This window comes from Nonomuraea sp. NPDC049269 (assembly GCF_043197155.1).
In the GTDB taxonomy this organism is placed as follows: domain Bacteria; phylum Actinomycetota; class Actinomycetes; order Streptosporangiales; family Streptosporangiaceae; genus Nonomuraea.
The window spans coordinates 228000-284950 of record NZ_JBICSO010000004.1 but is presented as its reverse complement, the minus strand read 5'-3'; the positions used below and the strand labels follow the sequence as shown (position 1 = coordinate 284950).

Annotated in this window: 52 protein-coding genes and 1 pseudogene (2 of these 53 cut by a window edge); 26 read left to right on the top strand and 27 right to left on the bottom strand. The window is 68.6% G+C overall.

The window, feature by feature from the left end; translation table 11 throughout:
- The 8 genes from ACGFNP_RS23865 to ACGFNP_RS23830 all read left to right on the top strand — a co-directional run.
- A protein-coding gene (locus ACGFNP_RS23865; RefSeq protein WP_393322094.1) for a polynucleotide kinase-phosphatase crosses the window boundary here: on the top strand, nt 1–1182 show its 3' portion. 1308 nt of this gene lie to the left of the window's left edge; the window shows 1182 of its 2490 coding nt (coding positions 1309–2490); its start codon lies beyond the left edge, outside the window; its stop codon occupies nt 1180–1182.
- A gap of 69 nt (nt 1183–1251) precedes the next feature.
- Entirely contained in the window at nt 1252–2640 is a 1389-nt protein-coding gene (locus tag ACGFNP_RS23860; RefSeq protein WP_358314643.1) for a sugar porter family MFS transporter, read from the top strand.
- Between the two features lie 10 nt (nt 2641–2650).
- Complete coding sequence (mug, locus tag ACGFNP_RS23855; RefSeq protein ID WP_358314640.1) at nt 2651–3157, top strand: G/U mismatch-specific DNA glycosylase; 507 nt, start codon at nt 2651–2653, stop codon at nt 3155–3157.
- Nucleotides 3158–3292: 135 nt separating this feature from the next.
- On the top strand, nt 3293–4537 hold the full coding sequence (locus tag ACGFNP_RS23850) for an FAD-dependent oxidoreductase (RefSeq protein ID WP_393322090.1): 1245 nt from the start codon (nt 3293–3295) through the stop codon (nt 4535–4537).
- 20 nt (nt 4538–4557) lie between these two features.
- Complete coding sequence (locus ACGFNP_RS23845; protein ID WP_393322087.1) at nt 4558–10425, top strand: SDR family NAD(P)-dependent oxidoreductase; 5868 nt, start codon at nt 4558–4560, stop codon at nt 10423–10425.
- Nucleotides 10422–10865 (top strand): acyl-CoA thioesterase, encoded by a 444-nt coding sequence (locus ACGFNP_RS23840; protein WP_393322084.1) that lies wholly within the window; start codon nt 10422–10424, stop codon nt 10863–10865. Before ACGFNP_RS23845 ends, ACGFNP_RS23840 begins: the two co-directional genes overlap by 4 nt.
- A gap of 18 nt (nt 10866–10883) precedes the next feature.
- On the top strand, nt 10884–11696 hold the full coding sequence (locus ACGFNP_RS23835) for a class I SAM-dependent methyltransferase (protein WP_393322081.1): 813 nt from the start codon (nt 10884–10886) through the stop codon (nt 11694–11696).
- Nucleotides 11697–11851: 155 nt separating this feature from the next.
- Entirely contained in the window at nt 11852–12670 is an 819-nt protein-coding gene (locus ACGFNP_RS23830) for a S1 family peptidase (RefSeq protein ID WP_393322078.1), read from the top strand.
- 12 nt (nt 12671–12682) lie between these two features.
- Here the strand turns inward: ACGFNP_RS23830 and ACGFNP_RS23825 are convergent, their stop codons facing one another.
- The 6 genes from ACGFNP_RS23825 to ACGFNP_RS23800 form a co-directional block, all read right to left on the bottom strand.
- Nucleotides 12683–13003: a hypothetical protein gene (locus tag ACGFNP_RS23825; RefSeq protein ID WP_393322075.1), complete on the bottom strand. Its 321-nt coding sequence runs from the start codon at nt 13001–13003 to the stop codon at nt 12683–12685.
- Nucleotides 12970–13200: a GntR family transcriptional regulator gene (locus ACGFNP_RS23820; protein WP_393323643.1), complete on the bottom strand. Its 231-nt coding sequence runs from the start codon at nt 13198–13200 to the stop codon at nt 12970–12972. Before ACGFNP_RS23820 ends, ACGFNP_RS23825 begins: the two co-directional genes overlap by 34 nt.
- 176 nt (nt 13201–13376) lie before the next feature.
- The gene (locus tag ACGFNP_RS23815) at nt 13377–13880 is read right to left on the bottom strand and encodes a GNAT family N-acetyltransferase (protein ID WP_393322072.1); all 504 of its coding nucleotides are present in this window, start codon (nt 13878–13880) and stop codon (nt 13377–13379) included.
- A complete protein-coding gene (locus ACGFNP_RS23810) occupies nt 13877–14299 on the bottom strand; it encodes an arsenate reductase ArsC (RefSeq protein ID WP_358314618.1) in 423 nt (140 codons plus the stop codon). Before ACGFNP_RS23810 ends, ACGFNP_RS23815 begins: the two co-directional genes overlap by 4 nt.
- A gap of 8 nt (nt 14300–14307) precedes the next feature.
- The gene (locus ACGFNP_RS23805) at nt 14308–15099 is read right to left on the bottom strand and encodes an aquaporin (RefSeq protein WP_393322068.1); all 792 of its coding nucleotides are present in this window, start codon (nt 15097–15099) and stop codon (nt 14308–14310) included.
- The gene (locus ACGFNP_RS23800; RefSeq protein ID WP_393322065.1) at nt 15096–15479 is read right to left on the bottom strand and encodes an ArsR/SmtB family transcription factor; all 384 of its coding nucleotides are present in this window, start codon (nt 15477–15479) and stop codon (nt 15096–15098) included. The genes ACGFNP_RS23805 and ACGFNP_RS23800 overlap by 4 nt, the downstream gene beginning before the upstream one ends.
- An 83-nt stretch (nt 15480–15562) precedes the next feature.
- On the opposite strand from ACGFNP_RS23800, the gene ACGFNP_RS23795 reads away from it, so the two are divergent.
- A complete protein-coding gene (locus tag ACGFNP_RS23795) occupies nt 15563–16069 on the top strand; it encodes an ArsI/CadI family heavy metal resistance metalloenzyme (protein ID WP_393322062.1) in 507 nt (168 codons plus the stop codon).
- Between the two features lie 187 nt (nt 16070–16256).
- On the opposite strand, the gene ACGFNP_RS23790 is transcribed toward ACGFNP_RS23795, so the two are convergent.
- The 4 genes from ACGFNP_RS23790 to ACGFNP_RS23775 all read right to left on the bottom strand — a co-directional run bounded on the left by ACGFNP_RS23790 (nt 16257) and on the right by ACGFNP_RS23775 (nt 17913).
- Entirely contained in the window at nt 16257–16589 is a 333-nt protein-coding gene (locus tag ACGFNP_RS23790; RefSeq protein WP_393322059.1) for a YnfA family protein, read from the bottom strand.
- Between the two features lie 122 nt (nt 16590–16711).
- Nucleotides 16712–17164 (bottom strand): MerR family transcriptional regulator, encoded by a 453-nt coding sequence (locus tag ACGFNP_RS23785; RefSeq protein WP_358314603.1) that lies wholly within the window; start codon nt 17162–17164, stop codon nt 16712–16714.
- A gap of 37 nt (nt 17165–17201) precedes the next feature.
- Nucleotides 17202–17546, bottom strand: coding sequence for a hypothetical protein (locus tag ACGFNP_RS23780; protein ID WP_393322056.1), 345 nt, complete (start codon nt 17544–17546; stop codon nt 17202–17204).
- A 163-nt stretch (nt 17547–17709) separates the two neighbouring features.
- On the bottom strand, nt 17710–17913 hold the full coding sequence (locus ACGFNP_RS23775) for a hypothetical protein (RefSeq protein ID WP_393322053.1): 204 nt from the start codon (nt 17911–17913) through the stop codon (nt 17710–17712).
- A 96-nt stretch (nt 17914–18009) separates the two neighbouring features.
- Between ACGFNP_RS23775 and ACGFNP_RS23770 the strand changes: the two genes are divergently transcribed.
- Nucleotides 18010–18246, top strand: a complete 237-nt coding sequence (locus ACGFNP_RS23770) for an Lrp/AsnC ligand binding domain-containing protein (RefSeq protein WP_393322050.1) — start codon at nt 18010–18012, stop codon at nt 18244–18246.
- A 31-nt stretch (nt 18247–18277) separates the two neighbouring features.
- Here ACGFNP_RS23770 and ACGFNP_RS23765 read toward each other — a convergent pair whose 3' ends face one another.
- Nucleotides 18278–18883, bottom strand: coding sequence for a TetR/AcrR family transcriptional regulator (locus ACGFNP_RS23765; RefSeq protein ID WP_393322047.1), 606 nt, complete (start codon nt 18881–18883; stop codon nt 18278–18280).
- 164 nt (nt 18884–19047) lie between these two features.
- On the opposite strand from ACGFNP_RS23765, the gene ACGFNP_RS23760 reads away from it, so the two are divergent.
- Nucleotides 19048–19500: a DUF1801 domain-containing protein gene (locus ACGFNP_RS23760; RefSeq protein WP_358314594.1), complete on the top strand. Its 453-nt coding sequence runs from the start codon at nt 19048–19050 to the stop codon at nt 19498–19500.
- 255 nt (nt 19501–19755) lie between these two features.
- Here ACGFNP_RS23760 and ACGFNP_RS23755 read toward each other — a convergent pair whose 3' ends face one another.
- Together ACGFNP_RS23755 and ACGFNP_RS23750 are read right to left on the bottom strand one after the other, a co-directional pair.
- Entirely contained in the window at nt 19756–20232 is a 477-nt protein-coding gene (locus ACGFNP_RS23755) for a cyclase (protein ID WP_393322044.1), read from the bottom strand.
- A gap of 127 nt (nt 20233–20359) precedes the next feature.
- A pseudogene (locus tag ACGFNP_RS23750) lies at nt 20360–20533 on the bottom strand (ATP-binding protein); the annotation flags it as partial.
- A gap of 476 nt (nt 20534–21009) precedes the next feature.
- Between ACGFNP_RS23750 and ACGFNP_RS23745 the strand changes: the two are divergent.
- Nucleotides 21010–26526 (top strand): LamG-like jellyroll fold domain-containing protein, encoded by a 5517-nt coding sequence (locus ACGFNP_RS23745; RefSeq protein ID WP_393322041.1) that lies wholly within the window; start codon nt 21010–21012, stop codon nt 26524–26526.
- 73 nt (nt 26527–26599) lie between these two features.
- Nucleotides 26600–27502, top strand: coding sequence for a hypothetical protein (locus ACGFNP_RS23740; protein WP_358314546.1), 903 nt, complete (start codon nt 26600–26602; stop codon nt 27500–27502).
- A gap of 52 nt (nt 27503–27554) precedes the next feature.
- On the opposite strand, the gene ACGFNP_RS23735 is transcribed toward ACGFNP_RS23740, so the two are convergent.
- Nucleotides 27555–27929, bottom strand: a complete 375-nt coding sequence (locus tag ACGFNP_RS23735) for a hypothetical protein (protein WP_358314543.1) — start codon at nt 27927–27929, stop codon at nt 27555–27557.
- A 133-nt stretch (nt 27930–28062) separates the two neighbouring features.
- Nucleotides 28063–29406: a multiprotein-bridging factor 1 family protein gene (locus ACGFNP_RS23730; protein ID WP_393322037.1), complete on the bottom strand. Its 1344-nt coding sequence runs from the start codon at nt 29404–29406 to the stop codon at nt 28063–28065.
- Nucleotides 29407–29628: 222 nt separating this feature from the next.
- Between ACGFNP_RS23730 and ACGFNP_RS23725 the strand changes: the two genes are divergently transcribed.
- Nucleotides 29629–30063 carry an ATP-binding protein gene (locus tag ACGFNP_RS23725; protein ID WP_393322034.1) on the top strand — a complete coding sequence of 145 codons (435 nt, stop codon included), beginning with the start codon at nt 29629–29631 and terminating at the stop codon, nt 30061–30063.
- 565 nt (nt 30064–30628) lie between these two features.
- On the opposite strand, the gene ACGFNP_RS23720 is transcribed toward ACGFNP_RS23725, so the two are convergent.
- A complete protein-coding gene (locus ACGFNP_RS23720) occupies nt 30629–31759 on the bottom strand; it encodes a hypothetical protein (protein ID WP_393322031.1) in 1131 nt (376 codons plus the stop codon).
- Nucleotides 31760–31868: 109 nt separating this feature from the next.
- Nucleotides 31869–33245 (bottom strand): alpha/beta fold hydrolase, encoded by a 1377-nt coding sequence (locus ACGFNP_RS23715; protein ID WP_393322028.1) that lies wholly within the window; start codon nt 33243–33245, stop codon nt 31869–31871.
- A gap of 101 nt (nt 33246–33346) precedes the next feature.
- On the opposite strand from ACGFNP_RS23715, the gene ACGFNP_RS23710 reads away from it, so the two are divergent.
- Nucleotides 33347–34438: a histidine kinase gene (locus tag ACGFNP_RS23710; protein ID WP_358314527.1), complete on the top strand. Its 1092-nt coding sequence runs from the start codon at nt 33347–33349 to the stop codon at nt 34436–34438.
- Between the two features lie 5 nt (nt 34439–34443).
- Entirely contained in the window at nt 34444–35073 is a 630-nt protein-coding gene (locus ACGFNP_RS23705; protein WP_358315690.1) for a response regulator transcription factor, read from the top strand.
- Nucleotides 35074–35092: 19 nt separating this feature from the next.
- Here ACGFNP_RS23705 and ACGFNP_RS23700 read toward each other — a convergent pair whose 3' ends face one another.
- From ACGFNP_RS23700 to ACGFNP_RS23685, 4 genes are all read right to left on the bottom strand, one after another.
- Entirely contained in the window at nt 35093–36457 is a 1365-nt protein-coding gene (locus ACGFNP_RS23700; RefSeq protein WP_393322024.1) for an MFS transporter, read from the bottom strand.
- On the bottom strand, nt 36454–37338 hold the full coding sequence (locus ACGFNP_RS23695; RefSeq protein WP_393322021.1) for an alpha/beta fold hydrolase: 885 nt from the start codon (nt 37336–37338) through the stop codon (nt 36454–36456). The genes ACGFNP_RS23700 and ACGFNP_RS23695 overlap by 4 nt, the downstream gene beginning before the upstream one ends.
- An 80-nt stretch (nt 37339–37418) precedes the next feature.
- Entirely contained in the window at nt 37419–37955 is a 537-nt protein-coding gene (locus tag ACGFNP_RS23690) for a DUF1707 domain-containing protein (RefSeq protein WP_358314494.1), read from the bottom strand.
- 3 nt (nt 37956–37958) lie between these two features.
- Nucleotides 37959–38684 carry a PadR family transcriptional regulator gene (locus ACGFNP_RS23685; protein ID WP_358314492.1) on the bottom strand — a complete coding sequence of 242 codons (726 nt, stop codon included), beginning with the start codon at nt 38682–38684 and terminating at the stop codon, nt 37959–37961.
- Nucleotides 38685–39014: 330 nt separating this feature from the next.
- Between ACGFNP_RS23685 and ACGFNP_RS23680 the strand changes: the two genes are divergently transcribed.
- Nucleotides 39015–39743 carry a metal-dependent hydrolase gene (locus ACGFNP_RS23680; RefSeq protein WP_393322017.1) on the top strand — a complete coding sequence of 243 codons (729 nt, stop codon included), beginning with the start codon at nt 39015–39017 and terminating at the stop codon, nt 39741–39743.
- A 146-nt stretch (nt 39744–39889) separates the two neighbouring features.
- Nucleotides 39890–42634: an aconitate hydratase AcnA gene (gene acnA, locus ACGFNP_RS23675; RefSeq protein ID WP_393322014.1), complete on the top strand. Its 2745-nt coding sequence runs from the start codon at nt 39890–39892 to the stop codon at nt 42632–42634.
- A gap of 199 nt (nt 42635–42833) precedes the next feature.
- Here the strand turns inward: acnA and ACGFNP_RS23670 are convergent, their stop codons facing one another.
- Entirely contained in the window at nt 42834–43670 is an 837-nt protein-coding gene (locus ACGFNP_RS23670) for an ABC transporter permease (protein WP_393322011.1), read from the bottom strand.
- A 29-nt stretch (nt 43671–43699) separates the two neighbouring features.
- Complete coding sequence (locus ACGFNP_RS23665; protein WP_358314482.1) at nt 43700–44629, bottom strand: ATP-binding cassette domain-containing protein; 930 nt, start codon at nt 44627–44629, stop codon at nt 43700–43702.
- Between the two features lie 70 nt (nt 44630–44699).
- Here ACGFNP_RS23665 and ACGFNP_RS23660 point away from each other — a divergent pair, with 70 nt between their 5' ends.
- A complete protein-coding gene (locus ACGFNP_RS23660) occupies nt 44700–45335 on the top strand; it encodes a TetR/AcrR family transcriptional regulator C-terminal domain-containing protein (protein ID WP_393322008.1) in 636 nt (211 codons plus the stop codon).
- Between the two features lie 116 nt (nt 45336–45451).
- Here the strand turns inward: ACGFNP_RS23660 and ACGFNP_RS23655 are convergent, their stop codons facing one another.
- On the bottom strand, nt 45452–45781 hold the full coding sequence (locus ACGFNP_RS23655) for a type II toxin-antitoxin system PemK/MazF family toxin (protein ID WP_358314476.1): 330 nt from the start codon (nt 45779–45781) through the stop codon (nt 45452–45454).
- Nucleotides 45747–46082, bottom strand: coding sequence for a ribbon-helix-helix protein, CopG family (locus ACGFNP_RS23650; RefSeq protein WP_358314473.1), 336 nt, complete (start codon nt 46080–46082; stop codon nt 45747–45749). The genes ACGFNP_RS23655 and ACGFNP_RS23650 overlap by 35 nt, the downstream gene beginning before the upstream one ends.
- A 136-nt stretch (nt 46083–46218) precedes the next feature.
- Between ACGFNP_RS23650 and ACGFNP_RS23645 the strand changes: the two genes are divergently transcribed.
- The 6 genes from ACGFNP_RS23645 (at nt 46219) to ACGFNP_RS23620 (ending at nt 54784) form a co-directional block, all read left to right on the top strand.
- Nucleotides 46219–46908, top strand: coding sequence for a sulfite exporter TauE/SafE family protein (locus ACGFNP_RS23645; RefSeq protein ID WP_393322003.1), 690 nt, complete (start codon nt 46219–46221; stop codon nt 46906–46908).
- 303 nt (nt 46909–47211) lie between these two features.
- Nucleotides 47212–50091, top strand: coding sequence for an ATP-binding protein (locus tag ACGFNP_RS23640; protein ID WP_393323639.1), 2880 nt, complete (start codon nt 47212–47214; stop codon nt 50089–50091).
- Between the two features lie 272 nt (nt 50092–50363).
- Nucleotides 50364–51470 (top strand): substrate-binding domain-containing protein, encoded by a 1107-nt coding sequence (locus ACGFNP_RS23635; protein WP_358314467.1) that lies wholly within the window; start codon nt 50364–50366, stop codon nt 51468–51470.
- A 61-nt stretch (nt 51471–51531) separates the two neighbouring features.
- Nucleotides 51532–52284 carry an ATP-binding cassette domain-containing protein gene (locus tag ACGFNP_RS23630; RefSeq protein WP_358314464.1) on the top strand — a complete coding sequence of 251 codons (753 nt, stop codon included), beginning with the start codon at nt 51532–51534 and terminating at the stop codon, nt 52282–52284.
- Nucleotides 52281–53543: an ABC transporter permease gene (locus ACGFNP_RS23625; RefSeq protein WP_358314461.1), complete on the top strand. Its 1263-nt coding sequence runs from the start codon at nt 52281–52283 to the stop codon at nt 53541–53543. Before ACGFNP_RS23630 ends, ACGFNP_RS23625 begins: the two co-directional genes overlap by 4 nt.
- A 35-nt stretch (nt 53544–53578) precedes the next feature.
- The gene (locus ACGFNP_RS23620; RefSeq protein WP_393321998.1) at nt 53579–54784 is read left to right on the top strand and encodes an ROK family protein; all 1206 of its coding nucleotides are present in this window, start codon (nt 53579–53581) and stop codon (nt 54782–54784) included.
- Here the strand turns inward: ACGFNP_RS23620 and ACGFNP_RS23615 are convergent.
- Together ACGFNP_RS23615 and ACGFNP_RS23610 are read right to left on the bottom strand one after the other, a co-directional pair.
- Nucleotides 54781–55551, bottom strand: coding sequence for a neutral zinc metallopeptidase (locus ACGFNP_RS23615; protein WP_358314456.1), 771 nt, complete (start codon nt 55549–55551; stop codon nt 54781–54783). The genes ACGFNP_RS23620 and ACGFNP_RS23615 overlap by 4 nt on opposite strands.
- Nucleotides 55552–55661: 110 nt before the next feature.
- Nucleotides 55662–56498, bottom strand: coding sequence for a neutral zinc metallopeptidase (locus tag ACGFNP_RS23610; protein WP_358314454.1), 837 nt, complete (start codon nt 56496–56498; stop codon nt 55662–55664).
- 147 nt (nt 56499–56645) lie between these two features.
- Here ACGFNP_RS23610 and dxs point away from each other — a divergent pair, with 147 nt between their 5' ends.
- On the top strand, nt 56646–56951 hold the beginning of the coding sequence (dxs, locus tag ACGFNP_RS23605) for a 1-deoxy-D-xylulose-5-phosphate synthase (protein ID WP_358315684.1). The gene runs 1575 nt beyond the window's last position; only the first 306 of its 1881 coding nucleotides appear in the window; the start codon lies at nt 56646–56648; its stop codon lies off the right edge, out of view.

The window sequence follows — 56951 nt, the reverse complement described above, 5'->3', positions numbered from 1 at the left end:
GACGTCCAGGGCACCAGGCACGTCGAGACCCGGTTCGGCACCCGCGTCAAGGTGATGGAGGAGAACGCGGCCGCCGCTCTGGAGATCATGAGCAGGTTCGCGGTGGACCCGCGCTGGCTGGTCTACCTCCCGCCGACCATGGCCCCGCCGGAGACGTCCAAGCTCGACGGCTACCTGGAGCACCCGCACGAGGCGTTCGAGGAGTTCGCCGCCGCCGGGGTGACCGAGGTCGTGTGCGAGGAGAAGCACATGGGGTCGCGGGCCGTCGCCGTGCTCGCCAGGACCCCCGAGGTGGCCGCGGCTCGCTTCGGCGTCACCGACGGCTCCGCGGGCGCGGTCTACACGCGTACCGGGCGCCCGTTCTTCGATGACATGGCGCCGCTGGTGGACCGGCTGCGGGAGGCGTGCGAGCCGCTCTGGGCCGAGCTCGGCTCCGACTGGGTGGCGCTCGACTGCGAGCTGCTGCCCTGGTCGGCCAAGGCGGGCGAGCTGATCAGGAGCCAGTACGCCTCCGTCGGCGCGGCGGCGCGGGCGGCGCTGCCCGAGGCGGTGTCGGTTCTGGAGGCGGCCGCCGGGCGCGGGCTGGATGTGGGCGGGCTGCTCGCCCGCACTCGACGCCGCACCGACAACGCTGCCCTGTTCCGCGACGCCTATGCGCGTTACTGCTGGCCGGTTGACGGCCTGGACGGGGTACGGGTGGCGCCGTTCCAGATCCTGGCCTGCGAAGGCCGGGCCACGGCGCTGGAGCCGCACGCCTGGCACCTGGCGAAGCTCGCCCTGCTCGACTCGCCGCTGATCACCCCCACCAGGCACGTCTTCGTCTCGCTCGACTCCCCGCAGGCGCGGGCCGAAGCGGTGGACTGGTGGTCCTCGCTGACGGCGGCCGGCGGCGAGGGCATGGTGGTCAAACCCGCCCAGTACGTGGCAGGCCGGGTCCAGCCCGGGGTCAAGGTACGCGGCCGCGAATACCTGCGCATCATCTACGGCCCCGACTACACCGAGTCGCTCGACGTGCTGCGCAGGCGCTTCCTGGGCAAGAAGCGGTCCATGGCGCTGCGCGAGTACGCGCTCGGCCTGGAGGCCCTGTCGCGCCTGGCCGAGGGCGACGCGGGCTGGCGGGTGCACGAGCCGGTCTTCGCGGTGCTCGCCCTGGAGTCCGAGCCGGTGGACCCACGGTTGTAGTTTTTGAGTAATCGTGGCCGTACGAGAAGTGACGGCGGGTAAATCCCCTTTCCGGGGAGGGAGTCCGCAATGGCTACTCAGTACGGCCGCCAGGAGAACCTTGGCCACGTCGTCTTCATCACGGCGGCGGCGGCCATCGGCGGGTTCCTGTTCGGATATGACAGCGCCGTGATCAACGGCGCCGTCGTCGGGATCCAGAAGTACTTCCGCGTCGGCCCGGTGGAGATCGGCGTCGTGGTGGCCATCGCGCTGCTCGGCTCCGCCGTCGGCGCCTGGATCGCGGGCCGGCTGGCCGACTGGTGGGGACGTACCAGGACGATGCAGGTGGCGGCCATTCTGTTCTCCGCCAGCTCGATCGGGCAGATGCTGCCGTTCGCCCTGTGGGACCTGGCCCTCTGGCGGGTGCTGGCGGGCATCGCGATCGGGATGGCCTCGGTGCTCGGCCCGGCCTACATCGCCGAGGTGTCGCCGCCCGCCTACCGGGGCCGGCTCGGCTCGTTCCAGCAGCTCGCGATCGTGCTGGGCATCGCGTTCTCGCAGCTGGTCAACTACGCCTTCGTCCGGCTGGCGGGGGGCGACGTCAACAACGGCCTGTGGGGCCTGCAGGCCTGGCAGTGGATGCTGGGCGCGTGCGTCGTGCCGGCCCTGCTCTACCTGCTGTTCGCCTCGACCATCCCCGAGTCGCCCCGGTACCTGATCGCGGTCGGCCGGATCAGGCAGGCCCGCACGGTGCTGACCGAGGTCGAGGGCGAGCATGTAGACCTGGACGCCCGGGTGGCGGAGATCCATCAGGTCCTCAGGACCGAGGAAAGGACCACGATCAAGGAGCTGCGCGGGCCCGCCTTCGGGCTGCTGCCGATCGTCTGGATCGGCATCGCGCTGTCGGCCTTCCAGCAGTTCGTCGGCATCAACGTGATTTTCTACTACTCCTCGGTGCTCTGGCAGTCGGTGGGCATCACCCAGAGCAACTCGCTGCTGATCAGCTTCTCCAGCTCGGTCATCAACATCATCGGCACGTTCATCGCGATCTCGCTGGTCGACAAGATCGGACGCAAGCCGCTGCTGCTCATCGGTTCGGCGGGCATGGCCATCTCGCTCGGCACGGCCGCGTGGGCGTTCTCCTACGCCCGCGGGCTCAGCCTGCCGCCTCCGCAGGGGCCCATCGCGCTGATCGCGGCCAACGTGTTCGTGCTGTTCTTCGCCCTGTCATGGGGTGTCGTGGTCTGGGTTCTGCTGGGGGAGATGTTCCCCAACCGCATCCGGGCCGCCGCACTGGGGGTGGCCGCCTCGGCGCAGTGGATCGCGAACTGGGCGATCACGGTGTCGTTCCCGGCCCTGTCGAAGTGGAACCTGCCGCTGACGTACGCCGGGTACGCGTTCTTCGCCGTGCTGTCATTCCTGTTCGTCGCCAAGTTCGTCAAGGAGACCAAAGGCCGCAAGCTTGAGGAGATGGGTTAGCGTCCGGTAGGTGATTGACGACGTACTCGGCCCCTCGCTCGACGTGTTGTTCTGCGGCATCAACCCCGGGCTCATGTCGGAGGCCACCGGCCATCACTTCGCCCGGCCGGGGAACCGGTTCTGGCCCGCGCTGCATCTGTCCGGGTTCACGCCTCGGCTGCTCGCTCCCGCCGAGCAGCACCTCCTGCCGTCGTACGGGCTGGGCATCACCAACGTGGTGGCCCGGCCCAGTGCCAAGGCGTCGGAGCTGTCGCGTGCGGAGCTGATCGAGGGCGGGGCGCGGCTGGCCGGGCTGGTGGCATCGGTGCGGCCTCGGGTGCTGGCCGTGCTGGGGGTGTCGGCGTACCGTACGGCCTTCGCCCGGCCCAAGGCGGCCGTCGGGCTCCAGGAGGAGGCGGTGGGCGGGGTGCCGGTGTGGGTGCTGCCGAACCCGAGCGGCCTGAACGCCCACTGGACCCTGGCCGGCATCGCCGGTGAGCTGAGGCTCGTTCGCGAGCATACCGAGCAGTCGGAATGAAGCCCCGCCGCGACTCTTGACGCGCTCAGATCTCGATCCCTACTATCGGGTAACCTCTAAAGGATCTACTCAATCCCCGTTTACGGTTCAACCACTTCAAGTTTTGCGGAGTGGCGCCTCGTAGGGAAATGCCGAATGACAGATGACTATGACGTCGTCATAGTGGGCGCGAGCATTGCCGGATGCGCCAGTGCAATACTCTTCGCGAATCTCGGCGCTCGCGTCGCCCTCCTGGAAAAGCATTCCGGCATGGCCGCGTACAAGGTGTTGTGCACCCATACGCTGCAACCGAGTTGCCTGCCGGTCATGAAGACGCTGGGCCTGCTGCCCCTGCTCGAGGAGGCCGGGGCGCACGGGCACGTCACCCACCTGTGGACGAAATGGGGCTGGATCGCGCCGCGGTCCGCGCCCGGCGAGGACCCGCTGCCGCACGGCGTCAATGTCCGGCGCCAGACCCTGGACCCCTTGCTCAGGCGGCTCGCCGCCGAGACCCCGGGAGTCGACCTCCGGCTCGGCCAGAACGTCAACGGCCTCCTGGAGGAGGACGGCCGCTGCACCGGAGTCCGCGTCACCGCGAACGGCGTGGAGACCCGGCTGACGGCGCGGCTGGTCGTCGGCGCGGACGGCCGCAACTCGACCGTGGGCGCCCTCAGCGGGCTCCCCGTGAGACTGAGCGCCAACAACCGGCTGGGCTTCTTCGCCCAGTACCGTGGCCTGCCGGAAGACGCGCCGAGCCGGGTGTGGTTCCTCGACCCCGACACCGCCTTCGCCTTCCCCAACGACGACGGCATCACCGTGGTCGCCTGCTCGCCGAACAAGGAACAGCACACCTCGGCCTTCCGCGGCGATCTCGAAGGCAGCTTCGAGCGGTTCGTCCGCGCACTGCCCGACGCTCCGCGCATCGACGAGGCCGAACGCGTCTCCAAGATCGTCGGGACGCTCGATCTGCCCAACGTCTACCGCAAGCCGTACGGTCCGGGACTCGCCCTGGTCGGCGACGCGGCGCTGGCCACCGATCCGCTGTGGGGAGTCGGCTGCGGCTGGGCGTTCCAGTCGGCGCAGTGGCTGGTGGACGCGGTCGGGGGCGCCGTGGCGAACCAGCATGATGTGCTGCCTGGTCTGGCGGAATACGGAAAAGCGCACCGTGCGGCACTGGACAGCCATCACAAGTTGATGGAGGACTATTCGGCCGTACGGCCGTTCAATGTCTTCGAGCGGCTGCTGCTTTCCGCGGCGGCCCGCGACGCCGGAGCGGCCAGGCATTATTACTCCTTCGCCTCCCGGCTCATCGACGTCAAGCAGTTCGCGTCACCGGGCTCGCTGCTGCGCGCGGCGCGGGTCAACGCATTCCACCGTCTCCGCAACGGGTCGGCCGGGTAAATCAAATCTGAAGGAAAATCGTGACTTCTCGTATCGCCGTGGTCGGTATGGCATGCCGTTTTCCCGACGCCTCGACGGCCGGTGAGCTCTGGGACAACGCGCTGGCCGGCCGCAGGTCCTTCCGCCGGCTGCCGCCCGAGCGCATCCGGCTGTCCGACTACTGGTCCGCGGACCGTTCGGCGCCCGACCACTTCTACACGACCGAGGCGGCGCTGTTACGCGACTGGGAGTTCGACCGGCTGCGCTTCAAGGTGGCGGGCACGACCTTCCGCAACACCGACATGGTGCACTGGCTCGCGCTGGAGGTGGCCGCCGAGGCGCTCGCCGACGCCGGCTTCCCCGACGGCAAGGGCGCGCCGCACGAGACCACCGGCGTGGTCATCGGCAACTCTCTCACCGGCGAGGGCCAGCGCGCGGCCGGGATCAGGCTGCGCTGGCCGTACGTACGCCGCATCGTCGCCAACGCCCTGGAGGGCACGCTCTACACCGAGCAGCTCACCGAGCTGCTCGGCCGGATGGAGCACGACTACAAGGCGCCGTTCCCGGTGCCGGACGGCGACTACCTGGCGGGCGGCCTGTCCAACACGATCGCCGGGCGCATCTGCAACCACTTCGACCTCAACGGCGGCGGCTACGCCGTCGACGGCGCCTGCGCCTCCTCGCTGCTGGCGCTCACCACCTCCTGCAACGCGCTGGTCTCCGGCGACCTCGACGTCGCGGTCGCCGGCGGGGTGGACATCAGCATCGACCCGAACGAGCTGATCGGCTTCTCCAGGGCCGGCGCGCTCGCCACCGACGAGATGCGCGTCTACGACCAGCGCTCCGCCGGGTTCTGGCCGGGTGAGGGCTCCGGGATGGTCGTGCTGATGCGCGAGGAGGACGCCGTCTCCCGTGGCCACCGCATCCACGCCCTCATCGCCGGCTGGGGAGTCTCCTCGGACGGCGCGGGCGGGATCACCCGGCCGGAGTCCGACGGTCAGCGGCTCTGCCTCGACCGTGCCTACGAGCGCGCCGGGTTCGGCATCGAGGAGGTGCCGTACTTCGAGGGGCACGGCACCGGCACCGCCGTGGGCGACGCCGCGGAGCTGGAGACGATCTCCGAGGCTCGACGGGCGGCCGCGCCGGCCGCGCCGCCCGCGGTCATCGGCTCGATCAAGGCCAACATCGGCCACACCAAGGCGGCCGCCGGGATGGCCGGCCTGATCAAGGCGATCATGGCGGTCAACAGCGGGGTCCTGCCGCCGACCACCGGCTGCGAACGGCCACACAAGATCATTTCCGGCGACGCCCCCGCCCTGCGCACCCTCCGCAAGGCCGAACCCTGGCCGCAGGACGCGCCGCTCCGCGCGGGCGTCAGCGCCATGGGCTTCGGCGGCATCAACACGCACGTGGTGATCGAGTCGCCACGCCGCAGACGCCCCCGCCTGGACGGGCGGACCCGGACGCTCATGAACTCCCCGCAGGACGTGGAACTGTTCTGCCTGGACGCCGACTCACTGGACGACCTCCGGCAGGAGGCCGAGCGCCTCGCCGGGGTCGCGGTGGGCATGTCCCGGTCCGAGCTGCCCGACCTCGCCGCGTACCTGGCCCGGAAGATCGGCCGCAGGCCGAGACGCGCCGCGGTGGTCGCCGGCACGCCCGCCGCGCTCGCCGAGCGGCTGCGGCAGGTCGCCGAACTGGCCGGGCAGGGTACGGAACGGCACCTCGACAGCGCGGCCGGGATCTTCCTCGGCGCGCTCGGCGAGCTGCCGCGCATCGTGCTGATGTTCCCCGGCCAGGGCTCCGGCACCCGCTCCGACGGTGGCGCGCTGCGCCGCCGCTTCGACTCGGTCGACGAACTGTACGAGACGGCGGCCCTGCCCACGGGCGGCGACCAGGTCGAGACCGCCGTCGCCCAGCCGCGCATCGTCACCGCCTCGGTGGCCGGGCTGCGGGTGCTCTCCGAGCTGGGCGTCGAAGCCGGCGCCGCGGTCGGGCACAGCCTCGGCGAACTCGTCGCGCTGCACTGGGCCGGATCGTTCGACGAGGCCGCTGCGCTGCGGATCGCCGCCGCCCGGGGCCGGGCGATGAGCGAGCTGTCGGAGAGCGGCGGCGCGATGGCGAGCATCACCGCCGACCACGACACCGTGGCCGCGCTGCTGGGCGACGACGATCCGGTGGTCGTCGCCGGCCTGAACTCGCCGCGCCAGACCGTGGTGTCGGGACCCGCCGAGGCGGTGACCCGGGTCGTCGAACGGGCGACCCGCCAGGGCCTGTCGGCGGTCAGGCTGCCCGTCTCGCACGCCTTCCACTCGCGGCTGGTCGCTCCGGCCGCCGACGTCTTCGCGAGCAGGCTGGCCGAAGAGCGGCCGGAGCCCGTCCGCCGGCACGTCATCTCGACCGTGACCGGCGCACCGGTCGTCGGCGAGCCCCTCGACCTGCTGCGCGAGCAGATCACCGCGCCGGTCCGCTTCATCGAGGCGCTCACGGCGGCGGCCAAGGACGCGGACCTGCTCATCGAGGTAGGGCCTGGGCAGGTGCTGACCCAGCTCGCGGGCGACATCGTCGCCGTCCCGGCCGTCGCCACGCGTACGGACGACGACTCGCTGGCCGGCATCCTGCAGACGCTGGGCGCCGCGTTCGCCGTCGGCGCCGGTGTCACGGTCGGCGAGCTGTTCGCCGATCGCTTCACCCGTCTGTTCGACCCGGCCGCCACCCCGACCTTCATCACCAACCTGTGCGAGGTCGTCCCGGAGATCGACTCCGCCCTGCTGGTCGGCGCCGCCGCCCCCACGACCGCGTCCTCGTCGGAGGGGTCCTCGTCCTCGTCCTCGGATGAGTCCGCCGGCGACCCGCTGCTCCTGCTGCGCCGGCTGGTCGCCGAGCACGCCGAGTTCCCGCTGGAGGCGGTGCAGGCGGACAGCAAGTTCCTGGACGACCTGCACCTCAGCTCGATCGTGGTGGGCGAGATCGTCGGCGAGTCGATGCGCCGTCTCGGGCTGTCCGAGCCCGCCGCGCCCACCGGGTACGCCACCGCGACCCTGGGCCAGGTCGCGGAGACGCTGGAGCAGCTCGTCGCGACGGGCGAGGCGCCGGCCGAGGACGCCGAGACGGCGGCGGCCCGCATCGTGCCGCCCGGCATCGCGCCCTGGGTGCACGGCTTCGCCGTCGAGCGGCGGGCGAGCGCCTCACCGAGCCGTACGGTGCCGCGGAGCTCGGGCACCTGGCAGGTCGTCGGCGACCATCCCGCCGCCGAAGCCGTACGAATCGCGCTGGAGGAGGCGGAAACCGGTACCGGCGTCCTGGTCGTCCTGCCCTCGCAGCCGCAGCCGCAGCCGCAGCCGCAGCCGCAGCCGCAGCCGCAGCCGCAGTCGCGGTCGGGGTCGCGGGCCGAGCGGCTGGCGGTGCTGCGTGCCGCCGCCGACGCGGTGCTCGCGGGCAAGGAGGTGACCCGGTGCGTGATCGTCCAGGAGGATCCCGGTGGGGCCGGCTTCGCCAAGAGCCTGCACCTGGAGGCGCCCTGGGTGGCCACCACCGTGGTGACCCTGCCGCTCGCCGCGGCCGAGGCGCCCGCCTGGATCACCGCGGAGGTCACCGCGACCGACCGCTTCAAGGAGGTCTGCTACGACGCCGATGGAGTCCGGACAGAGCCCGTGCTGGTGCCGGTGGAGCTCAACGGCGCCGCGCTCCCGCTCGGCCCGGACGATGTGCTGCTTGTCACCGGCGGCGGCAAGGGCATCACGGCCGAATGCGCCCTGAGCCTGGCCAAGGAGACCGGTACGCGCCTGGCCCTGCTGGGCCGGTCCGACCCGGCGGCGGACGGCGAACTGGCCGCCAACCTGGAGCGGATGGCGAGCGCCGGAGTGACCGCCCGCTACCTGCGCGCCGACGTCACCGACCGGGCGAAGATGGCCGAAGCGGTCGCCGCTCTCGAAGCGGACCTCGGCAAGGTCACCGGCGTCCTCCACGGAGCCGGCGGCAACGTGCCCAAGCTGCTCGGGGAGCTCACCGACGACGACTACGCCGCCACGATCGACCCCAAGGTCGCGGGGCTCGAAGCGGTACTGGCCGCCGTCGACACCGCCGCCCTGCGGCTGCTCGTCACGTTCGGCAGCATCACCGGACGGGCCGGGCTGCGGGGCGAGGCCCACTACGCCATCGCCAACGAATGGCAGAGCGACCTGGTCGAACGGCTCGCACACGAGCTGCCGCACTGCCGATGCCGGGCCGTGGAATGGTCGCTGTGGTCGGGCGTCGGCATGGGCGAGCGGCTCGGCTCGGTGGAGAACCTCGCCCGCGTGGGCGTCACCACCATCACCCCTGACCAGGGGGTGGCCATGCTCCGCGAGCTGATCGCCGACCTCGGCGCGCCCGTCGTCACCGTGGTCACCGGCCGGTTCGGCGACCTGCCGACGGTGACCTTCCGCGCCGGACGGGAGGACGGCGACGATCTGCCGCTGCTCCGCTTCCTTGAGCAGCCGCGCGTCTCCTACCCCGGCATCGAGCTCGTCGCCGACTCCGAGGTCAGCTGGGCCAGCGACCCTTACCTCGCCGAGCACGTCTTCGGCGGTGGGGAAGGGGCCGTCCTCCCGGGCACGGTGGGCATGGAGATCATGGCTCAGGCCGCGGCCGGGCTGCTCGGCACCGAGACCGTGCCGGTCCTGGAGGACGTGGAATTCCTCCGGGCCATCGTCGTTCCCGAGGACGCCCCGGTGACGGTACGGGTGGCGGCGCTGCGAACCGGGCCAGGCCGGGTCACCACCGCGGTCCGTACGAGTGCGACCAAATTCCAGATCGACCACTTCCGGGCGGTCTGCGATTACTCGGGCGCCAAGCTGGAAACGCTCGGGCTCACCCGGCCCGGCGACGTGGCGCTGCCGCCGCTGGCGTTTGACCCCGCGACGGACCTCTACGGGCCGATGCTCTTCCACGGCCCGAGGTTCAAACTCGTCGAGAGCATCCACCGAACCGGCGCCCAGCACGTCACAGGCCGCCTCCTGGCCGGCACGGGCTCCTCCTGGTTCGGGCGGTATCTCCCTTCCCGGCTGCTGCTCGGCGACCCGGCCGCCCGGGACGCCTACATGCAGCCGATGCAGACCTGCGGGCCGACCGTGCTGGCCATCCCCTCGGGAGTGGAACGCATCGTGCCGGGCCCGTCGACCGGCGAGCAGGCGACCGACGTCTACATCCGGCACCGCTTCGACGACAAGTGCTGGGACATCGAGGTCACCGACCGCGACGGCGCCGTCATCGAGACCTGGCAGGGCTTCCGTACACAACTGGTCAGCAAGTACGAGGTTCCCCGCGAATGGGTTCCCATGCTGCTGGGCTCCTACCTGGAACATGTCCTCATCGAGCAGAACCTGGCGGGCCGCGTCCTGTTCGACGCCGACGGCGACGGCCTGGAGCGGCGACAGGCCAGCCGGCTGGCGGTCCAGCGGCTGCTCGGCGCCGACGCCGAGGTCGTCTGGCGCCCGGACGGCAAGCCGGAGGTGGTGAGCGGCGACACCGTGTCGATCGCGCACGCGGCCGGCGTCACCATGGCCACGACCACCGCGGGGTGCGACCTGGAGACGGTCACGGCCCGGAGCAGGCAGACCTGGTCGACGCTGCTCGGCGCCGACCGGCTCGCGCTGGCCGAGGCCATCGCGGACGAGGCGGGGGAGGACTTCGACACCGCGGCCACGCGGGTATGGACGGCCGCCGAGTGCCTGGTGAAGGCGGGCCGGCCCGTCGACGCCGCCGTCACGTTCGACTCGGCGCGGGAAGGCGGCTGGGTGGGGCTCGTCGCCGGCGACCACCGGATCCTGACGATGTCCACCAGGCTGCGTGGCGTGGCCGCCCCGGTCGTCCTCGCGATCCTGGCCGCGACCGACCCGAACGCCGGCAAGGCCGGTGAGCTCCGGTGACCGGCGACGCGTACGAATACCGGCACGTCGTGGGCATCGAGGACACCGACCTGCTCGGCAACGTCAACTACGTCAACTACATCCGCTGGCAGGGCCGCGCCCGGGAGATGTTCCTGCGGGACTTCGTCCCCGACGTGGTGGCCGGTTTCGCCGACGGGGTGCGCCTGCTGACCGTGAGCTGCCACTGCGACTACCTGCGGGAACTCGCGGTCTTCGACGAGGTGATCATCAGGATGCGCCAGGGAGAGCTGGGCCAGACCCAGTCGGTGATGACATACGAGTACTGGCGTCAGCTCCCCGACGGCGGAGAGGAACTGGTCGCCACCGGCGAGCAGCGGATCGCCTGCGTACGTCCTGACGAGAAGGGCCACCTGGTCCCGGCACGGATCCCGGAACAGATGCGGCGCCTGCTCGAACAGGTGCGCGCCCCTCGCCGTTGACCATCGAAGGGAATGACCATGCACGCTGTTTCCGCCACCGCCCGCTGGACCGCGGCCGCCAGGGCGAAGGAGTCGCGGCGCGATGACGCGATCTTCACCGACGACCTGGCCGAGGAACTGGCCGGAGAGGAGGGCGCGACCCTCTTCGCCCGCTACGACAACCCGGGCGTGGGCGAGTTCATCGCCATCCGGACCCGCTACCTGGACGACGTGATCTCCGTACGCTCCGACCTCACGCAGGTCATCCTGCTGGCGGCCGGCCTGGACACCCGCTCCGTACGGCTGCCATGGCCGCCGGAGACCGTGCTCTACGAGATCGACCAGGCCGACCTGCTGGACGACAAGGACAAGAGGCTCGCCGAGCTCGGCGCCCGGCACGGCTGCGTTCGGCGGCCCGTCGGCGCCGACCTCACCGGCGCGTGGCCGGAGGCGCTGCGGGAGGCCGGCTGGGATCCGTCGGCGCCGACCCTGTGGGTGGTCGAGGGGCTGCTGTTCTATATCCCGGAGCCCGACGCCCGCGTGCTGCTGCGGCAGGTCGCGGAGATCTCCGCCCCGGGAAGCGTGCTCGCCGGGGATCTGCTCAGCCACCAGTCGATGATCAGCGAGTTCTCGCAGGAGGCACTGCGCAGGCTGACCGAGGACGGCTGCCCGTGGCTGTTCGGCACCGACGAGCCCGAGGAGTTCCTGTCCGGATGCGGCTGGCGGGTCACCGAGCTGAAGACCCCCGGCGAGGAGGGCGCCTCCTACGACCGGTGGCCGTGGAACCCGCCATTGCCCCGAGACGTCATGGGCTTCCCCCGGAACTTCCTCTTCATCGCCGACAACGGGTAGCCTTGCGGGTGCGGCTGGTGCCTCTGACCAGCCGCTTTCCACCCTCAGATCGTCTGGGTGCGGTTGCTATCGCGTTGAGTTCGCAGCGTTCAAGGTGTCTCCTCAGCCGCTCCCTTAGGAGACATGTGTTCCAGGCAACAGGCAGGCGATCAGTGATGCTGGCCACCCTCATGGCCTTCGCGATCGCACTGATCACCACCACCACGGCCGCTGCGAGCGTGAACCGTACCGCCATCATCGGGGGCAGAGCCGCGACGGCACCCTACTCGTTCATGGTGTCCTTCCGGCTGCGGGAAGAGCCCGACCACCACTGCGGCGGCGCCCTCATCGCCGCGGACTGGGTCGTCACCGCCGCCCACTGCAAGGGACTCATGAAACCCGGCGAGACCCGGGTACGGATCGGCTCCCTCAGCCGCGACAAGGGCGGAGTCCTCACCAGCGTCAAGCGGGTCATCACCCATCCCGACTGGGCCGGACTCCACACGCGCGGGCAGCGCGAGGGCGACCTCCTGCTGGTCCAGCTGGACCGGCGAGTAGACCTCCAGCCCATTCGCATCGCCGACGCCCCCGGCCGGGTCGGCGACCTGAGCCGCGTCATCGGCTGGGGCATGACCTGCGAGGACGAGACCAGATGCGGGAACGGTCCCCGGCAGTTGCAGGAGCTCGACACCGTCCGCGTACCCGACGACCGTTGCGAGGGTCTCGACCACGGCACCGAGCTGTGCACCGGTGACCGCGCCGGGCGCGCGGCCAGCGCCTGCCACGGCGACTCCGGTGGCCCGCAGATCCGCATGATCGCCGGCCGGTGGGAGCTGATCGGAGCCACCTCACGCGACGGCGACGACGTGGACAGCCGCATGGGTGGGGGAGCAGGCTGCTCCACCAACCCGAACGGCGGGCCGGGAGTCGGCATCTGGACCGACGTGACCCACTACCGCTCCTGGATCACCCGCACCATCGGGGAACAGGTCTGACCTGCGTCCCCGCTACCACAGCGCTGCGCTCCCCGACCAAGTCACGCGGTCACCTTGGGTGGTCGGGGCGCTGATGGCCAGGAACCGGAGGATTCCGCCCGAGTCGTTGGCGCGGGCGCCGCGGTGGTCGACGGGCAAGGGCAGAACGGTGGGACCGGCACAGCGGACGACGTCGCGGAAGAGGTTGTGGCCTGGGTCCTCGATGGCGACCGTATGGATTCCGGTTGCGGCGAGCACGCCGCTGAGCAGGCTCAACCCTTGGTAGTAGCCGGAGGTGATCACGATCTGGTCCGAGGTGGTCACCACGCCGCGGGTGCGGCCGAGGTAGTCCACGAGCGCGGGGCGCAGGTCGTGGTCGGTGTGGTGGGCCGGCCCGCGGACGCCGGGGCCGGCTTGGAGATGTGGGCGACGGTGGTGCCTGATCCGGGGCGGATCGTGAGGTAGCCCTCCTCGGCGAGTTGGTCGTAGGCGGCGGTGACGGTGCCCCGGGCCAGGCCGAGTTGCCGGCTCAGCCCTCTGGTCGAGGGCAGGCGCGTGCCGGGGGACAGCCGACCTTCGCGGATCGCCGTGCGCAGGGCGGATTCCAGTCCGGCCCGCCGCCCGCTCGGAGCGCCCGCGTCGAGGAGCTGAACGCCCTGAGCACGGCGTAGATGCCAAGCGACATGATGAGAACGTCAGGCGTCGCGACACGAAAACGAAAGTAGATTCAGGCGATGACCGGGCTGCGACGCTCGATGAGTACGACGTCGCGCCAGAGGCCGTGATGGCGGCCGACTCGCTCCCGGGTGCCGATCACCCGGAACCCGGCCTGAGTGTGCAAGGCGAGACTGGCGGTGTTCTGCGGGAAGATCCCGGATTGGATCGTCCAAATGCCGGCGGCCTCGGTGGAGGCGATCAGGGCGGCCAGCAAGATGGAGCCGACGCCGTGACGACGAGCGCCGGGATGGACATAGACCGAGTGCTCCACCACCCCGGCGTAGACGCACCGGTCGGAGACCGCGGTGGCCGCCACCCAGCCGAGCACCCGGCCGGTGTCGTCCAGGGCGACGTGGCGGTGCGCGGGCAGCCTGGCCTCGTCGAAGTGCGACCAGGTGGGGGCAGCAGTCTCGAAGGTCGCCTGTCCCTCGTCGATGCCGAGCTGGTAGATGGCCAGCACCTGGGCGGCATGCTCGGGTGTCATGGCGGCGACCTGCACGGTCGTGCTGTTCATCCCCGTCTCCCGGGGAGGAGGTCGTCGATCAGCACACGGACGCGGGCCTCGATCTGATCGCGGATGGGGCGCACGGCGTCGACACCCCGGCCTGCGGGGTCGTCGAGCTGCCAGTCCTCGTAGCGCTTGCCGGGGAAGATCGGGCAGGCATCGCCGCAGCCCATGGTGATGACCACGTCGCTGGCTTGAACGGTGTCGCCGGTGAGCACCTTGGGGATCTCGGCGGAAATGTCGATGCCGGTCTCGGCCATCGCCTCCACCACGGCAGGGTTCACCTGGTCGGCGGGCGCCGATCCGGCCGAGCGGACCAGGACGCGATCGCCTGCCAGGTGGGTGAGGAAGGCGGCGGCCATCTGGGAGCGGCCGGCGTTGTGCACGCAGACGAACAACACCTGCGGCTTGTCGGGCTGGTCGGACACCGTTTCTCCTATCGGGGCAGGTCGGCCGCGGCCGTTTGGCGAGCAGTGTCAAGGGCGGGCGCCGTGCCGGGCCGGGGCGCGTTCGGGTAGAGGGCGGTCAGCAGCAGGCCGCCGAGCCCGGCCCCGGCCAGCTGGGCGGCGATGAAGCCGGGCACCGAGGCGGGCGCGATCCCGGCGAAGGTGTCGGTGATGGCCCGGCCCAGGGTGACGGCGGGGTTGGCGAAGCTCGTGCTGCTGGTGAACCAGTAGGCGGCGCCGATGTAGGCGCCGACCGCCACCGGCGTCAGCGCCGGGCGGCCTTGCCGGGCCAGGGCGAAGATGACCACGATGAGCCCGGCGGTGGCCACTACTTCGCCCAGCAGCAGATGCGGCGCTGAGCGGTCCCGGGCCGAGATTTGGACGGCCTGCAGTGCGAACATCGCGTTCGCCAGCACGGCTCCGGCGAGCGCGCCGGCGATTTGAGCGGGCAGGTAGGCGGCCAGATCGCGGCCGCGTACGGCTGGGTCCGCCTCGCGGCGGGTGAGGAGCCAGGCCACCAGGGAGACGACCGGGTTGAAGTGCGCGCCGGAGATCGGCGCGAAGATCACGATGAGCACGGCCAGGCCCGCCGCGGTGGCCAGGCTGTTGGCCAGCAACTGCACGCCGACGTCGCGCGACAGGCCGGCCGCCATGATGCCGGAGCCGACCACGATGGCGACCAGGGCCGCGGTGCCGGCGAACTCGGCCAGTGCCCGGCGCGCCAGGGCGGCCGGCGCGTCGGCAGCCGGACGCCGGCCTCGACCGACCCGGGCCGGGCTCACCGGGCATCCAGGGTGAGTGTCTCGGGCAGGGCGAGCACGCCGGTCAGGCGCTTGAGCGTGGCCGGGATGATCCAGTAGTAGACCCAGGTGCCGCGCCGCTGGCTGTCGATCAGACCGGCCTCGCGGAGCACTTTGAGATGGTGCGAGATGGTCGGCGCCGTCACCGCGAACGCGCCGGTCAGCTCGCAGACGCACACCCCCTCCCCGGCCTGGCGGCCGCCTTCGTGCGCGCCGATCAGTGACAGCAGCCGCAACCGGATCGGATCGCCCAGGGCCTTGAACACCCGCGCCAGCTCGGCCGCTTCGTCCTGGCCGATCGGCTCGGCGACCAGCGGCGCGCAGCACTCGGAGGCGAGCACCGGCAATTCCTGCTTCGACATATCTCTAATTTGACAGAATCCTAAGCAGGAGCGCAAACTCGGAACTGCTTAGACATCCGTCGAAACAACGATCGGAGATCGTCATGTCCCGCGTCCAACTCGCCCTGCGCGTCGCCGACCTGGAAGGCTCGATCGCCTTCTACTCCAAGCTGTTCGGCGCCGCACCGGCCAAGCTGCGGCCCGGCTATGCCAACTTCGCCATTGCCGAGCCCCCGCTCAAGCTGGTGCTCATCGAAGGCGAGGAGGGCCAGGACACCCGCATGGATCACCTGGGCGTCGAGGTAGAGGACACCGCGCAGGTCGACGCCGCGACCCAGCGGCTCAAGGACGCCGGGCTGGCCACGTTCGAGGAGAACGACACCTCCTGCTGCTACGCCCTGCAGGACAAGGTCTGGGTCCATGGCCCTGGCAACGAGCCCTGGGAGGTCTACGTGGTCAAGGCCGACGCCGACACACTCGGCAAGTCGGCCACCGCCCAGGATGCGACGGCCCAGGATGCGACAACCGCGCCGTGCGTGTGCGGTCAGGCCACGCAGCAGCCTGGCGGGCAGGACGTCCCCGCCGCCGAGGTGAGGGCCGGCTGCTGCTGACCGGCTTGACGGGCCCGCCGCATCCCGCGGCAGGGCGCCGTCGCCGATCGGCACGGCGCCGACCGCCCCCAGGAAGCCTCCACAGCGCAGCAGGTTCATGCTCGCGGCGATCATGGGCGTCGCCGGCGGGGGAACCGCTGATCCCGACGATCGTGCCGCTCTATTCGGTGGACATCAAGACCGCAGGTCAGCCGCGCGGCGCGTACATGATCACAGCGACACCGGCCAGGCAGACCAGCGCGCCGATGACGTCCCACCGGTCGGGCCGGAACCCATCGGCGACCATGCCCCACGCCAAAGATCCGACGACGAACACGCCGCCGTAGGCGGCCAGGACGCGGCCGAAGTCGGCGGCCTCCTGCAGAGTGGCGACGAACCCGTACAAGCCCAGCGCGATCACCCCGGCGCCGATCCAGGCCAGGCCGCGCTGCTCGCGAACCCCTTGCCAGACCAGCCACGCCCCGCCGATCTCGGCAAGGGCGGCCAGGGCGAACAACAGCAGCGAGCGAACGATCGTCATGGCAGGTAGTACAGCGCATGCGCTGACCGAGATGGTGAGGGGAAGGACGGTCGGTGCGCGGTGGTCGTGGTCGGCGCTCACGTGGTCGGCGCTCACGTGGTCAGTGCTCACGTGGTCAGTGCTCACGTGGTCAAGTGCTCTTCGGCAGTGCGACCGGCGGCCAGGGCGGCAAACGGCAGCGGGCAGTCCGGGCAGGTGCAGTTCGTCAGGCTGTCGCAGCCCGCGCTGACCACCTGGGTCAGCGCGGCACGGATGGTGGTCAGGTCGGCGATGCGCGCGTCCACCTCGGTGATCTTGGCCTGGGCGCGGACACGCAGGTCGGAGGTGGGGTGGCCGCGACGGCCGGTGTCGATCAGCTCGGCCACCTCCTCCAAGGTGAAGCCGAGCCGTTGGGCGGCTTTGATCACCGTGAGCAGGGTGACGGTCTCCGGCGGGTAGGCGCGGTGCCCGCCGGGGCTGCGCGCCGGTTCGGCGATCAGCCCGCGCCGCTCGTAGTAGCGCAGCGTCTGCAGGTTGACCCCGGCCCGCTCGGCCACCTGCCCGCTGCGCAGGAACGGCCCTCCGATGTGGTCCATCACACCCTCCTCTCCCGCTGGTCGGCGCGCGGCCTGTTCACACCGACGCCGCACCGGCGCGGGCCTGCAGCGCGTCCAGCACCGCCACCTGCTCCGCCGGCACCGCCACTTCCAGCGTCATGCCGCCGTGGGCGATGGTCAGGGTGAAGGTGAAGAACGAGCAGCACCCGTTCTCTCGCGCGCTCAGCTCAGCGGCCCGCGCCGCGAGCTCCGGACTGAAGACGAGCGCCAGCCGTAACCGCGTACGATCCAGCCGCACCACAGCCTGTACCGCGTCGGCGAACAACGCGTCGAACTCGGCCACCCGCAACGGCTGCTCAGCCGTGGGCAGCGTGCACGCCGAGGGCACCCATTCCTGGTCAAAGGCGATGTCCCGTGTCATACCTCGACGGTAAACCTGTACCCAGGTACCGGATGCAACCCTGCTCGACACTACTCTTTCCAACCGCTTCAGCGTGCGCGAGCGGCGGGCTCACGCCGGGGGCCTGCCAGCGTCGCGAGCCCCGCAGCTTGGCAATGTTGTCGGGTCACGGGATGTTGCTGTGTCACGGGATCACCACCGCCATCCAGATCGGCTCGCGGCGGTCCTGGATCGCCGCGATGGCCTGGTCGACCTCGGCGAGCGGAAACCGGTGCGTGATCAGTTCCTCGGCGTTCAGAACACCGGTGGCCAACAGGTCGAGGACCTGGTGGACGTCCGCCCGCGTGCTGCCCCGGGTCCCGACGAAGCGCCAGCAGTTGGCCATCATCGCCGTACGCTAACCAGCTTGGCCTCGCACATCCGGGCGTAGCGCCGCGCCACCGTCCGGTCCACCGAGCTCCTCGGTTACCGTACGGACGCCCGTTTGTGGGCCTCCGTACCCGCCCTCGCACCTCGCCGAGACCGGCGCCGCGATCGCCGCACACCCGAGGTGGCCTTCTGCGCGGCGACGACCGGACCGACGAACCTGCTGGTCTCGGCCGTCTGCCGGGACAGCAAAGACCTTTACCGCTACCTCACCGACCAGATCGGGGCACTGCCGTTGGTCCACAAAGTCGAGACCGCACCGGTGATCCGGACCGTCAAGCGCCGCTATTTCTAGTCAGCGCTGTGAGAGCCCTGCGGACGCCGCTCTATGTGCTTCGAGATCTAGTTGATGTTCCGTACGCGGCCATGAACATGTCCAGCAGCCCATCGACCGCGCTCTCGTCGACGAGACGGGTTGACAGCAGGTGGCGGTAGTACAGCGTGCCGCACAGCACCTCCGCGGCGAATTCCAGGTTCGCTTCCGCGACCAGTTCGCCGGTGCGCTGGGCGCGGGTGATCCGGTCGAGGGTGCTCTGCTCGACGGTGACCAGGAATCGTTCGTGCAGGGTCGCTCGCAGCGTGGAATCGCCCTGTGCCTCGGCGATGACCGCGCGGTAGGCGGGGCCGATCGGCGGGCTGGAAAGGGCAAGGCTTGAGCGCAGGAACTGTTCGCGCAAATCCGCGCGGACGTCCCCGGTGTCTCGATAGTCCAGGTCGCTGGCCCACACGCGGTTGAGCGCGTCGAGCAGCAGCGCCGCCATGGACGGCCAGCGCCGGTAGATGGTGTGCTTTCCGACCCCGGCCCGTCTGGCGACCGCCTCGATGCTCAGGCCCGCGTAACCGACCTCCGCGGCCAGATCGAGAGTTGCTCGCAGCAACTCTTCAGTGCGCGCAGCGCCTCGGCGCCGTGGCGTGGCAGGCGTGTCGGTCATGATCCCATTCTATCGGCACGTGGCGTGCCGTTGACAGTGCTGGGGGCTGCGTGCAGTATTAACTCTCGATCGGCACGATGCGTGCCGATAGGGGGAGTGGTTGGTATGTCGCCACCCACGCGCCCAAGATTGCGCCACATCAGACCCACAAAGGGAGATCTGCCATGAGCAGCACGCACGCGGGATTCACGGCCGAGGAGCGGGCCGCGATGAAGGACCACGCCCAGGAGTTGAAGACTGCCGCGCGCCGCGACTCGCGCGCAGGTAAGGCGGCGGAGAAAGCGGCGGAGGCGGAACGGGAGGTGCTCGCCAAGATCGCCGAGATGCAGGACTCGGACCGGATCATGGCCGAGCGCGTCCATGCCGTTATCACGGCCAACGCCCCTGTCCTAGCGCCGAAGCTCTGGTACGGGATGCCCTCCTACGCGCTGGATGGCAAGATCGTCTGCTTCTTCCAGAGCGCGGAGAAGTTCAAGGCGCGCTACGCGACGCTCGGGTTCAGCGACCAGGCGAAGCTGGACGAAGGCACGATGTGGGCAGCCGGGTTCGCCCTGACTGAGGTGACGGCCGAGGTGGAGGCGCGGATCGGCGCGCTCGTGAAGCAGTCGGTGAGCTGAGGCGCGCCCTGGCGCGTTCAAGCCCGACACTACATACCGGGTTGGTCGTGACCCACGGCTACAGCGCAGGGGTGGCCATGGCTGCCGGCGTACTCCTTCCTGCGCAGACGTGCGCGCAGGTAACCGTGCGGAGCCGACTCGTGACGGTGATCCCGCCCGGCCGGATCACCGTTGAGTCTGTTGCTGCTCGCGCTGATCGGGGCAGTCCCCACTCGCGTAGCCACCGCTAATCCGGCGCTGACAACGATGGGATTGTCACTGCCTGGCGGTTTCGGTCGTCTCCCTGATGTGCGCGTTGCGCAGCAGGATTAGCTTGGTCATGTAACGGCGCAGGACAAGGGCGTCTACGGCAGTGCCCAATGGGCCGGCGGGCGCGGCAAAGTCGACGATGTCTTTCATCAGAGTCGCCTCGATGCCGCTGTCGCCGTCGTGTGTCGATTCGAAAGTGTGCGCGTGGCGCCAGTGCCGGAATGGCCCGTCTACTTGTTCGTCGACGAAGTACGAGGGGCTGTTGTAGGCGCTGATTGTCGAGGTCAGGTGCCAGGTGAAGCCGAAGTGCCGTGCTCGCCAGGTGACTTGGTCGCCCAGGGAGAGCTGCCCGGAAGTGACCCCCGCGACTGCTTGCTCGCGTGAGTCGCGCATGGAGGAGGCGTGCAACTCGACCGACAAGGAAGCATCGAAGACGACCGCGGGCGGCGCGAGGACCAAGGTGGCCACCTCGAAACGGGACATGCGCGGAGCTTAGCTGTCGCGTAAAAGGCGTAACCCGGTGGGTGCGGCGCTCTGTTGATCGGTTCGGGCCAGGTATCTGGTGCTGTAGGTGTCGTCAGCTGGCGACGTTGGCTTGGGCTGCGACGAGTCGGCTCTTGAGCCGGTAGCTGGGTCCGTTGATGGCGATGACTTCGCAGTGGTGCGGCAGGCGGTCAAGGATGGCGGTGGCCAGGACCTCGTCGCCGAAGCCCCGGCCCCACTCGCTGAAGGCCTTCTTGCTTGTCAGCAAGATCGAACTCTTCTCGTACCTCTTCGAGATCACGGTGGTCGAGGAGGCGCGCACTTCTCATCCCGCCTCTCTTGCGTCGTGCTGTAACCGGGATCTGATCGTGGTTGTGCATTGGCGCTGTAAGGCAAATATAAAGATCAGGCCCTGCGGGGGCGGCTCTATGTGCGAGGCCGAAACCATCCTGTTGGCGTGCCAGGGGTGTTGGGGCCGGTGGTGTTGTCGCTCGTCAGGGCTGGATCTTGCTCTTATCGGGCGCACCCCATCGTGCTGGGGCTCCAGGCGTTACAGATAATGTGTTCGAATTTTGAGTGATCTATCTCACTCTTGTCAGCTTTGTTGGTCAAGGATATTGATCTTGTGTCATGCCAACTCACGCCTGATTGAGGGTGTTAGTGAACGAATTACGACGTACAACGAGGTTGGGTGGGAAACCACCCCGGCAAATCGCTCTGGCGACGGTGCTCACGGTGGCAGCATCGCTACTGGTAGCGGGAACGGTTACGTCGGCCATGGCCGACCCCGAGCCGACTGGGAGCGCTCCCGGCTCGACGAAGACCGTCTTCCCACGTCCTGACGATCCGGACGCCCCACTGCGTGCCGCGCTCCAGGAGGCGAAGCAGCGCAACCAGACTATCCCCGTTGAGTCCGCATTCACCGAGACATCACGTACGTGGGCCTACCCGGACGGGCATCTGGCGACGGAGTCGTATTCCGGCCCGGCTCAGCTCAAGCAGGGCGACGGTTCGTGGGCGTGGATCGACACCTCTCTGGTCGAGCAGAACGGGGTGCTGCGACCCAAGCGGGCCAAGGGCGGCGTGCGCCTGTCGGCTGGTGGCACGCAGCCTTTCGCGACCATGAAGCTGGGCAGGGACCGTTCGTTCGGGCTGTCCTGGCCGACGGCGTTGCCACACCCTCAGATCAAGGGCAACGTGGCCACGTACGTAGGAGCGGCCGGACCGTCGGCGGACCTGGTGGTGACCGCCCTGCCGACCGGATTCCGGCACGACATCGTGTTACGCGAACGGCCGGCCGGAGCGGTGGAGTTCCGCATTCCGATACAGGCGCGCGGGCTGGCCCTCAAGACGTCCAAGTCCGGTGGTCTTTCGCTCTCGGCCGCCAAGGGCAAGCAGGTGGCGTCGGCTCCGGCGCCGCTGATGTGGGACGCGGCGGCGGACAAGCCAAGCGCTGAGCATCCTGGCCGTCAGGCGAAGATCGAGACCACGGTCGAGGGCAAGGACAGCGCCACCGTACTGGTGCTCAAGCCGGACACCGCGTGGCTGGCCGACCCGGCCACCCAGTACCCGGTGACGGTGGATCCCACAACAACGCTGGGCGTGACCCAGGAGGTGGGAATCCGGTCCCCCAGTGATCAGCGCTCTCCCGGCGTTGTGAGCCGGTCGAACTGGAAAGAGTGCTCAGGAACGGGCTGTACGCCGGTCTTCAAGGAGCACATCGGCCGGACGATGATGGCGTTCGACACGGCCTCGATCACCGGGAAGCACGTGGTCAAGGCCACGATGCAGCTGCAGTTGCGTCAGGACGTCATCAATTGCAGCGAGTTCCAGGGGATCACCGCGCAGCGCATCACCGCGGCATGGGTGGCCAACGACACCTTCTGGGGCAACCAGCCGGCCAGCACCGGCGAGGGACGCGCCTCCATAGATCCGTGTTCGCTGCCGGGCACGACCGGAGCGGTGTGGAGCTGGGACCTCACCACCATGGCCGGATTGTGGGCCTCGGGCACACCGAACTACGGTCTGATGCTCAAGCTGACCTCGGAGGGTCCTGTCGCGCAGAACTTCGGTGAGGACTTCGCGTTCTGGCCGCAGATGTTCACCGGCGGCACGCGTCCGAAACTGAGCGTGGACTGGGTCCTGCCACCCGAGATCCCAACGGTGAGCGCCGAGTCGATCGACTCGATGAACGGCAACGACGCCATCGCCCGCAGCACCAACGTCAAGGTGTCCTACAACTCGAGGGTGCCCGAGACGGCCAATCTGGACTACACGGTGACGGTCAACGACTCCACCATGGCCCCGCCGGCGCCTCAGCTTCCCACAGGCGAAGCGGCCTACTACAAGTTCGACGAGGCCTCCGGCGCCACCGCCACCGACTCCTCCGGCAAGAACCTGAACGCCACACTGACCGGTAGCTACAGCAGAGTCCCCGGCCAGCTCGGACAGGCCATCAAGCTGACTGGCGGCGCGCAGGCCAGCACCACCGCGCCGGTGCTCAACACCAACCAGAGCTTCACCGCCGCAGCCTGGGTACGCCTGGACCGCAGTACGGCCGACCAGGCCGTGATGTCGCAGATGGGCGTCAACTGGCCCGGCTTCACCCTGGCCTATACGACCTCCGACGCCCCTGAATACGACCAGCGTTGGTTGATGTCCATGGTCACCCAGGACATCCCCGACCGGATCCATGAGCGCGTCATCCAGTCCAAGAACCTGGCTAAGATCGGCCAGTGGACGCATCTGGCCGTCCAATACGACGCCAGCGCACACAAGGTCCGCCTGTATGTGGACGGCGAATTGTCCGCCGAAGGCGACCACACCATTGACTGGAACGCTCGCGGCAAATTCCAGATCGGCCGCGGCCTGATCCTCGAAGGCGACGGCAAGTTCGAGGGCGCCATTGACGACATCCACGTCTACCAGCGGGTGTTGAGCGCCGCCGACATCCGCACCATGGTCGGCGTCCCGACCACCACCACGCACAACAACATCCCGTCCGGTCAGGTGCTGGACAAGGTCTTCGCCCTGGACAACCCGGCCAGTTTCAAGTTCGTGGTCAAGGCGTGCCGCAGCGGCGTCATCCCGCCCTCATGCAATGAGAGCCCCGCCTACAGAATCACTTCGGACGCCCCCATGCTCCCGTCCGACACGAAAACCGGCATGGCCGACCCAACCCAGCCGATCCTTTCCGGCATGGTCAACCGGCCTTCCGGCGGGGCGGTCATGGCCAAGTACTACCTCTATGACAACACCGGCGCGCCGGTGGGATCCGCGCCGATCGGCACTCGTACGGTCAACGGCGGTGAGCGGGCTTCCCTCCAGGTTCCCGCGAACACCGTGCAGCCTGGGCGTTCGTATAAGTGGCAGATGATCGCCTGCGCTGCGGGCCCGCCATCATCTGACCCCGGCCCAAACCCCACGCCTACACCGACCCCAACTCCCACGCCCACGCCTACACCGACCCCAACTCCCACGCCCACTCCCACGCCCACGCCCTCGCCCAATGGCTTGGTTGCGGCCTACGGCATGGACGCAGGCACCGGAACCGCGGTCGCCGACAAGACCGGCACCAACAACGGCACCTCCACCAGCACCTCCTGGGTGACCGGCAAGTACGGCAAGGCACTGTCCTTCAACGGCACCTCCAGCTGGGTCACCGTCAATCACTCACCCTCGCTGGCGACGGGCAACGCCCTGACCCTGTCGGCCTGGGTGAAGCCCAGCGCGGTCGATAATTGGCGCACCGTCATGGGCAAGGACAACACTGAACTCGACGAACTCAGCTACGGCCTGTATGCCTCCACCGGCCTTGCTCCCGCCGCCCTCCTTATGACCGACGGCAACGCTGGGCAGGTTCCCGGCACCACAGCGCTGCCGATCAACACTTGGAGCCACCTCGCCATAACCTACGACGGCACCACGGCCCGGCTCTACCTCAATGGCAACCAGGTCTCCGATAGCCCTATTACGGGCGCTCTGCTCGACGACGGCGGCGCCTTCCACATCGGCGGCAACACCATTTACGGCGAATACTTCAAGGGCGTGATCGACGAAGTACGCGTCTACAACCGCGCACAAACCGTCGGCGAGCTTCAGGCCGACATGAATACCCCGATCGTCGGAGCTACCCCCTCAGCAGCCCGGTCCGGCACGTCTGCCGTTGCGGACGGTCCAGCCAGCGAGGTCTGCACCTCCAAAACCGCCCCCGTCAGTTTCACCACTCCCGGCATACCCCCTGCCGACCCAGTGGAGGACGTCCGGCATCTGACGCTGGGCAAGGACAGCTTCGTCATCAAGACCGCCAAGACTGACCCCACCGCCTGCAGCGGACAGCCGTGTACGGTGACCGACGGTACGGTGATGCGGCTCGGTGGCACCGGCACTGACAAGACAGCCGCCGTCATCGGGTTCAAACTCGAAGAGCTCCCCGACGGCGCAGCTATATCCGAAGGGATACTCAAGCTCGGCACGCCAACCTGCCCAGCGGGCACCTGCCCGACGGATGCCGTCATCACCGCGACGCCATTGAAGAGCCCAGTCACTGGCGACAGCAAGGGCTCGGATCTGCCGGGCGACGCTGACACCAGCGGCAACTTCTCGCTGCCGATCGGCGATCCGAAAGCAAACATCGCTGACGACGCATTCCGGTGGCTGCTACTTACCACCAACAAGAATGAGATCATCACTCTCGGCGAGGCGGCAGCGGCTGAACAGCCGTCGCTGGCGCTCACCTATCTACCGGCGAGACCACCCAGCAAGGTGCTCAACCTCCGCACGCAGGCTGGGGACTCCAGCGCTGTCGCCAGCTGGGGACTGCCGGAATCCAATGGCAGTGTCGCGATGCTGGATGGCTACGACGTCGAAGTCACCAACAGCGCTGGCACTGTCGTCAAGACACTCGACGTCAAAGACCCATACGTGACGATCGCCGGGCTGACGAACGGCGGAGCTTACACGGTGAAGGTGCGTGCAAAGACCGCGTTCGGGAAGAGCGATTGGGAGGCGGCGACGGTCACGCCGAAGGCCGTGCCGCCCCCACCGGTCAAGGACGCGACCAACCCGTGCATCCCATTTCTTGATGGTGAGCAGCCGCAGTCGAAGGCCTCCGTCGAAGAGTCAGGGGCGCAGGCGTATATTGACCGTGTAAAAGCGTACTACCAGGCGCAGGATGCCGTGCTGGAGGGGCGGGTCGCCACGATTTGGGACGCGCCGGGGGGTGCGCCTCAAGATCCGAATACGGCGAAGTTGTCGCTGCTTAATGCGGCCCTGGTGCAGTACGCCGCCAGCATGGAGCGAGCCGAAGAGACGCGCAGCGAATCCAGCGTCACGCTCAACGACGTCGTCGTCCGGCCCGGTGCGGGGGGATCCGTTCACGTTGTCGCCACCGTCATGCGAACTTGGAAGCAAACCTCGCCAGAGGGGGGTTCACGACAGTCGGGGGCCAGTACGCTGGGTGTTGTCGAGCCGATCGAGTCGACCATCTCGATTCACGTGTTCGACCGGTGCGGCAACATGACCGAAATTCAGGCTCCGATGCCGAAGTATCAGGATTCCACGGACGGCTATGACCGCTGTGCTGGGTTCGTTGACCCGGACGGCAGCGAACGTGAGGTGTGTGAAGGCTCGGGAGGTGCAAACCAGGGAGGTACCGGACCGACCGGACCGGAGGGATGGAGTGCCCGCAGGTTCTGCGTCGCTAATATGACCTGCAGGTCCGATATGTTCGGCTGGAACTACCTCACGAAGGGACTCTCGTTTGAGGCCGGCGGAGTCCTCAGATGGCAATACGAAGATTCGAACCCCGGGATTCCTTTTGTCGTCAAGGAATGGAGCGTATACACAGAGGTAAAACCATCAGGATCGTTCGGCAAGAGCAAGGTCGACAAGCTGATCCTCGACAATCTTCAGCTCAAGGTCGAGACGAGCTTGACATTCAGGTCACCTCTCTTCCCTCCTTCAATCACGTGGCCTCCGGGGTTGGGCATCACACCAAGCGACACAACCGGCACCCTCTCATACGACGCACCAACCAGCGTCAGGCGGATCCTCCCAGAGCCTGTTAAGCCGTTCTCCCTCACCTGCGGAAATTGGTTCTGCGACGGGTTTACCGGTGTCAAGCACACAGTGAAAGGAACGCTCAATGTTCTCGCCCTGTGCAAGGCTGACGCCACCAAACCGTCAGACTGCACCAGTCGACCCAAGGTGATTTCGATCAACGAGCTCAGCGGGAAATTCTGGTGGGCTCGTACCGGGTGGCCCTATAACTACGACGACGGAGCCAGGGGATAAGTCCGGGACGGTGTATCGCGCGGCCTCGTTAGAGTCCACCGGCACGAGCATGCTCGGACGCGCGCTTGACTAGATGATGCGGGATGGCTGGGGAATGTGGGCTGACCATACTCCCCAGCCATCCCTGCTGCAAATTTCTAACCTTACGGAAAGGCCAGCCATGACATCGCGGCGGATGGTGCGCCTCATAGCCCTGATGGCGGCGAGTATCATCTCCCTAGTCGAGATCATTCATTTTCTCGCCGATGATCCCGAGCGTTTTCGCGAGGTGTATGGCGGCGCCGTTCAAGTGGCACATCCAGAGCAATGGCTGCTCGCCTCAGACGCGTCAATCGATCCAATCTCAACGCGCCTTGAATTTTGGGGTGACGAATATGGCGGATCGAAGACTGAATTCCTTCATGGCTCGGTAAGCATGAACGCTCTTAGATCCCTTAGCAAGTCACTGCCTCCGAACACGAAAATGACGGGAATGCTCCAGTCGTTTAGAGGCGGGCAAGGTGCGGATGAGGTCGTGAAGATGCAAGCGCGCCGCGAGCTCACAAATCTGCCGGACAATAGTTTCTCGACCGCGATAATCGAGCTAGCCAATCCTTTGGATGAGTGGAAGCTGAGCACGACATTCGCAGGCTCTATAGACACAAAGACCGATACTTCATTTCTGTTCCTCTCTGGCCTGCAAGAGGGAATGAGGAAGCCCATCTTCTGGCGACCTTGCACGATTTATCGTAGCGCCGAATGCGAGCAGAAATCCAGTCTCGAGCTGTATCGCCGATGGGTGTCCCGACTCTCTTGGCTGGATGGGATCGGCCTGGCGCAATTGGATCTAGATATCAACCGATTGCGCGATGCTGCACGGGAAGGGCGTGCCTATGGTTTACTCACGAACGGCTATCCCAAACCCCGACTGTTGGAGATGTTGGACATTCCCGCAGTTCGCACGATACGCATTGTTGAAACACGGGCCATCGGCTAATCAGAAGACTACTAACTAGTACGGCAGTCGCCATTCATTAGCTGAGCTGGGTTTATGTGGTTGCCAGGCGGGCGCGTTTGTGGAACCGGCGGGCTCGGGCTTGGTGGCGGCGTCGCCAGGCTGACCAGTGGGCGGTGTGTGGCAGTGAGGGTGTTGTCGGTGTCGCGGCGTTGAACAGGCGCTTGATCTCGGGGATGGTGAGAGGGATCATGCCCGGGTCGGCGGGTGGCGGCTGATCGGGTCGGCGGGCTGGTGGCGCCTGGGTGTCGGTGCGGAACTTGTCGCCCTTCTTGATCCTCGCCTTGGCCAGGGCCTTCGATAACCGGATCCGCAGCCCGGAACGCTCTGCCGGCAGCCGCAGCAGCGGCACTCCGGCCGCGCCTATCAGTCCACCGGCCCCCGTGGTCATCTTCAGCGAAGCGCCCACGATTCGGGCACCGCGTGGGGCCGGGTAGGCAATACTAATCACCGTGCTCCCCTGAGCGCGCATCCCTCCTGCGGGTCCAGCTGCGCAGCCGGACAGTTGCTTACTCTAGTAACTGTTCAATCGCAGGGAGTGGTCAAACGCTGAGCAAGGTGCGAGCGCGGTCCAGGAAGCTGCGAGCTGCTGGCTCCGTCCTGTAAGGGGCCAGCAGTTCAACGAAGTCGCGGATGTGGTCGGTACTGCGCGTGGAGCTGATGTGCTCCGTCAAGCTCAGGGCCTGTCCGGCGGAGTCGCAGGCCCGGTCGAGGTCTTTCTGCTGCAGTTGGGCTGTGGCCATCCGGGTGAGGTAGAGAGAGTGGTCGCGTACGTAGCCTGGGCCGTATCCGGCGTCAGCTTCGGTGAATTTCTGCTGTGCTCTGGCAGGGTCGCCTAGGTCGAGCATGCACGACCCCGTCAGCATGTCCACTTCAGCCCGATTGACCCAGTATGTCCAAGGCGGGTCGTCGTCGCTGGTGCCTTCGTTCAGGCAGTCAACGGCCTGGTTCAGAGCGTGGTAACAGCGGCGGGCATCGCCCGCCTTGGCTAGCGCTCTGGCTTGGCGGGCGTGCAGCATCGCATCGACGATCGAGGTACTGCGTCCGCGTACCGCGGCTTGAGCCGTGCGGATCATGCTGTCGGCCTCGTGGGGGTTGCCCACGGAGTACTGCTGGATGGCGGCAAAGGCGAGGATATTCGCGCCTAGTAGACGGTCACCGCTGGTGTGAGCGGAGCGCAGGGCGGCGTGGAAGTAGCGTTGCGCGGCGGCGTGCTGGCCGGCGTCGAAGCGCATCCAGCCGGCCATTCGTGCCAAGTCGGCTGCTTGGGCGTTAAGGCGGATGCCTTGGGCCTGGGTGTAGGAGTTCTCGCTCAGCAAGCGGGTGACCAGCGACAGGTGGGCCTCGGCTTCACCGATCAGGTCGCCGCCGCCCAGAGTGTCATCGGCGCGTTGCAGGTCAGCGACGCGTTCATCAATGCGGCTGATCATCGCGGTGCTGACGCGGCGGCCGGACCCGGTAACGGCGTGGACAATCTCGGGTTCGGTGATCAGCCAGTCGTGGAGAAGCGTGGTCAAGGTGACGCCGGACAAGATGACGAAGCCGCGACGGTCCATACGTCCGCTCCTCAGCGAATCAGCTAGGACTTCCACCGTACCCCTGGGGGTCCAGGGATAGTACAGCTCGGGAATGTCGGGAGCGGGTAGCCACAGCGGCCACGGAGCCAGCAGGTGTTCGCCTTCAGGGAGATTGAACACCTTGACGAGGAGTTCCTGCGTGACGATGTCGGGCACTTGGCCGTGCTCCCAGCGCGAGACCGTCTTCTTGCTGGTCGCCACGTTCACGTGCTCGCGACCGCCTGCATCGAGCACCTGCTCGGCGAGGTCCCTTTGCGACCAGCCGCGTAGCTGCCGAGCCTGCGTCAGGCGGTGATGTGCGACGTCCACAGCGCCTCCTGGAAGACCTGGCCTGGCCCTGGCGCCATGATAACGCTCGGTTGGGCGGCGGTCAGCAGATCGTCACCATGGCGGCGACCTTCAGGGAGTAGCAGGGGACCGGAGGGGACTTGACAGGGCTCTGTGTTCACGCTGAGCGGTCTTCCACAGCAGGCCGGTCGGGAGTTTCCTGTGGGACGTGAACGCGCCCGATCGAATCTTGGAGGTTGCCCAATGAACGGGCTGTTCCTGGCCGAGATCGTATTGCCGGGAGTGAAGCGTTCGGTGTCGGTGGCTCGCCGGTGTGTGGGCGAAGTGCTGAGGGTCGCCGGGCATGAGGACGTGGACGATGTCCAGCTGGTGGTCAGTGAGCTGATCACAAACGCCGTGGCGCACACCGCATCCGGCGAGCCTGGCGGGTTCGTCACGGTGGAGGTCACCTCCCTGGATGCCGCGACGGCCTACATCGAGGTGATCGACGAAGGGGCGGCGGTGACCGTTCCCGAGGTGCGTAACGCCGACGTCGGCGAGTGTGGCGGGCGGAGCCTGTGGCTGGTGGCGGCGGTCGCGGTCGGTTGGGGCGTGCGTGATGAGGGCTACCGGCGACGGGTGGTGTGGGCGGAGATGTCCACCAAGAACGGCACGTCCGCCGGTGCGGCAAGGACGTGAGGGTGTGAAATGAGGTGCACCGGAGTGTCCTGGACTATTGAATCAAGCGTGGTTTCCTCCGCACTGCATCAGCCCGCACACGTCCCCCGCACAGTCGCATGCCGAGCGACTGACGTGGAACGCGCCGCGTGACCATGGCCGAGACGCGCGCGTCGTCGCGTGGACCTGCGAGTGCACCAGCCCCTTCTACGAACTGTGCCAGGCGGGCGGCCAGCGCTTTATCAGACGCACCCGATACGGGCCGACCAAGCCGATCGTCGACGAAACCGACCGATGGAATACCCGGCAGGCGAACACGCAGTGGAACGCCTTACTCCTCGGCCTTCTCCGCTGAGGAGACGAGGCGGCCGGACGCCCCTGGCCTCGTCACCCCAGACGCAGCAGGCACTGCACAGTGGCAACTAAATGGTCATCCTCGCCAACGCGCATTGTCAGGCCAGGACGAAGGTCTGGGCCCAGAGCCGTTTGGAGAACCCCGAGCCTTGCCATCACCGGATGATGGCAAGGCAATGGGCCATCGCCGAGAGCCGATCCGGCTACGCGATGACACACGACCTGAGAACCGTTACTCGACCCGCTCGAACGGCGCCGGCGTCTGGCCCGTCCAGCGGTGGAGCTGGGCGCGGGCCGTCTGCTTGGTCACCCCATCCTCCACGACCGTCCCCTGCTGGGAGACGTAATAGCGCCCGTCATCCAGCGCCGCCAAACCATACTGGCCCCCGAACTCCCATCCCCACACATCCGTAGCGGCATCGTGCAGACCGCGCCGAACGAGAGACAGTGTCGCCCCCTGCCCCGGCTGCGGCTGGCCCTCAATCGCCCCCTGAACGGGACGCTTGGAGCCGTCGATCATGAAGAACGAATAGTTCGGAAAGGTCGGCTTGATGCCCTTGTAGGCAGCCATGAACCAATTCCCAGTGAAGCCGTCATACTCCAGGTTCTGCACGCCATACGTCGTGTTCCCGGTCCGCACGAAGTACTTCCCGTCGGACTTGTCAGGCCCCGACGTGTGCGGGGCAGTCTGGGTCAGCGGACGCTCGTACTTGCGCCACTGCTTGATGTCGTACTGCAGGATGACCTGGTAGTCGTTGTCCTGGCGGTCGGCGTTGGCATAGATGCCATACGCGACCGTCAGCTTGTCCGGGGCGCCTCGCTTGCCGAACGCGGGGCCGAAGGCGACGCCGTCGATGCCGCTACAGCCATAGCGATGATCCGGAGTAGCGGCGGTGTCGCCGTCGAAGACGCCGTCGCCGTTCATGTCGGCGCTGTAGTCGTCCACCACGTCCTTGAGGTACACGGCCGTCACCACGTCGGAGGTCTCGGCGTTCATGTCGAGGCTGGTTATGCGGTCCACGTCGAAGATGGCGATGTAGAAAGACTTGGCGGCCTTGTACTCCAGCGAGCCGTAGACGCGGCCGTCGCGGCTGTTGAAGTCCAGGTCGCCCAGGTGGCCGGTGAAACCGGTGACGGAGCCGATCGGCTTGCCGGCGAGGTCGGTCTTGACCAGGAGGTTGGTGAAGGAGAAGTACATGTACCCCTTCTTCTGGTCGATGGCGATCCCCTGGACGTGACCGGCCGGCCACGCTCCGCCGTACACCTCCGTTGGTAGTCGCGAGGGCCGGTCGGCCGCGTGGGCCGGGAGGGAGAGCAGGACCGACGCCGTCAGCGCCGCGAACAGTATGTGGGCGACCCGCATGCGATACCTTTCCGGAGGATCAGTGATGATCGACACCATAAAGGGACACGGCGCAACTTTACAGACCGTTGTTTGACTCTCTGCTTACACGCAGTTGAATACCTGAAGGTCAGGAGCACTTCACCCCGCGCGGTGGAAGCTCGCGGGTGAGGACGTACCGGCTGACATGGTCGATGACGCATGGGTTGGCCATCGCCGCGAAGAGGTTGTGCCCGGGACCGTCGAACCGAATGACCCGGCTGCCGGGAACCTGGTCCACCACCCGTTTCGTGGCCGCGTAGTCCAGCCAGGTGCCCGCTCCCAGCATCGGCGGCAGCTTCTTGGGCAGCGGCTTCGGCGGGTTGGCGACCGGGGCCGGCCAGCCGGCGCAGGTGATCGGCGCGTGCCACGCCAGCGGGAACGCGGCGCCGGTGTTGGGAGCGATCTTGCGCAGCCGCTTGACCGTGCTCGCCACCTGCGCCTGGGTGACGGGCCGGGGGAAGTCGAGGCATTCCTTGACGCCGCCACCCTGCAATCCGGGGTACGGATAGCGGCTCGAAACGGCGAACCCGGAGGCGTCACCGCCTTCGGCGGCCTTGATGGCCGCCGCGACCTCGTCCCACTGGTCGGGGCCCCTCTTGACCTTCTGGAACATGAGCGCCTGCAACTGCGTCCCGTCATAGCGGGCGTTCACCTGGGGAGCCGGGATCGGCTCCTTGTCCGCCTTGGCGACCAGCGCCTGCCAGCGGCCCTCCATGCCGGGTTCCGCCCAGTCGAGGAACCGCTTCATGAGGCGCTCGTTGTCGCGGGCGATGGCGTCGAGCTCCCGATCCCAGTCGCGGGCGCTGTGGTCGCCGGTGCCGTCCACGTACAGCGTGCGTACCCTGCTCGGGAACAGTCTGGCGTACGCCTGCGCGATCGTGCCTCCGTAGGAGGTGCCGATGAAGTTCATCCGGTCCTCGCCGAGCGCCACTCGAATGGCTTCGGCGTCGCGGGCGTCACTGGCGGAGTCCATGTGGTCGAACAGCTCGGGGTCGGTGTCGCGGCACTTGGTGGCCCTGGCGCGGTTCTCCGCGACGAGGCGTTCGAACCCAGCCTGGTCATCAGGGAACGGTGGGGTACGCAGCACGCTCCAGTCACACTGGAGCACCGGGGTGCTGAGCCCGGGGTAGCCGCGCGGGTCCCACGTGACGATGTCCATCGACTCGCGGAGCTTGGCGAAGATCTCCGGACGGGAGCGCATTATCGCGATCTGGTCGCCCTGCGGACCGCCGAAGTTGATCAGTACTGACCCACGCTTGGTGCCGGTGCCGGTGCCGGTGGCGGGGAGGCGGGCCATTTTCAGGGTGATCTTCCTGTCGCTCTGCTTCGACAAGGCGACGGGAAGGTCCGCGCACACCATCTCGGACGTCCCCGCTCCCGGACACGGCTGCCACTGGAGGGTCTGCGGCGCCTGGGCCGGAAGGGACGGAGCCACGACGGCCAGCGCCAGGAGAGTTTGGATCATGCCCCCACGCTAGGATCGCGCCCCTCACGCGGTCTGTCGGCGAAAGTTGTCGATCGTGTACACGAAGGTTGGCGAGTTGAGGCGTCAGTAAAGTGACGCGTATGTCCAGATTTGCTGTCGGGACCGTTGTGGTGATCGCCGATGCGACGCTGCTGTGGCTGGACGGGACGACCGGTTGGGGGCTCGTCGCGTACGCCGTGCTGACGGCGCTGGTCATGGTGCTGGGTGCCCGGATGCCGTTCGTGGCGTTCGTGGTGGCGATCCCGATGGCGGTGGTGTCCGGCGCGTCGCTGGCCCTGCTGGTCTGTACGAGCTACCAGGCCGGGCGCCGCATGCTGGCACGCCGGGACGCGGTCGTGACGATCGGTGTGGTCGTCGCCTACGTGGGACTGCTGCTCATGATCGCGCACCGTGACGTGTTGCGGCCCGACCCGTGGCCCGGCTTGGCCCGAGCCGTGGTGCTGGTGGTCCTGCCGGTAATGGCCGGCCGTTACCTGACCCGGCAGGATGCGTACCTGCGCCGCGAGCGCGAGCTCGTCGCCGAACGCGAACGCCTGCGCGAGCGGCTGCGCATCGCGCGGGACATGCACGACTCGCTGGGCCAGGCGCTCAGTCTGGTGTCAGTGCAGGCGGCGGCGTTGGAGGTCGCCTCGCTGCCGCCGGACCAACGGCAGGTGGTACGCGACCTCGCGGGCGCCGCACGAGCGGCTATGGACGAGCTGCACGTGGCGGTGGGCCGCCTGCGCCGCGACGACTCGCCCGGCCTGGAGGGAATCGACTTGCCCGGGCTGGAAGGGATCGACGCGCTGGTCACGGAGTTCCGGCGGGCCGGTGTCGCCGTGCGGCTCGAACGCTCCGGCAGGGCCGCCCCGCTCGGGGGCGCGGACGCCGGCCACGCCGCCTACCGGGTTGTTCAGGAGGGCCTGACGAACGCCACCAAGCACGCTCCCGGCTCGCCCGTCACCGTCTCGCTCGACTGGCAGCCCGACGCCCTGCTGCTCGGCGTCAACAGCTCGGCGCGCGGTCCCGCCGACGCGGCCTCCACAGACGGCACCGGCCCCACAGGCGGCACCGGGCTCACCGGGCTGGCGGAACGAGTCCGCCTGGCCGGCGGGCTGCTGCGGGTCCACGACGAGCCGCACACGTTCCGGCTGGTCGCGATGCTGCCTCTCGCTCTGGAGGTTGTCGCTTGATCAGAGTGCTGATCGCCGATGACGAGCCGCTCATCACCACGGGCATCAGGACCGTCCTGGAATCGGCCGACGACATCGAGGTCGTGGCCAGCGCGCGGAACGGGCGCGAGGCCGTCGAACTCGCCCGCCGCCACCGTGTCGACGTGGCCGTCCTCGACATCACCATGCCGGTGCTGGACGGCCTGGCCGCCGCCGCGCAACTGGACGGGCCGCGTGTGGTGATGCTCACGGCCTTCGGCGACGACGACAACGTACGCATGGCTCTTCAGCGGGGTGTTTCCGGTTTTCTCCTGAAGAACTGCACGCCGGATGAGTTGATCGGCGCGGTGCGCGCTGTCCACGCCGGGGAGGCGTACCTGTCACCGGCGGTGACCCGGCAGGTGATCGGTATGGTCTCGCCCGGCGAGGACGAGCGCCGGCGCGAAGCCGTCCGGCGGCTGGCCGTCCTGTCGGCCCGAGAGTCGGACATTCTCGCCCTGGTGGCCGAGGGGCTGTCCAACGCCGAGGTCGGCAGACGGGTCCACATGAGCGAGGCGACCGTCAAGACGTACGTGAGCCGTATGTTCGCCAAGCTCAAGTGCGCGAACCGGGTGCAGGCGGCCCTGCTGGTCCGCGACGCGACACCGCCGTCGTAGGAGAGGAGTCGTGACGCGGTCATGCGTGGGACGTCATCGCCGCGCGGATGCCGCGCTGGAGCAGGGCGGGCAGACACAGTACGGTGCCCAGCGCGCCGATCCACACCGCCATGGCGAGCCCGCCCAGAGCGGTCGCCCCGGCGGCCAGCAGGCTGCCGAGCGCGATGGCCCCCCACAGCAGGAACCGCTGCACCGACCCGACCCGGCCCAGCAGGGCCGCCGGGGTGAGGACCTGGCGCATCGTGAGGGAGGTGGGGCTGAAGGCGCCCTCGCCGACGCAGTGGATGATGCTGCCCGCGACCAGCCCGATCGCGCCGGTCGGGCCGCCGAGGGAGCCGAGCGCGGGCATGGCGACGATGCCCAGGACGGACACCGAGGCGGCCAGTACGAGCGTGCGCGGTGAGCCAAGTCGGCGGATCAGCCGGGTCGACAGCAGGTTGCCGATCGGGTAGCCGGCCGCGGCGGCGCCGATCACCAGGCCGATCCAGCCGGGGGACAGGCCGAGGACGTTGCGGCAGTAGAGCACCAGGCTCGTCTCGACCATGGACAGGAACAGGACGTACGTCGTGCCGCACACCAGGACGGGACGGAGCATCGGATGCCGGAGCGCGAACCGCAGTCCCTCGGCGATGTCGCGCCGCATCCAGCCGGGCTCGCGGGCGACGCGCGGGGTTGCCGTGCCCGGCTTGTGCGCGGCGTCGGGGTCTGTGGTGCCCGGTGTGTGCGCGGCGTCTGGCTCATGTGCGACGCCCAAGGCGGCGGTGCCCGGCTCGCGGTGGCGGATCAACGCCAGAGAAGCGAGTGACGCGGCGAAGCTGGCCATGTTGGCCGCGATCGCGCCGACCAGCCCGAGCGCCGCGATGACCGGCCCGGCCGCCATCGGGCCCAGCGCCTTGGCGGCCGACTCCGACAAGGCCAGCCGCGTGTTGCCGCGATGCAGCGCGTCCGCCTCGTCGTACAGGCTGGGCAGGTAGGAGGTGTACGCGACCTGGAAGAACACCACCGCGCACCCGCTCACCAGGATCAGCGCGAACAACAGCGGGAACGTCAGCCCACCGGCGGCGGCCAGCACCCAGATCGCGCCGAACGCCAGCACCTGCACACCGTCACAGACCAGCATGACGGTACGGCGAGGCAGCCGATCGACGATGGCCCCGGCGGGCAGGCCCAGCGGCAGGAACGGTACGAACAGGGCGAACGGCAGCAACGCGGCCTGCGCCGGGGAAGCGCCCAGGACGGTCACGGCCAGCAACGGCAGGGCCAGGGTCATGAACTGATCCCCGAACAGCGACAGCGACTGCCCCGCCCACAGCAGCCCGAAGTCCCGCCCGGCCGACCGGTCCGGCGGCGGCGAGGTCGTGGCGCCGGAGGTCACGACGCTCACAGCGACCGCCAGAAATCGCGCAGCAGACCCAGTACGGTCCCAGGCTCCTCGACATGGCCGAAGGAGCCGCTGCGCTCCAGCATCTCGAAGCGCGCCTGCGGGGCGAACCGCTGGAAGTCGAGCTGCAACGCCGGATACAGGGCCCGGTCATACCGTCCGGCCAGCACCATCAACGGGACGGCGATCTCCTTCAGCTGCGGCCGGAAGTCCGGAATGACCGGCACCTGGCCACCAATCACGAAATCGACGTCAGAGCCACAGAAAAGCGGATAAAGCGCCTCGTTCCGCGCCCCCGGCTCGGTGGCCAGGAGGGCGGCGTTGGCGGGATCGTAGAACCTGATCAGCGGCGCCGCCGTGGCGAACTCCGCCCGCATGGGCTCATCGGTCGAACGCAGGCCGGAGCGACGCAGCGCCTGGATGCGTTCCCACGTCTCGGGCAGCTGGGCGGCCAGTTCGCGGTTGATGTTGGCGTGGTTGAGCTGCCACATCTCCGGGCTGTGCAGGGAGTTGGCCAGGGTGAGGGTCGTGACCAGGTGCGGGTGGTCCAGGGCGATGGCCTGGGCGATCAGGCCGCCGTAGGAGAAGCCGTACAGGTGCGCGGGGCCGAGTTCGGCGAGCAGGGCGGCCACGTCGGCCACGTCGCCCGCGAAGGTGATCTCGCCCAGGTCGGCCGGGTGGTCGGAACGGCCACGGCCGTGCAGGTCGACGTAGATCACCCGATGGTCCGCGGCCAGCGCGTCGAAGTGCGGGTGGAAGACCACGTGCGAGCCGGCCGGGCCGAGCCCGGCCAGCAGAACGACGGGGTGGCCCGCACCGTCCTGCTCCGCCCAGAGGCGGTGGCCGCGGACCTCGTGGTGGCGGCCGTTCGGGTGCTGAAACATGGCCCGAATTCTGCCGACCGTCGGCCCCCGACCGACGGCGGCGATCGGACCTATATATGCCCATAAATCGGGCCAAGGGGTCAGCGGCGGTGCGAGTGCCGGTGGATCATGCCGAAGACCATCGCCCCGATCCACACGAAGAACAGCACCTTCACGATGCCGAACCCGCCGAAGAGGAGCCCCACGATCAGCAACCCGAACACGATCGGCAGGAACGGCCCCGGCCCGCGGTGCGGCCGTCCCCACCCCCGGCGCATGTCGCGCTGCGTGTGACGCATGGCGTGCATCTGGTGCCGGTGCGCCTTCATCGCCGCCCGCCAGGCGTCCTTGTCGAACGCCTCCGGCGGGAAGCCGCCCTGCGGCTCGCGATAGTCGTACTGCCGCCGCTGGCCTGGGAGGTCGGCGGTGACCTGCGCGAGCTCGCGGGCGGTGCGCGCGCCCAGCGTCCGGTCGAGGCGCTGGTCCAGCTCTTCGCGGTCAAGGCGTCCCTGCGCGAAGTGCTCGCGCAGGTCGGCCATCGTCTGTTCGCGCTCGGCGTCGCCGATGCGGAGATCGTTGGGGTCCATGACTGGTTCCTCGCTCTCCCCGAACCGGCCTTCCAGTGTGGCGCCGGTCATGCGTTACTCCTCGCCCGGGTCGCCGTCGGCCAGAATCTGGTAGAGCTTGCGCCGGGTCTCTACCAGAGTCTTACGCGCTTCGCGGATTTGTGCGTCGCTCCCGGTCTGCAAAACCTGCATCATCGCGAATGCTGACTGGCGTGAGATGTCCCAGAGGTCCGCTGTGTTGTCGTCGATGTCGGGACGCATCTCGTCCCACGGCGCGCGGATCTCGTCGGCGTGCGCCTCGATGTAGGCGAGGCCGGTGTCGGTGAGGCGGAAGGTCTTGCGGCCCTCGTTCTCCTCGGCGACGACCAGTCCCTCGTCGGTGAGCTGCTGGAGCGCCGGGTAGACGGCGCCGGGGCTGGGCTTCCAGCCGCCTTCGCTGCGCTCGGCGATCTCCTGGATGATCTGGTAGCCGTTACGCGGCTCCTCGGACAGGAGTGCCAGGATCGCGGCGCGTACGTCGCCCCGCTTGGCCTTCCGGCCACCCCGGCCGCCCCAGCCGCCGCGGTGCCCGAACATTCCAGGTCCGCCGGGACCCCACGGACCCCACGGTCCGCGCCCGAACTCGGGCGGGAAGCCGCGCCCCCGGCCGCGCTGCCGCTCCTCGTGCGGGCCGCCGCGGTGGTGGTGATGGTGTCCGCCCTGTTCCCACGCCTCGGCCACGGCCTTGAACGCTTCGCGGGCGGCACGCCGGAACTCTCGCGGCTCGGGCCACGATCTGCCTGCTGCTTGTGCGGAAGTCATGTGAATCTCCTTCTAACGAATGTTCTCGATGCTTCAAAGATATATCGCCAATATGTCGTTCGCAAGCGGCATCGGAGAGTGAGACAGATCACGAAAAAGTTGCGAATTCCGGGAACACGAGACGGGAGGGGGTCGTTGTTCAGAGCAGACGAGGTCGTTCCGCGTCGGCAGGGCTGGGGGGTGCTGTCGCCGCGGAGACGACCTCGTCTGCATTTCCGGGAAAGTTGCCCCGGTATGGGGTTGGCAAAGTCGCGAGGCGACGATCGGGCCAAGGCGCGCGCCAGGCGGGTCTCCGCGCGTAAAGGACGGCTTTGCCGTACAGTTTTGATCATGATGGGGCATTCGCATGCGATGACCGGGGCCATCGCCTGGCTTGGACTCGCGCCCGGGCTCGCCGCGCTTCCGATGGTGACCGAATCGACCAGGTTCATCGAGACCGGGATCATGGCCAACGCCCTCACCCCGGCCGAGTTCATCGCCGGAGCCATCGTCTGCGCGGGCGCGGCCATGCTGCCCGACCTGGACCATCCGAGCGCGACGATCGCGCAGACGTTCGGGCCGGTCACCTGGGTGCTGAGCAAGGCCGTCAACTGGGCCAGCGGTGGGCATCGAGGGGCGACGCATTCGCTGGCGTTCGCGGTGGCGCTCGGGTTCGGGGCGCACCTGCTGGCCAATACCTATCCGATCGGCCGCGACATCATGGTCGTGCTGCTCATCGGGCTGGCGCTGCGCGCCATCGGCATCGGCATCCCGGGCAACAAGATCGGCTCGGCGATGATCAACGTTGGCCTGACCGCCGGGCTCTACGCCGTCTTCCTGTCACAGGGGGTCGGCTACGCCTGGCTGGGCCTGGCCGTGGCCATCGGCTGTCTCATCCACGTCGTGGGCGACTGCATGACCGAGCGGGGCTGCCCGGTGCTGTGGCCGCTGTCGGTCAGGTTCGTGCTGCCGTGGAAGATCGGGATCAAGACCGGCCAGACGTTCGAGCAGAAGATCCTGGCTCCCGTGCTGTCCGTCGCCATCCTCGGCCTGCTGTTCTGGCGGCTGGCGCCAGTTTAACTTGATGTCGAGATACTTTCCGAGATATCTTGATATCAAGACATCCGCCGCGTGACCCCGCGGGTTAGGTTCACCTAACGTTCTTACTGCTTCCGGGGTGCGGCAGGATTCAACTGAGCAAATGTCTATGGAGGAGGCGAATCACCGTGTCCGCGAACAGCTTCGGCAGCCGTGACACGCTACGCGTCGGCGACGCGTCGTACGAGATTTTCCGGCTGGACGCCGTCGAGGGCGCTGCCCGCCTCCCGTTCAGCCTGAAGATCCTGCTGGAGAACCTCCTCCGTACCGAGGACGGCGCGAACATCACGGCCGACCACATCCGTGCGCTGGGCAGTTGGGACCCCAAGGCGGCGCCGAGTGTGGAGATCCAGTTCACGCCGGCGCGCGTCATCATGCAGGACTTCACCGGCGTGCCCTGTGTCGTCGACCTGGCCACGATGCGCGAGGCCGTACGCGACCTGGGCGGCGACCCGGCCCGCATCAACCCGCTGGCCCCCGCCGAGATGGTGATCGACCACTCGGTCATCGTCGACTACTTCGGTCACCCCGACGCCTTCCGGCGCAACGTCGAGCGCGAGTACGAGCGCAACCACGAGCGCTACCAGTTCCTGCGCTGGGGCCAGACCGCGTTCGACGAGTTCAAGGTCGTCCCGCCCGGCACCGGCATCGTCCACCAGGTCAACATCGAGCACCTGGCCCGCGTGGTCATGATCCGTGACGGCAAGGCCTACCCCGACACCTGCGTCGGCACCGACTCCCACACCACGATGGAGAACGGCATCGGCGTCCTCGGCTGGGGCGTCGGCGGCATCGAGGCGGAGGCCGCGATGCTCGGCCAGCCGATCTCCATGCTGATCCCGCGCGTGGTCGGCTTCAAGCTCAACGGCAAACTGCCCGCCGGCGCCACGGCCACCGACCTGGTGCTGACGGTCACCGAGATCCTGCGCAAGCACGGTGTGGTCGGCAAGTTCGTCGAGTTCTACGGCGACGGCGTCTCCTCCGTGCCGCTGGCCGACCGGGCCACGATCGGCAACATGAGCCCTGAGTTCGGCTCCACCTGCGCGATCTTCCCGATCGACGGGCAGACGGTCGACTACCTGCGCCTGACCGGCCGCTCCGAGGAGCAGATCGCGCTCGTCGAGGCCTACGCCAAGGCCCAGGGCCTCTGGCTCGACCCGTCGGCGCCCGAGCCGGTCTTCTCCGAGTACATCGAGCTCGACCTCGGCACCGTCGTCCCGTCCATCGCCGGCCCGAAGCGCCCGCAGGACCGCATCGCCCTGTCGGCCGCCAAGGACACCTGGCGCCGCGACGTGCGCAACTACGTCACCGACTTCGACGGCGACGGCGTCGACGAGGCCGTGGAGGAGAGCTTCCCCGCCTCCGACGCGCCCGCCTCCAACTCGCGCGCCAACGGCTCCCGCCCGCACAAGACGGTCGCGGTGACGCTGGAGGACGGCACCTCGTTCGAGATCGACCACGGCATTGTCTCCATCGCCGCGATCACCTCGTGCACCAACACCTCCAACCCGTACGTCATGCTCGGCGCGGCCCTGCTGGCCCGCAACGCCGTCGAGAAGGGACTGACCCGCAAGCCGTGGGTCAAGACCTCCCTGGCGCCCGGCTCGCAGGTCGTCACGGGCTACTTCGAGCGTTCGGGGCTCCAGCCGTACCTCGACAAGATCGGCTTCAACCTCGTCGGCTACGGCTGCACCACCTGCATCGGCAACTCCGGGCCGCTCCAGCCGGAGATCTCCGACGCGATCCAGGCCAACGACCTCGCCGTCACGGCCGTCCTGTCCGGCAACCGTAACTTCGAGGGCCGGATCAACCCCGACGTCAAGATGAACTACCTGGCCTCGCCGCCGCTCGTCGTGGCGTACGCGCTGGCCGGGACCATGGACCTCGACCTCGACACCGAGCCGCTCGGCCTCGGCGCCGACGGCTCGCCGGTCTACCTGCGCGACATCTGGCCGTCGCCCGAGGAGATCGCTTCCGTGGTCCACTCCTCGATCGGGCGCGACATGTTCGAGCGGGACTACGCCGACGTGTTCAAGGGCGACGACCACTGGACGTCGCTGCCGATCCCCACGGGCAACACCTTCGAGTGGGACCCTTCGTCCACGTACGTACGCAAGGCTCCCTACTTCGAGGGCATGCCCTCGACCCCCGACCCCGTCACCGACATCTCCGGCGCCCGCGTGCTGGTGAAGGTGGGCGACTCGGTCACCACCGACCACATCTCACCGGCCGGCTCCATCAAGGCCGGCACCCCTGCCGCCCAATACCTGCAGTCGCACGAGGTCGCGGTCAAGGACTTCAACTCCTACGGCTCGCGGCGCGGCAACCACGAGGTGATGATCAGGGGTACGTTCGCCAACATCCGGCTGCGCAACCAGATCGCACCCGGTACCGAGGGCGGCTACACCCGCGACTTCACCCAGGCCGACGGGCCGGTGTCGTTCATCTACGACGCCTCGGTCAACTACGCCTCGGCCGGGACGCCGCTGGTGGTGCTGGCGGGCAAGGAGTACGGCTCGGGCTCGTCGCGCGACTGGGCGGCCAAGGGCACCGCGCTCCTCGGCGTCCGCGCCGTCATCGCGGAGTCGTACGAGCGCATCCACCGCTCCAACCTGATCGGCATGGGCGTGCTGCCGCTGCAGTACCCGGAGGGCGCCTCGGCCGACGCGCTGGGGCTGACCGGCGAGGAGACGTTCGAGATCACCGGGGTGGAGGAGCTCAACAAGGGCGGCATCCCGGCGACCGTGCACGTCAAGGCGGGCGAGGTGGAGTTCGACGCGGTGGTCCGCATCGACACGCCCGGCGAGGCCGACTACTACCGGCACGGCGGCATCATGCAGTACGTCCTGCGCTCGCTCCTCGCGAAGTCGTGAGCCTTCCCGTAAGGCTTCTCGTGAGGGTTTGAGACCTCCCGCGCTTCCGCCTCGGCCACCAGCCGGGCGGAGGCCGCCGGGATCCCGTGCCGCCCTTCCCGCGGCCGGGCGGGCGCGACCTCACGCGCCCATATCGGGGGTGAACCACCCGACCCTGAAGAGCCGCCCAGCACCACCCGTGCTGGGCGGCTCTTCGCTGTCAGCGGGAGGCTGAGCGGTAGCGATGGACGGCGAGGGGCGCGAAGATCACCAGAATCGCCACTGACCAGAGAAGGCTGGCCGTGATCGGGTGCTGGATCGGCCAGGCGGTGGAGTACGACGTCGGGTTGCCGAACAGCCGGCGGGTGGCGGCGACCATGGCGCTCATCGGGTTCCAGTCGGCGATCGGCTTGAGCCACGCGGGCAGCCCTTCCGTCGGCACGAACGTGTTGGCCAGGAACGTCATCGGGAACAGCCACCCGAACGTCGCCGCGTCCGCCTGGGTGCCGCTCTTGACGAACAGCCCGATGTACGTACCAACCCAGATCATGGCGAAGCCGAACAGGGCCAGCAGACCGAACGCGGCCGCCGTCTGCCCGAACGTGCCGTGCGCCCGCCACCCCGCCAGCAGCACGGCCGCCGTCACCATCGAGGCCAGCGACAGCAGGTGCAGGGACAGGTCGGCGACGCTGCGCCCGATGAGCACGGCGCTGCGGGCGATCGGCTGGGCGCGGAACCTGTCGATGATGCCGCGTTCCATGTCCTCGCCGACCGCCGTGGCCGCCGCGGTCGCGGTCATCGCCATGACCTGCATGAAGATGCCGGGCATCAGGTAGCTGCGGTAATCGCCCCCGCCGGGCAGGGTGATCGCGCTGCCGAAGACGTAGCCAAACAGCACGGTCATGATGATGGGGAACACCAGGAATCCGGCCATTTCCGCTGGTTGGGCCCTGATCCTGGAGTAGGTACGGCGAGCGATGGTGAGGGAGTCGGAGATCGTCCAGCGGAGGCGCTCGCCGAGCGTCTTCGGTGGAGCGGGTATGTGGAGCACGGCCATGGGGAATCACCTCGGAAGATTCGGGCGGGTCAGTTCGCGGTCAGGTGGAGGAACACCTCGTCGAGGGTGGGCCGGCGGAGGGACAGGTCTTCGATCGGGATCATGGCCGCGTCCAGCGCGCCGGCGATGTGGATGAGCGACTGCGCCCCATGCTCGACCGCCACGGTCACCTGCCGCCCATCCACGACCACCGCCTCCGCCGTGTGGTCGTCGACCGCACGTCGTACCAGGTCCAGGCCCTTGGGGACGTCGGCGGACTCGCGGAAGACGACCTGCACCCGGTCGCCGCCGATCCGCTGCTTCAGCTCGGCGGGTGAGCCGGCGGCGGCGACCCGCCCCTGGTCGAGCACCACGATCTGATCGGCGAGCCGGTCGGCCTCGTCCAGGTACTGGGTGGTGAGCAGCAGTGTGGTCCCTTCGCCGACCAGCTCGCGCAGCAGCTCCCACAGCCCGAGGCGGCTGCGCGGGTCGAGACCGGTCGTGGGCTCGTCCATGAACAGGACGGGCGGCGAGACGATCAGGCTGGCGGCCACGTCGAGACGCCGCCGCATGCCGCCCGAGTATGTCTTGACCCGCCGGTTCGCGGCGTCGGCCAGGTCGAACCGCTCCAGCAGCTCGCCGGCTCTGCGCCGGGCCGTCGCCTTGGGCAGGTGGTACAGGCGGCCGAACATCTCCAGGTTGCGCCGGCCGGTGAGCAGCTCGTCGACCGCCGCGTGCTGCCCGGCGAGCCCGACCATGAAGCGCAGCCGGTCCGCGTCCCGTACCACGTCCAGCCCGGCCACCTCGGCATGGCCGGCGTCGGGGCGGAGGAGGGTGGTGAGGATGCGTACGGCGGTGGTCTTGCCGGCCCCGTTGGGCCCGAGCAGCCCGCAGACCGTGCCCGCCGGGACGGATAAGTCGATGCCCGCGAGCGCGTCCTTGGCCCCGTACCGCTTCCGCAGTCCTTCCGCGTGGATCACGATGAGCCTCCTTAACAGCGTTAAATCTAACAGCGTTAAGGATGCATTGAACGTTGTTAAGCTGTCAACCGTGGCACTCGAAAAAGGCACGATCGTCGCGACGGCACTGCGGCTGCTCGACGAGGTGGGGCTCGACGGCCTCACGCTGCGGCGGCTTGCGACCGAACTCGGCGTACAGGCCCCGGCGCTGTACTGGCACTTCAAGAACAAGCAGCAGTTGCTCGACGCGATGGCGGCGGCCATGGCGGCGGAACACGAGGCGCGGCCCGTGCTGACGGACCCGGCGTTGTGGCGGGAGTGGGTGGCCGACAACGCGCGCAGAGACCGCGCGATGCTCAACTCCCGCCGCGACGGGGCCAGACTGGCGGCCGGCACACGCCCGTCGCCTGAGATGTTCGCCCTGGTGGAGCGGGCGGTGGAGGCGCTGGAGCGGGCGGGGTTCACGGCGGTGGACGCGGCGCGGGGGCTGATCACGGTGAGCGGGTACGTGGCCGGCTTCGTCCTGGAAGAGCAGGCCGACCGGACGCGGAGGGGCGTGGACGAGTCGATGCCCGACATGGCGGACTTTCAGGCACGGTATCCGCGGCTGATGGCGGCCCTGACGGAGGCCGGCGACCCGCAGGGCGAGCAGTCGTTCGAGGCGGGGCTGGCACTCATCCTGGACGGCATGCGGGCGAGACTGTCGAGCGGGCACGCCGCCAATTAAGGGCGGGCTGGTGATCGCAAGATCGATTGCGCGGGTTGGCGGACTGTCGATCCGCGGGTCTGGCACGATGAGGGTGCCACCCGGCGAACTTGCGCTTCGCCGGATGGCGCTACTTCTTAAAGGATGTCCGCGATCCAGTCGGTCACTTCGCGGACGACCTCGTCGGGGGCGATCCCGACTCGCTTGGAGAACCGCTGGGGAGACACGCTCCGCATGTGCTCCACCATGGCCCAGCTGGGTTTGTCGAGCCCCGTGCCCTCTTGGCCGATGGGGACGTGGTTGTCCCATCCGCGTTCGGTTGTGGTCAGGGGGACGATAATCTTGACTGCGGTCGCGGCGTTGAAGCCGTCGTTGCTGACCACGAGCACGGGTCGACGGTAGCCCTGCTCGCGGCCGGCCGGCTCGCCGAGATCAGCGAGCCAGATCTCGCCTTGGATCACCCTCATCTCTCTCCTCGGGAAACGTGATGAGCCCCTCCCACTCGGGTGCGATGCGGGGGTGGCGTGACGGTGGGCCCTGGACCAGCTCGGACTCCGCGAGATAGTCGGCCCAGGCTCGTGGGTCCTCCTTCCTTGTGCGCTCCATCTGCTCCGCGACATGTTGCCAGCGGTGTTTCTTCTCCAACTCCCGAATGGCCTGTTCGATGATCGCGGTCATGGGTTCACCTGCCTTTCGTGCTAGCGCGGCGATCCTGTCTCGGGTCTTGACGCTGACGCGTATCGTCGTGGCTTTTTGTTTCACGTTCATACTCCGGAGGCTACGTCTGCGTCGGGAAGAAACCTACACCCTCGCCGTCACTCATATCGCCCGAATGGAAACAGAGAGTAATGATGATTGACTCTCCTCCATGACCCAGATGGCATTAGTCCTGATTGTTGGCGGTTTGGCGGTCTTCGTTGGGGCGATCGTTCAGGGCAGCGTGGGGTTCGGCCTGGGGCTGGTGGCCGCGCCCGTGCTCACCATGCTCGACCACTCCCTCATGCCCGCCGCCATCCAGGTGGTCAACATGACGTTGCCGCTGTTCACGCTGGCCGTGGAGTGGCGGAAGGTGGACTGGCGCGGGGTGGCTTTCGGAGTGCTGGGGCGGGTGCCCGGCGGACTCGTGGGTGCGGTCATCGTGGTCTACATATCTGTCTACACACGAGGTGTCTTCGTGGGCGTCATGGTGCTCCTGGCGGTGGCGCTCACGGCGTGGGCGGTCAGTGTGCCGCGCAACGCCGTGACGATCGCGGCGGCCGGGTTCGTCTCCGGCATCACCGGTACCGCGACCGGCGTCGGCGGCCCGCCGATCGCGCTGGTCTACCAGAACGCCAAGGGGCCGCAGATCAGGGCGACGCTGGCGATGTTCTTCTTCCTCAGCGCCGCCCAGTCGATCGCTCTCCTGGCTTTGGTGGGGGAGTTCTCCGGGCGTGCGGCGGCCACGGGGGCGGCGCTGATCGTGCCGATGGTGCTCGGGTTCCTGGTGTCGGGGCCGCTGCGGCGTTATCTCGACGGCGGCAAGGTGCGGGTGGCGGTCCTGGTGGTGGCGGCGGTCTCGGCCGTCGCCCTCATCGGCCAGAGCCTGGCCGCCTGAGCCGCCCGCCCTGTCCGCGCCTCCATGTCATCCGCCCCTGATCAGCCGACGTCAGGCCCTGATCGGCCAACCGTCAGAGCCTGTAGCTGCCGTACGGCTTTATGAGATGAATTCCGCCGCCTGAGCCAACGGTCCGGACCAGGCGTCCAGATCAGGCTGGCCCGCGCCTGGTGCCGAGGGCTTCAGGGCGGAGCTCCAACCGCGACCCCAAGATTTGGCGAACCCGCCCCCTGCGCTGGGGGCGTTTTATTGCGCAGACATTGGGGCCGTCGCCGTGCGATGGTGACGCGGGCGGTGAGAGCGATGGTGGGTCAGGTGCGGCTGTGGGAGCGCGAGGATCACCTCGCGTCCCTCGCTGACGCCGCGAGGTCGGCCCGAGCCGGGCAGGGCCGGCTCGTGCTGATCAGCGGGTCGGCCGGTCTGGGCAAGACCAGCGTGCTGGCGCAGGCACGGCAGATCGCCGCTTCGGCGGGATTACGGGTCCTGACGGCGCGCGGCACGGAGCTGGAACGCGATTTCGGGTTCGGGGTGGCGCGGCAGTTGTTCGAGCCGTGGCTGGCGGGCATGCCGGCGGGTGAGCGGGCCGCGTTGCTGTCGGACGCGGGCCCGGCGGCCGAGGCCGTCTTCGGCCCGGCCAGGCTCGGGCAGGGCGCGGTGGGTGACTTCGCGGTGCTGCACGGCCTGTACGGGCTCGCGGCCAGGGGCGGCTCACTGGCGCTGCTCTGCGATGACCTGCATTGGGCGGATGAGTCGTCACTGCGGTTCCTGGCCTACCTGCTGCCGCGCCTGGACGGGCTGGGGCTGATGGTCGTGGCGGCGATGCGGCCCGGCGAGGCGGGCGCCGCGACCAGGCTGCTGGACCTGATCACCGCCGATGACGGTTGCCAGGTGCGCAGGCTCGCGCCGCTGACCGGGACCGCCAGCGCCGAGCTGCTGCACGAGCTGCTGCCGGACGGCTGCGAGGACGACTTCGTCGCGGCCTGTCAGACGGCCGCGGCCGGCAACCCGCTGCTGCTGCGCGAGCTGGCGTGCACCGTGCGGACCGGCGACCTCGCGCCGACGAACGCCAACGCCCCGCGCGTGGCGGGCCTGGGCGCGGACGCGGTCGGCCGCCGGATCGCGCTCTGGCTCGACCGGCTGCCCAAGGCCGACGCGGCGGTCGCGGGGGCGGTCGCGACACTGGGCGGCGCGCCGATCGGCATGGTGTCCAGGCTGGCCCGGCTGCCGGAGGCGGAGGCCGCGGACGCCATCGCGGACCTGGTCACGGCCGACATCCTTCGTGTGGACGGCGTCCGGGTGGAGTTCGTCCATCCCCTGGTGCAGGCGGCCGTCTACGACCGGCTGAGCGTGACAGAACGCGCCGATCGGCACCGGTGCGCCGCCGGGCTGCTGGCCACCGCGGGCGCCCCGGCCGAGCAGGCCGCGGTCCACCTGCTCAGGATTCCGCCCGGTGGCGACCGTACCGCGATCGCCACGCTGCGCCGCGCCGCCGACGACGCCCAGGCCCGGGGGGCGCCGCAGGCCGCACTGAACTACCTCCAGCGCTGTCTGGCCGCTCTGGACGCGCACGATGTCAGGCGGGTGGAGGTGCTGACGACCGCGGGCATGGTGGCCGCCCATGTCGACCAGAGCGCAGCGGTCACCCACTTGGCCGACGCGCTGGAACTGACCACCGATCCCCATGATCGGGCCGAGGTGGCCTACGCCCTGTCCCTCGCCTCCTCGCTGCTGGGCCGGATCGACGAGGCACTCAACGTGCTGGAGCGGGCCAGGGAATGGGTGCCCGCCGAGGACGAAGAGCTGCGCCGCAGGCTGCTGGCCAGTTCGACGCTCATCAAGAGCATCTTCACCGGAGGAGACCGCGATGCCGCCGACCGCGAGTTCCAGGAGATCCGGGCCCTGACGCCGCACGACAGCGCGGGCGGACGCATGCTCGACTGCGTGATCGCCACGCGCGACGGCATGGCCGGCGATCCGGCCGCCATCCAGCGAGGGCTGCGCGGCCTGGCCGACGATGTGCTGATCCATCAGGCCGTCGGCTGGCCGGCGCTCAACGGCGCGTGGGGCGTGCTGCTGGGCGCCGACCTGGACGATCCCATGGCCAGCCTCGATCGTGCGCTGGAGCACGGGCACGCGAACGGATCGACGTTCGCGCTGGCCGCCGTGCTCACCTATCGCGGCCTGGGCAGGTTATGGCGCGGACAGCTGCCCGGCGCCGAGACCGACCTGCGAGAGGCCGTACGAGTGATCGACCTCGCCGGGATCGACTCCGGGCGGCCCTTCGCCGGCGCGTTCCTGGCTCTCACCCTGCTGGAGCGGCAGCTGCCCGACCAGGCGGCGACGGCGCTGGAGTGGGTGGGCGCGCCCGATCCCGTGCCGCCGGTCGGTCCGTGGTACTTCTACCTCGACGCCCTGGCCGCCGTGCGACAGGCTCAGCACCGGTACGAGGAGTCCGCCGTGCTGGCCACCGCGGCCGGCGACAACCTGGCCGTACACGGGTTCGGCAACCCCGCGTGCGTGCCGTGGCGCACCCGGGCCGCCGAGAGCCTGCACGCCCAGAGCCTGCACGCCCAGAGCCTGCACGCCCAGAGCCCGCACGCCCGGGGCCGTGCCGAGCAGGCGCGGGCGCTCGCCTCGGAAGAGCTCGAACTGGCGCGCCGATGGGGCGCGCCCCGCGCGCTCGGCCGCGCACTACGGGTGCTGAGCCTGCTGACCGGCGGTGAGCGGGGCCACGAACTGCTGCGGGAGTCGGTAGAGGTCCTGCGCGGATCACCCGCCAGGCTGGAGTACGCCCACAGTCTGCACCACCTCGGCGCGGCACTCCGCCGAGCGGGCACGCTCACCGCCGCCCGCGTGCACCTGACCGAGGCGCTCGACCTGGCCGTGGCCTGCGGCGCGCCCGGACTCGCCCAGAGGGCCAGGAACGAGCTGCTGGCAGCGGGAGCACGACCCCGGCGCGGCCGCCTGCTGTCGGGGCCGCAGGCACTGACGAACGCCGAGCAACGGGTCGCCGCCCTCGCCGCGACGGGCCTCTCCAACCGCGACATCGCCCAGCGCCTCTTCGTCACCCCCAAGACCGTGGAGGTGCACCTGACCAGCGTCTACCGCAAGCTCGGCGTCAGCAATCGGGCCGGCCTGAGTCAGGCGCTGGAACCCGCGCCTTGGCCTTCACTAAAGCTCTGACCTGCGAGAATGCGCCAATAGCCCCAAGATGGCGATGGCATGTTGCCGGTGCCCTGATCAGGGTAGCTCTGCTGGTGCGGGCCGGAGACACGTTCGTCAACGACCCCCTCAGCCGCACACGGTAGGTGAACCTACGGTGTCGGACGCGTTTCTGGATTGTTATCCGGAACAACAAACTCCCCCCTTGGAAGGTCTTCCAAAGCAGGCCGTCCCGGAATACGTTGCCGCAAACAACATTCATCCGGGCCCTCCGGAAGAAAGGACCCTGCACTATGCGCAAGGGGATCCTCAGCCTGACCGCCGCGGCCGCCGTTCTAGCCCTCGGTCTCACCGCCTGCGGGGGCAACAGCGGTCCGACCTCGTCCACGTCTTCCGCGTCGAGCTCGCAGAAGGCCGGCAAGATCGGCGTCATCCTGCCCGACAGCAAATCCTCGGCCCGCTGGGAGACGGCGGACCGCAAGTACCTGGAAGAGGCGTTCAAGGCCGCCGGTGTGGCCTACGACATCCAGAACGCCCAGAACGACAAGACGGCCTTCCAGACCATCGCCGACCAGATGATCACCAACGGCGCCACCGTACTGATGATCGTCAACCTGGACAGCGGCACCGGCAAGACCGTCATCGACAAGGCCAAGTCCCAGGGCGTGGCCACCATCGACTACGACCGGCTGACGCTGGGCGGCGGCGCCGCCTACTACGTGAGCTTCGACAACACCAAGGTCGGCACCCTGCAGGGCGAGGGCTTGGTCAAGTGCCTGACCGACAAGAAGGCCAGCAAGCCGATCATCGCCGAGCTCAACGGCTCGCCGACCGACAACAACGCCACCCTGTTCAAGGCCGGGTACGACGGTGTGCTCAAGCCCAAGTACGACTCGGGCGACTTCGTCAAGGGCCCTGACCAGTCCGTGCCCGACTGGGACAACACCCAGGCCGGCACCATCTTCGAGCAGATGCTGACCAGCGCGCCGAAGATCGCCGGTGTGCTGGCCGCCAACGACGGCCTCGGCAACGCCGCCATCACGGTCCTGAAGAAGAACAACCTCAACGGCAAGGTCCCGGTGACCGGCCAGGACGCCACCGTCCAGGGCCTGCAGAACATCCTGGTCGGCGACCAGTGCATGACCGTCTACAAGGCCGTCAAGAAGGAGGCCGACGCGGCGGCCAAGCTCGCGGTCGCGCTGGCCAAGGGTGAGAAGCCCACGGCGAGCGGCAGCGTCAAGGACCCGCAGAGCGGCCAGGACGTACCGTCCGAGCTGATGGACCCGCAGGCGATCTACCTCGACAACGTCAAGGACGTCGTGGCGGACGGGTACGTGACCAAGGCGGAGCTGTGCACCGGCGACTTCACCGCCAAGTGCACCGAAGCTGGAATTCAGTAAGAAAGCGGAATCGGGTCCGGCCGCCGCGAAAGGCGGCCGTACCCCTCCCCAAGGGAGCCTCATGACCCCCCTGCTCGAAGTGCGCGGGATCGACAAGAGCTTCGGCCCGGTACAGGTCCTGCACGACGTCACGTTCGCCGCTCACGCCGGCGAGGTCACGGCCCTGGTCGGCGACAACGGCGCGGGCAAGTCGACGCTGGTCAAGTGCATCGGCGGCATCTACCCGATCGACGAAGGCGACATCGTCTTCGACGGCCGCCCCGTCCAGGTGCACGGCCCGCGTGACGCCGGCGAGCTCGGCATCGAGATCGTCTACCAGGACCTCGCGCTCTGCGACAACCTCGACATCGTCCAGAACATGTTCCTCGGCAGGGAACGCCGCAGCGGCCTCGTCCTCGACGAGGCGTCGATGGAGGAACTGGCCGCGCAGACCCTCGACGGCCTGTCCGTGCGTACGGTGAAGTCCATCAGGCAGCAGGTGTCCAGCCTGTCGGGCGGCCAGCGCCAGACGGTGGCGATCGCCAAGGCCGTCCTGTGGAACAGCAAGGTCGTCATCCTCGACGAGCCGACGGCCGCCCTGGGCGTCGCCCAGACCGCGCAGGTGCTGGAGCTGGTGCGCCGGCTCGCCGACACCGGCCTGGCGGTCGTGCTCATCTCGCACAACCTGAACGACGTCTTCGCCGTCTCCGACCAGATCGCGGCGCTCTACCTCGGCAGGATGGCCGCACAGGTCAGGACCGCCGACGTGACGCACGCGCAGGTCGTCGAACTGATCACATCCGGCCGCAGCGGAGACCTGGGGATCGCGCAATGAACAAGGTCAAGGAACTCCCCGGCGAGGCGATCGTCACCGCGACGCAGTCGCCGTCGATCGGGCACAGCGTCTACGCCTACATCGAGCGGGTACGCGGCGGCGACATGGGCGCGCTCCCGGCCGTGCTCGGACTGCTCGTGCTCTGCACCGTCTTCGCCATCGCACGTCCCGCCTTCATGACGGCGATCAACATCGCGAACCTGTTCACCCAGGGCGCCGCCGTCACGGTGATCGCGATGGGCCTGGTCTTCGTGCTGCTGCTCGGCGAGATCGACCTGTCGGCCGGGTTCGCCAGCGGCGTGTGCGCGGCGGTGCTCGCGGTGACGCTCACCAACATGGGCCTGCCCTGGTACGTCTGCGTGGTGGCCGCGATCCTCACCGGCGTGGTCATCGGCACCGTGCTCGGCACGCTGGTGGCCAAGGTGGGCATACCGTCGTTCGTGGTGACGCTGGCGGCCTTCCTCGCCTTCCAGGGTCTGGTCCTGGTGCTGGTCAGCGAGGGTACGAACATCTCGATCCGGGATTCCGTCATCGTCGCCATCGCCAACAAGAACCTGCCGGTCTGGCTCGGCTGGGCGCTCTTCGCCGCCTGCGTGGCGAGCTACGCCGCCGTCCAGCTCATCAGGGCCAGGAGGCGGGCGAAGCGCGGGCTGGTGGCCGACCCGCTCTCGCTGATCGCCGCCCGCGTGGGCGCGCTGACGGTCATCGGCGGCGTCGTCGTCTACGTGCTCAACCTGGAGCGGTCCCGCAACCCGGCCATCAGCTCCCTCATGGGCGTGCCGATCGTGGTGCCCGTGATCCTCGCGCTGCTGGTCGTGTGGACGTTCGTGCTCCGCCGTACCGCGTTCGGCAGGCACATCTACGCGGTCGGCGGGAACGCGGAGGCGTCGCGCCGCGCCGGTATCGGCGTCGACCGGATCAGGATCAGCGCGTTCGTGATCTGCTCCTCGATGGCCGCCGTCGGTGGCATCATCGCCGCCTCCCGGGCCAGCTCGGTCGACCCGAACACCGGCGGCAGTTCGGTGCTGCTGTACGCGGTCGGAGCCGCCGTCATCGGCGGCACCAGCCTGTTCGGCGGGAAGGGGCGGGTGCTCGACGCGATACTCGGCGGTGCCGTGGTCGCGGTCATCGAGAACGGCATGGGGCTGATGGGGTACGGTGCGAGCGTGAAATACCTGGTCACCGGGTTCGTCCTGCTCCTGGCCGCGGGTGTCGACGCGCTGGCGCGCAAGCGGGCGGCTGCCGCTGGTCTAAGGTGATCAGCGACTCCCACCCCTTTAAGGAAGCTCAGACGATGCGTGCCGGCCCTTCGCAGGAGGACATCAGGCGTCACAACCTGGGTGCCCTCCTGCGCCACGTTCATCTGGGCGGGCCGATCTCCCGCGCCGAGCTGACGTCGAAGATGGGTCTCAACCGCAGCACGATCATGGCGCTCACCTCCGACCTCACCGCCGCCGGGCTGGTCCGCGAGGAGCTGCCGCGAGAGACGGGCCGCGCCGGCCGTCCCTCGCTCGTGGTGCGCCCGGAGTCGGCGCGGGTCTACGTGTTCGCCTTCGACGTCGGCCCCGACCGGCTGGCCGTCGCGCGCGTCGGGCTGGGCGGGGTGATCCTCGACCGCAGGGAGGCCGTACGGCTGCGCGGCCCGTTCGAGCTGGACGAGCTGACCGGGATCCTGGCCGGCTTCGCCCGGCAGATGCGGCGCAAGACCAGGGACGACACGGTCTGCGTGGGCGCGGCGGCGGCGGTCTCCGGCGGGGTGCGCAAGGGCGACGGCGTGATCAGATTCGGCCCGAACCTCGGCACCCAGGACGTGCCGTTCGGCGAGGAGCTGGGCCGCAGGCTGGGCCTGGGCCTGCCCGTCAGCGTGGGCAACGACGCCAACCTGGCCGCGCTGGCCGAGCACAGCCGCGGCGTCGGAGCCGCCGTCAGAGACCTGATCTACCTGCACGGAGACGTCGGCATCGGCGGCGGCATCATCGCGGGCGGCCACCTGCTGGGCGGCCATGACGGCTACGGCGGCGAGGTCGGCCACATGGTCGTCAACCCCGGCGGGCGGGCCTGCGGCTGCGGCTCGCACGGCTGCCTGGAGGCCGAGGTGGGGGAGCGGGCCCTGCTCGAGACCGCGGGCCGGCTGACCGGTGAGCAGCACGGCAGGGACGCGGTGCGTGCGGTGGTCGACGCCGCCGACCGGGGCGACATCGTGGCGCAGGAGGCGCTCAAGAGGGTCGGCGACTGGCTCGGTCTGGGCGTCGCCAACCTGGTCAACATCTTCAACCCGGAGATGGTCATCTTCGGCGGGATGCTGCGGGAGATCTATCTCGGATCGGCCGCTCAGGTGCGTTCCAGGTTGACGCTGCACGCCATGGCGCCGCAGCGCGAGAAGCTGCGGCTGCGCACGTCGTCATTGGCCGATGACGCGACGCTCGTGGGCGCGGCCGAACTGGCCTTCGCCCACGTGCTCGCGGACCCTCTGGAAGTGCTGGCCAGGGCGACCGGTTAGGAGACCCGGCTCTTCGGCGCGGTCCAGGTGTTGCAGGAACGGGCCGACGCACCGCTGTAGCCGCGCTCCTGCCAGTAGGCGAGGTTACGCGGCTTGCCGTGGACCTTGCTCTCCCCGGCCCTGCTCACGGCGTCGGTCCACTGGTCCCAGGTGATGCCCGGGTCGATGGAGTCGAGCGTGGCGCTGTAGAAGACGCCGGCGAAGCACTCGGCCTGCATCTCCAGGCGATGGCTGAGTATCGTGCGCGCGCTCCCTCCGGCACGCCAGTAGAGCCTGTTCTGCTCGTCCAGCATGCCGGTGAGCTGCTGGACGTGGTGGCCGATCTCGTGGGCGATGGAGTGCGCGAGGTTCATCCGGAACGGGTCCCGCAGGTCCCGCTTCATGATCCGGATGGCGATCGTGCGCTGCGCGGGGCAGTACTGGGCGCCGTTGCTGGTGATCTTGCCGCAGACCGACTGGCTGCCGGTCGTGATGGCGATCTTCGGCGGGCGGTAACGCAGTCCGGCGGCCTTGAACCTGGTGGCCCAGAAGGTGTTGGCGCACCTGGCCATGGCCAGGTGGAAGGTCTTGAGCGAGGCGGCGCTGCCCTGGCGGATCCCGGGGATCGCGCACGACTGCGCCGACGGGGTGCCAGACCCGTAGATCTTGTTCTTGGCCAGTACGGCGGGCGGCGCGGCCTGCGGAGCCTTGGTCTCTGCGTTGGCCGTCCCGGAGAGGGCCAAACCCACGACCATGCCGACAGATGCGGCGATAAGGGGTATACGCACGATCGCGGATACTAGACCACTAGATGGGGCTACGTTCGTGAGTCTTGTGCTTTGTCCGGAAAGCGCAATGCGGCCGCGCCAGTAAGGCACGGCCGCATCAGGGCGTGAAATTACGTGACGGTGCGCGTCGGCGCGGCCCAGGTGTTGCAGGAGCCGGGCGAGGCCGAGCCATAGCCGCGGTTCATCCAGTACGCCTGCGTCGGGCCCCGGCCGTGGTCGTTCTGCGGCCAGCCCTTGGCGCCGTTCTTGCGGAACCAGTCGACGGTGTAGTCCCACTCGCGCGAGTCGACGGGCAGCGTGTTCGTGACCGTGCGCATGAAGACCGAGGAGAAGCACTCGGCCTGCAGCTCCGAGCGGCGCGACAGCGCGAGCTGGCCGGACTTGCCACTGGCGTTCCTGGCGGCCCAGTAGTAGTTCCAGATGCCCGACACGCTCTGGACGTGGTGGCCGTACTCGTGCGCCATCAGCCGGGTGATGCCGAGCGCGAACGGCTGGCGCAGCTGGGTCTTGGTGATCAACATGTACATCGTGCGGTCGGTCGAGCAGTAGACGCCGTCGGCGCCGGTGCTCCACGGGCCGCAAGGTGTGCGGACCTTCCTGGTGATGATGCGCAGCCGCGGCTTGCTGAACGAGAGCCCGGCCTTACGGAACTGGGAGGCCCAGGAGCGGTTGAGGCAGTTCGTCACGGTGGTGAGGAAGCGCTTGTAGGCCGTCGTGCTGCCCTTGGGCAGGGAGCCGGGCGAACAGTTGGAGCTGGCGAGCCTTCCCGTCTTGTACAGCGGGTTCGCCGTCGCGGCGGCCTTGCCACGGGGCGGTGCCGCCTGCTGGGCGGCCTGCTTGACGACCTGCTGACCCGCGCTGACGGGCGTTGTGGCGGCTGTCGCCGTACCCGCGCCGGCCAGCGCGATGACCGCGCCGGCGACCACGAGGGACGACAGTTTCTTCATGGGGAGAGTGTTCATAGTGAAGGAAAGACTAGGTCAAGATCGGACAAATGTGGGTGGATTTGACTCGATGGAGTCAGTGAGGCGCGCACGAACTAGACTCGGTCCCGTTAGCGCACAGGAGCAGAGGGGATCGCATCCGTGAGCGGGTTGCTGGGCTCGGTAAAGGGACCTCACGACGTCAAACGCCTGGATGCGGAGGAATTGCCGCTGCTGGCGGGGGAGATCCGAGACCTGCTCGTCGACTCGTGCGCCCGGTTCGGCGGCCATCTCGGCCCCAACCTAGGTGTGGTGGAGCTCACCATCGCGCTGCACCGCGTCTTCGACTCGCCGCGCGACCCGATCGTCTGGGACACGGGCCATCAGTCGTACGTTCATAAACTGCTCACCGGAAGAGTCGCCGGCTTCGGCGCGCTGAAGCAGGAGGGCGGCCTGTCCGGCTACCCGAGCCAGGCC

Bases quoted from the DNA above. Each gene is read 5' to 3' on its own strand.
- ACGFNP_RS23860 (WP_358314643.1), top strand. From the start codon at position 1,252: ATGGCTACTCAGTACGGCCGCCAGGAGAACCTTGGCCACGTCGTCTTC.
- ACGFNP_RS23850 (WP_393322090.1), top strand. From the start codon at position 3,293: ATGACAGATGACTATGACGTCGTCATAGTGGGCGCGAGCATTGCCGGA.
- ACGFNP_RS23835 (WP_393322081.1), top strand. From the start codon at position 10,884: ATGCACGCTGTTTCCGCCACCGCCCGCTGGACCGCGGCCGCCAGGGCG.
- ACGFNP_RS23830 (WP_393322078.1), top strand. From the start codon at position 11,852: ATGCTGGCCACCCTCATGGCCTTCGCGATCGCACTGATCACCACCACC.
- ACGFNP_RS23815 (WP_393322072.1), bottom strand. From the start codon at position 13,880: ATGAACAGCACGACCGTGCAGGTCGCCGCCATGACACCCGAGCATGCC.
- ACGFNP_RS23800 (WP_393322065.1), bottom strand. From the start codon at position 15,479: ATGTCGAAGCAGGAATTGCCGGTGCTCGCCTCCGAGTGCTGCGCGCCG.
- ACGFNP_RS23795 (WP_393322062.1), top strand. From the start codon at position 15,563: ATGTCCCGCGTCCAACTCGCCCTGCGCGTCGCCGACCTGGAAGGCTCG.
- ACGFNP_RS23790 (WP_393322059.1), bottom strand. From the start codon at position 16,589: ATGACGATCGTTCGCTCGCTGCTGTTGTTCGCCCTGGCCGCCCTTGCC.
- ACGFNP_RS23785 (WP_358314603.1), bottom strand. From the start codon at position 17,164: ATGGACCACATCGGAGGGCCGTTCCTGCGCAGCGGGCAGGTGGCCGAG.
- ACGFNP_RS23780 (WP_393322056.1), bottom strand. From the start codon at position 17,546: ATGACACGGGACATCGCCTTTGACCAGGAATGGGTGCCCTCGGCGTGC.
- ACGFNP_RS23775 (WP_393322053.1), bottom strand. From the start codon at position 17,913: ATGATGGCCAACTGCTGGCGCTTCGTCGGGACCCGGGGCAGCACGCGG.
- ACGFNP_RS23765 (WP_393322047.1), bottom strand. From the start codon at position 18,883: ATGACCGACACGCCTGCCACGCCACGGCGCCGAGGCGCTGCGCGCACT.
- ACGFNP_RS23760 (WP_358314594.1), top strand. From the start codon at position 19,048: ATGAGCAGCACGCACGCGGGATTCACGGCCGAGGAGCGGGCCGCGATG.
- ACGFNP_RS23755 (WP_393322044.1), bottom strand. From the start codon at position 20,232: ATGTCCCGTTTCGAGGTGGCCACCTTGGTCCTCGCGCCGCCCGCGGTC.
- ACGFNP_RS23745 (WP_393322041.1), top strand. From the start codon at position 21,010: ATGGCCGACCCCGAGCCGACTGGGAGCGCTCCCGGCTCGACGAAGACC.
- ACGFNP_RS23740 (WP_358314546.1), top strand. From the start codon at position 26,600: ATGATGCGGGATGGCTGGGGAATGTGGGCTGACCATACTCCCCAGCCA.
- ACGFNP_RS23725 (WP_393322034.1), top strand. From the start codon at position 29,629: ATGAACGGGCTGTTCCTGGCCGAGATCGTATTGCCGGGAGTGAAGCGT.
- ACGFNP_RS23720 (WP_393322031.1), bottom strand. From the start codon at position 31,759: ATGCGGGTCGCCCACATACTGTTCGCGGCGCTGACGGCGTCGGTCCTG.
- ACGFNP_RS23715 (WP_393322028.1), bottom strand. From the start codon at position 33,245: ATGATCCAAACTCTCCTGGCGCTGGCCGTCGTGGCTCCGTCCCTTCCG.
- ACGFNP_RS23710 (WP_358314527.1), top strand. From the start codon at position 33,347: ATGTCCAGATTTGCTGTCGGGACCGTTGTGGTGATCGCCGATGCGACG.
- ACGFNP_RS23695 (WP_393322021.1), bottom strand. From the start codon at position 37,338: ATGTTTCAGCACCCGAACGGCCGCCACCACGAGGTCCGCGGCCACCGC.
- ACGFNP_RS23690 (WP_358314494.1), bottom strand. From the start codon at position 37,955: ATGACCGGCGCCACACTGGAAGGCCGGTTCGGGGAGAGCGAGGAACCA.
- ACGFNP_RS23685 (WP_358314492.1), bottom strand. From the start codon at position 38,684: ATGACTTCCGCACAAGCAGCAGGCAGATCGTGGCCCGAGCCGCGAGAG.
- ACGFNP_RS23680 (WP_393322017.1), top strand. From the start codon at position 39,015: ATGATGGGGCATTCGCATGCGATGACCGGGGCCATCGCCTGGCTTGGA.
- ACGFNP_RS23670 (WP_393322011.1), bottom strand. From the start codon at position 43,670: ATGGCCGTGCTCCACATACCCGCTCCACCGAAGACGCTCGGCGAGCGC.
- ACGFNP_RS23655 (WP_358314476.1), bottom strand. From the start codon at position 45,781: ATGAGGGTGATCCAAGGCGAGATCTGGCTCGCTGATCTCGGCGAGCCG.
- ACGFNP_RS23650 (WP_358314473.1), bottom strand. From the start codon at position 46,082: ATGAACGTGAAACAAAAAGCCACGACGATACGCGTCAGCGTCAAGACC.
- ACGFNP_RS23640 (WP_393323639.1), top strand. From the start codon at position 47,212: ATGGTGGGTCAGGTGCGGCTGTGGGAGCGCGAGGATCACCTCGCGTCC.
- ACGFNP_RS23635 (WP_358314467.1), top strand. From the start codon at position 50,364: ATGCGCAAGGGGATCCTCAGCCTGACCGCCGCGGCCGCCGTTCTAGCC.
- ACGFNP_RS23630 (WP_358314464.1), top strand. From the start codon at position 51,532: ATGACCCCCCTGCTCGAAGTGCGCGGGATCGACAAGAGCTTCGGCCCG.
- ACGFNP_RS23625 (WP_358314461.1), top strand. From the start codon at position 52,281: ATGAACAAGGTCAAGGAACTCCCCGGCGAGGCGATCGTCACCGCGACG.
- ACGFNP_RS23620 (WP_393321998.1), top strand. From the start codon at position 53,579: ATGCGTGCCGGCCCTTCGCAGGAGGACATCAGGCGTCACAACCTGGGT.
- ACGFNP_RS23610 (WP_358314454.1), bottom strand. From the start codon at position 56,498: ATGAAGAAACTGTCGTCCCTCGTGGTCGCCGGCGCGGTCATCGCGCTG.